This window comes from Kitasatospora sp. NPDC086009, from assembly GCF_044540385.1.
Classification (GTDB): domain Bacteria; phylum Actinomycetota; class Actinomycetes; order Streptomycetales; family Streptomycetaceae; genus Kitasatospora.
Genome location: NZ_JBITSA010000020.1, coordinates 1 through 57,033 on the forward strand (window position 1 = coordinate 1; position 57,033 = coordinate 57,033).

Here is a 57,033-nt window from a genome sequence, read left to right on the forward strand (position 1 = left end):
GACGTTTCAAACTCTAGCCGATCCCCGCCCCGAAAGGCGAATCCGGCCGCAATCCATATAAACAGGCACACCGAATAAGGCATGAGCCGTGCCTGCCGTCGAAATGACAAAGCACAACCCAGCCCGAACCGGGAGGTGATGTTTCAAGGGATTGGCCGCTCCGGGACCGTCCGCGTAGACACGTGTCCGGTGCTCCCAGCCGAGCGACTAGAGAACACTACGCCGCCGGGCCGGGCGATGCAAACAGCCGCCGGCCGGACCCCGGGGAGAGGGGTCCGGCCGGCGGCGGCAGTGCGGCGGGGGCTCAGCTGTTGGTCGGGAACCCGAGGTTGATGCCGCCGTGCGAGGGGTCCAGCCAGCGCTGGGTGACGGCCTTGCCGCGGGTGAAGAACTGCACGCCGTCCGGGCCGTACGCGTGGGCGTCGCCGAAGAGCGAGGACTTCCAGCCGCCGAAGGAGTAGTAGGCGACCGGCACCGGGATCGGCACGTTGATGCCGACCATGCCGACCTCCACCTCGTACTGGAAGCGCCGGGCCGCACCGCCGTCGTTGGTGAAGATGGCGGTGCCGTTGCCGTAGGGGTTGGCGTTGATGAGCGCCACACCCTCCTCGTAGGAGGAGACCCGCACGACCGACAGCACCGGGCCGAAGATCTCGTCGTTGTAGACGGACATGCCGGGCTTGACGTGGTCGAACAGGGTGGGGCCGAGCCAGAAGCCGTCCGAGGTCGGCGCGCCGTTGCGGTCCTCGGCGGTGATCGGGTGCTTGCGGCCGTCGACCGCGAGCTCGGCGCCGTCGGCGACACCGGACTCGACGTAGGAGGTGACCTTGTCCCGGTGCTGGCCGGTGACCAGCGGGCCCATCTCGGAGTCGCCGTTGCAGCCCGGGCCGACCTTCAGGTTGGCGATCCGCTGCTTGATCTTGTCGACCAGCTCGTCGCCGATCGGGTCGACGGCGACCAGCACCGAGATGGCCATGCAGCGCTCGCCGGCCGCGCCGAAGCCGGCGTTGATGGCCGCGTCGGCGCTGAGGTCCAGGTCGGCGTCCGGCAGGACGAGCATGTGGTTCTTGGCGCCGCCGAGCGCCTGCACGCGCTTGCCGTAGCGGGTGCCGGTCTCGTAGACGTAGCGGGCGATCGGGGTGGAGCCGACGAAACTGACCGACTTGATGTCGGGGTGCTCCAGCAGGCGGTCGACGGAGACCTTGTCACCGTGCACGACGTTGAACACGCCGTCCGGCAGCCCGGCCTCCTTCCACAGCTCGGCCAGGAAGTTGGCGGCGGACGGGTCCTTCTCGGACGGCTTCAGGACGACGGTGTTGCCGGCCGCGATCGCGATCGGGAAGAACCACATCGGCACCATCGCCGGGAAGTTGAACGGCGAGATGACGGCCACCGGGCCGAGCGGCTGGCGGATCGAGTAGACGTCGATGCCGGTGGACGCCTGCTCGGTGAAGCCGCCCTTGACGAGCTGCGGGATGCCGCAGGCGTACTCGACGACCTCCAGGCCGCGGGCGATCTCGCCGAGCGCGTCGGAGTGCACCTTGCCGTGCTCGGCGACGATGATCGCGGCCAGCTCGTCCCGGCGGGCGTTGAGCAGCTCGCGGAAGTTGAAGAGCACCGTGGTGCGCTTGGCGATCGAGGCGTTGCGCCACTCGACGAAGGCCGAGGCGGCGGCGGCCACCGCCTGGTCGACCTCGTCGATCCCGGCGAAGTCGACGTGACCCGAGACCTGGCCGGTGGCCGGGTCGAAGAGGTCACCGCGGCGGGGTGCGGCGCCGGCGGTGGCGACCGGCCGGCCACCGATCCAGTGAATGATGTGCTTGCTCATGGTCCGTCTGCCTCCGAAGTCCCGGGCGGCGTCCTGCCGCCGGTCCCTTGTGTGGCGCCGCCCGCGAGAGGGCCGGGCGACGGGATCACGGGGCTACCGCGCTCATCACCCAGTCTGCTGGCCGTCACCGCCCGCCTCAACGAACAGGCTGACGGGGATCCGGGATTCAGCCTTACAGGTCGTCGGCCGTATCGGCCGGACGGGCGAAGCTCAGGCCCCACCGGACCCCGTCGCCCCGTCCGCCGCCTCCCGGGCACCGGCCGACCGCGCGCCCGCCGCGTCCTCGACCGGTGCCGCCTCGACGTCGTCCTCGACCTCCGGGTCCTCCTGGGCCTCGACGTCCTCCAGGTACGGATCGTGCAATCCGTCCGCGGCCTCCTGGGTCTCCAGCAGGTCGAGGCGGAGGTCCTGCGACCACGCCAGCGCCCACCGCTTCAGCCCGGCCACCGCGCCGCCCGCCGCTCCCCGGGCCCGGAACCGTCCGTCGGCGGCGTCGGCCAGCGTCTCCAGCCGGTCGGCGAGGACGGCGGGCTGGAAGTCCGCGTCCAGTGCGGTGGCCAGTGCGAGCAGCTCCCCCTCCCGGTACCAGGCGGTCAGGGCGTGCACGTCGAGCAGGTCCCGGGGCAGGCCCCGGTCGGCGAGCAGCGCGGTGGCGAGTCCGGCCGCGTCCTCCAGGGCGACGACGGTCATCGTCAGCGGGGGCTCGCCGACCGCCGGCGCGCCGAGGTCGAGGCGGACCGGGCGGTGGCCCAGCGGCTCCTTGCGCAGCTCCACCGTGTGCGACCGCCCGCCGAGCGTCAGCCGGACGGACAGCTGTTCCAGGCGCGGGGTGCCCGGGCGCTCGGCCACCCCGCCGCCCGCCGCCCGGTAGGCGGCGGCCAGCTCGGCGGCGGCCTGCGGCAGATCGGTGCCGCCGTCGGCCACCAGGGTCAGCCCGTCCTGGGCGCAGGCCGGCACCCCGTGGGCGCGCAGCGCGTGCCCACCGGCGAGCGCGAGCCCGAGCCGGTCGCAGACGGGCCGGGCCGGCTCGGCGAGCCGCAACTGCGCCCGGCCGGGGCGGAGGAAGGGGTCGACGGCGTCCGGGGCGGTGGTCATCCTCCCAGTCTGGCGCGGCCGCCCGGGCCGTGCGCCGGGCCGTGCGCCGGGCCGCGTCCGGGCGGCCGCCCCGGCTCCGGCGCCGCGGCGGCGTCACCAATCGCTGAGCCGGGCGGCGGCCTCGTGCAGGGCGAGTTCCAGCACGACCGGGTCGTTGAGCCGTCCGGAGCCGTCGGGCGGGACGAGCCAGCACACGCCGCGGTTGCGCCGTTCGGGGTGCGGTACGACGATCCAGGTGCCTTCGCCGGCGCACCGGACGCCCGTCCCGACCCAGCGCGCGGCCGTGCCGACGGGGACGAGGAAGCCGACGCTCTCGCCGGCGGAGTCGCCGAGCACCGGCCCGCAGGATCGGGAGTCGAGGATGTCGATGACGGGACGGCCGAGCCGGCCGGGTACCGAGAGGACGTCCCAGCGCCGGCCGGCCGGCAGCAGCATCAGGCCCAGCCCGCTGCGTTCCCACTGTTCCCGGAAGGCGTCCGGGTCCGGTGCCGCCTGGGCGAGCCAGTGCAGTCCGGTGCTCTCCATGTCCTGTCCCCGTTTCTCAGCGCGCTGCTGATCGTGGCGCGGCGGGAAACCGAGACCCGCCGTCACCAACGAGAGGCGGACGGCGGGTCTCTCTTACACGGATAGCGCGATCACCTCGCCGAACGGATGGATCGGCTCGGCTCTGCTCGGCTCGGATCAGCTCGGCTCGGCTCAGCTCGGATCAGCTCGGATCAGCTCGGCTCGGCTCGGCGGATTCTCCGCGCCGACCACCGGATCAGCCGGTGATCGGCGCGGAAGGCCGTCGGGGCGGCCGCTCAGCTGTCGAAGCCCAGCCCCATCCGGTCGAGGGTGCGCAGCCAGAGGTTGCGGTGCCCACCGGTCCGGTCGGCGCGCTCCAGCGAGCGGGTGGTGAGCTCGATGCCGGCCCAGCGCACCGGCTCGGGCGGGAACGGCAGCGGCTTGGAGCGGACCATCTCCAGCGAGGTGCGCTCGGTGCGCTCCCCGGCCAGCAGGTCGAGCATCACCTCGGCGCCGAACCGGGTGGCGCCCACCCCCAGCCCGGTGTACCCGGCGGCGTAGGCGACCCGGCCGCGGTGCGCGGTGTCGAAGAACGCCGAGAACCGGCTGCAGGTGTCGATCGCGCCGCCCCAGGCGTGGGTGAAGCGCAGCCCCTCCAGCTGCGGGAAGCAGCGGAAGAAATTGTGCGCCAGGGTTCGGAAGGTCTCCGGCCGCTGGTCGTACTCGTGCCGGACGTGTCCGCCGTAGTGGTAGACGGCGTCGTAGCCGCCCCAGAGGATGCGGTTGTCGGCGGAGAGCCGGAAGTAGTGGAACTTGTTGGCGCTGTCGCCGAGCCCCTGCCGCCCCTTCCAGCCGATCGCGGCGAGCTGCTCGGCGCTGAGCGGCTCGGTCATCAGCGCGTAGTCGTACACCGGGACGACGAACGGGCGGACCCGCTTGACCAGCGACGGGAAGACGTTGGTGCCGAGCGCGACCCGGCGGGCGAAGACCCGTCCGTACGGGGTGCGGACGGCCATGCCGCCGCCGTGCTCCCTGAGGTCCGTCGCCCGGGTGTGCTCGAAGATCCGCACGCCCTGGGAGAGGCAGGCGTCCTTGAGGCCCCAGGCGAGTTTGGCGGGGTGGACCATCGCCACGCCCTCCTTGTCCCAGAGCCCGCCGAGGAAGGTCGGCGAGTCGACCTCGGCCCGCAGCTCGTCGCGGTCGAGCACGGTGATGTCGAGTCCGTACTCGGCGACCGCCTCGGCGACCTCCTGCAGCTCGGCGAGCTGGTGGGGCTGGGTGGCGACGTCGATCTCGCCGGTGCGCTCCCACTCGGCGTCGATCCCGTAGCGCGCGATGGTCGCCTCGATGCCGTCCAGGTTGGCCGCGCCGAGGCGTTCGAGCTGGGCGAGTTCGGCGGGCCAGCGCTGCAGCCCGTTGCCGAAACCGTGGGTCAGGCTGGCCGCGCAGAATCCGCCGTTGCGCCCGGACGCGGCCCACCCCACCTCGTTGCCCTCGACCAGGACGACGTCCAGGGAGGGGTCGCGCTCCTTGGCGACGAGGGCGGTCCAGAGGCCGGAGTATCCGCCGCCGACGACCAGCAGGTCGCAGGTGGTGTCGCCGACGAGGGCGGGCAGCGCCGCCGGCCGGCCCGGGTCCTCCAGCCAGAAGGGGGTGGGCCTGGCGTCACTGAGCGCGCGGGCGGAGTCCATGCATTATCAGCCACTTTCTGCACATCGATGATGGTTGTCGGCCGCTCCCGACGCTACGTCGGGGGCGCCGGCGGTGCCGGTCAGGCGGTGGCCTTCCGGCGGTTCCCGAGCCACTGACCGGCGACGGTCAGCACCACCGCGGCGATGAACATCGCGGTGCCGATGACGTTCACCTGCACCGGGATGCCGCGCTGCGAGGCGCCCCAGACGAACATCGGGAAGGTGACCGTGGTCGGGCCCGAGTTGAACTGGGTGATGATGAAGTCGTCGAAGGAGAGCGCGAAGCTGAGCAGCGCGCCGGCGGCGATGCCGGGGGCGACCAGCGGCAGGGTGACCCGCAGGAAGGTCTGGGTCGGGGTCGCGTAGAGGTCCTGGGCGGCCTGTTCGAGCCTCGGGTCCATGCTCATCACCCGCGCCTTGACCGCCGTCACCACGAAGCTCAGGCAGAACATGATGTGCGCGATGAGGATCGTGGTGAAGCCGAACGGGATCCGCATGTTGAGGAAGAGCGTGCCGAGCGAGGCGGCCATCACCACCTCCGGCATGGCCATCGGCAGGAAGATCATCGCGGTGGTGGCGGAGCGGCCGCGGAAGCGGTAGCGGGCCAGCGCGAAGGCGACCATGGTGCCGAGCACGGTGGCGCCGACGGTCGCGAGCACCGCGACCTCCAGGCTCAGCGACAGCGACTGGCACATGTCGGCCACACCGCAGGGATCTGTCCAGGCGTCGGTGGAGAACTCGGACCACTCGTAGTTGAACTTGCCGACCGGCTTGTTGAACGAGAAGGCCAGGACCACCAGGTTGGGCAGCACCAGGTAGGCCAGGGCCAGCAGGCCGGCCAGCACCACCAGGTGGGCCCGGATCCACTTGATCACTCGGGACATCAGACCAGTTCCTCCGTCCCGGCCTTGCGCATGTAGACCGTCACCATCCCCAGGATCAGGGCCATCAGGATGAAGCTCAGCGCTGCCGCGGTGGGGTAGTCGAGCACGTTGAGGAACTGCTTCTGGATGCCGTTGCCGACCATCTGCTCGCTCGGCGAGCCCAGCAGCTGGGCGTTGATGTAGTCGCCGGAGGCCGGGATGAAGGTGAGCAGCGTGCCCGCGACCACGCCGGGCAGCGAGATCGGGAAGGTCACCTTGCGGAAGGTCGTGAACGGGCGGGCGTACAGGTCTCCGGCCGCCTCGTGCAGGCGCGGGTCGATCCGCTCCAGCGAGGTGTAGAGCGGCAGGATCATGAACGGGAGGAAGTTGTAGGTCAGGCCGCACACCACCGCGAGCGGCGTGGCCAGCACCCGGTCGCCGGAGGTGAGGCCGACGGCGCTGGTCAGGTCCAGGACGTGCAGCGCGTTGAGCGCGCCGACCACCGGGCCGCCGTCCGAGAGGATCGTCTTCCAGGCCAGCGTGCGGATCAGGAAGCTGGTGAAGAACGGCGCGATCACCAGGATCAGGATGACGTTGCGCCAGCGCTTGCTCGCCTTGAAGGCGATCGTGTAGGCGAGCGGGTAGCCGATGGCCAGGCAGAACAGCGTGGCGGTGGCCGCGTAGCCGAACGAGCGGACGAAGTGCCAGCGGTACTCGACCAGGGCGTCCCAGTAGGTGGCGACGTGCCAGGTGACCTTGAAGCCGCTCTCCAGCGAGCCGGTCTGCAGCGAGGTGGAGGCCTGGTAGACCATCGGCACCGCGAAGAAGACGACCAGCCAGGCTATGCCCGGCAGCAGCAGCCAGTACGGGGTGAGCTTTCGCCTGGGCCGCGCGGCCGGTCCGGGCAGCGGGCCGCCGTCGGGGGGTACGGCCTGCGGCGGCGCCACGGCGGTGGTGGTGGTCATGCCGCCTCCTCCCCGGTGCCCGCGTCGATCGCCTGGGCGGCGTCCAGGGCGAAGGAGTGCGCCGGGTTCCAGTGCAGGACGACCGGCGCACCGGGGACGATCCGGGTGTCGCGCTCCATGTTCTGCTCGAAGACGGTCACCTCCTGGCCGCCGTCGGTGCGCACCAGGTACTGGGTGGAGACGCCGATGAAACTGGAGTCGACCACGGTGCCGCCCAGCCGGTTGCGGCCGTCGGCGACCTCGGCGGAGGAGTGCTCGATGGTGATCTTCTCCGGCCGGACGCCGAGGTGGACCTTCCTCGCGTCGGCGGCGCACCGGGCCTTCGGCACGGAGAGCCGGGCGCCGGCGGCGCTGAGCAGGAGGTCGCCGCCCTGCTGCCCGGTCACGTCGGCGGGCAGCAGGTTGGACTGGCCGAGGAAGTTGGCCACGAAGGTGGTGGCGGGGTTCTCGTAGAGCTCGGCGGGGGCGCCGAGCTGCTCGACCCGGCCGCCGTTCATCACCGCGATGGTGTCGGCCATCGTCATGGCCTCCTCCTGGTCGTGGGTGACGTGGACGAAGGTGATGCCGACCTCGGTCTGGATCCGCTTGAGCTCCAGCTGCATCTGGCGGCGGAGCTTGAGGTCGAGGGCGCCGAGCGGTTCGTCGAGGAGGAGCACCTGGGGGTGGTTGATCAGGGCGCGGGCGACGGCGACGCGCTGCTGCTGGCCGCCGGAGAGCTGGTGCGGCTTGCGGCGGGCGTACTGGCCGAGCTCCACCAGCTCCAGCATGTCGTCGACCTGCTTCTTGACGTCCTTCTTGCCGCGCCGGCGCAGGCCGAAGGCGACGTTCTCGAAGATGTCGAGGTGCGGGAAGAGCGCGTAGCTCTGGAAGACGGTGTTCACCGGGCGCTTGTACGGGGGCAGCGCGGTGACGTCCTGGCCGCCGATCAGGACGGTGCCGCTGGTGGGCTCCTCCAGCCCGGCGATCATGCGCAGGGTGGTGGTCTTGCCGCAGCCGGAGGCGCCGAGCAGGGCGAAGAAGGAGCCCTGTGGGACGGTCAGGTCGAGCGGGTGGACGGCGGTGAAGGCGCCGTAGGTCTTGCCGATGCCGGTGAGGCGGACGTCGCCACCGGTGGCCGCGGAGCGCAGCTGCTCAGTCATGGGTGGTGTCTCTCTGGTTCTCTGCCGTCAGGGGGTCAGGCGCCGATGAGCTTGGAGAACTTCTCCTCGAAGGAGCTCTCCTCGGCCTCGGTCAGGCTGCGGAACACGTGCGCCTTCGCCGCCATCTCGGGGGTGGGGACGACCAGCGGGTTGGCCGCGGTGTCCGGGGCGATGGCCGCGAGCTCCTTCTCCATCCCGGTGACGGCGGAGACGTAGCCGATGCCCGCGGCCAGCTGCGCCGCGATCTTGGGCTGATAGTAGAAGTCGATCAACTTCTCGGCGTTGGCCTTGTGCCGGGCCTTGGCCGGGACGAGCATGTTGTCGGTCCCGTAGACGAAGCCCTGCTCCGGGACGACGAACTCGATGTCCGGGTTGTCGGCGCGGAGTTGGATCAGGTCGCCGCCCCAGGCGACGCAGGCCGCGATGTCCCCGGAGGAGAGCTCCTGGCCGTAGTCGTTGCCGGTGAAGCGGCGGATCTGCTTGCCGTCCACCGCCTTCTGCAGCCGGGCGATCGCCGCGTCGTAGTCGTCGGCGGTGAACTTCGCCGGGTCCTTGCCCATGTCCAGCAGGGTCATCCCGACGCTGTCGCGCATCTCGGAGAGGAAGGTGACCCGGCCCTTGAGGTCCTGGTCTTCCAGCAGCTGGGCGACGCTGGTGACCTCCTTGCCCCTGGTCGCCTTCCGGTTGTACGCGATCACGACCTGGATGCCGGCCCACGGGTAGGAGTAGAGCCGGCCCGGGTCCCAGTCGGGGGCGCGGAAGCGGGAGTCCACGTTGGTGATCGCGGTGGTGACGTTGGCCGGGGTGAGCTTCTGCGCCCAGCCGAGCCGGATCAGCCGGGCGGCCATCCAGTCGGTGAGCACCATCAGGTCGCGGCCGGTGTCCTGGCCGGCCGCGAGCTGTGGCTTGACCTTGCCGAAGAACTCGACGTTGTCGTTGATGTCCTCGGCGTACTTGACCCTGATCCCGGTGGCCGCGGTGAAGGCCTCCAGCGAGCCGTGCTTCTCCTGGTCGTTCTCGTCGGTGTCGATGTAGAGCGGCCAGTTGGAGAAGCTCACCTCCCGCTCGCCCTCCGACAGGTCGGGGGCGGCGTTCGCGGTGGAGTCCCCGGTGCCGGCGGTGCCCGCCGCCGGGATGCCGCAGGCGGCCAGCGTGCCCGCACCGGCGGTGAGGGCGGCGGCGCGCAGCAGGGTCCGCCTGCCGACGGCGGCCCGGCCACTGGTCAGACTGCGTTCCCAGGCCCTGCGGACCGGTTCGGGCAGACCGTCGGTGAGCTCGTTGAACACCATGGAACGGGCCTCCTGGGGGGAGAGGTCGGGTCGGGGCGGTGGGGGAACGCCCCTGGGAGGGGTTATCTGTCTCCGAAGACGGTGCGGTGCCAGTCCTTGCGGGCCACCGCCGTGGTGTCGAACATGACGTGCTTGACCTGCGTGTACTCGTCCAGCGAGTACTGCGACATGTCCTTGCCGTAACCGGAGGACTTGTAGCCGCCGTGCGGCATCTCGCTGATGATCGGGATGTGGTCGTTGACCCAGACGCAGCCCGCCGCGATCTCCCGGGTGGCGCGCAGCGAACGGTGCACGTTGCTCGTCCACGCCGAGGCGGCCAGGCCGTACGGGGTGTCGTTGGCCAGCCGCAGCCCCTCGTCGTCGCCGTCGAAGGGCAGCACGACCAGGACCGGGCCGAAGATCTCGCCCTGGACGATCTCGCTGTCCTGCGCCGCGTCGGTGACGAGGGTCGGCAGGTAGTAGGCGCCGCGGGTGAGGTCGGTGCCGTCGTGGCCCTTGTCGGGGGCGTGTCCGCCGGTGACGACGGTGGCGCCGTACCCGCGGGCCCGCTCGACGAAGCTGGCCACCCGGTCGCGGTGGGTGTGGGAGACCAGCGGGCCGAGGTCGGTCCGCTGGTCCAGCGGGTCGCCGAGCCGGATCGTGCGGTAGAGGTCGGCGACGCCCGCCACGAAGGCGTCGTAGAGCGGCCGCTGCACGTACGCGCGGGTGGCGGCGGTGCAGTCCTGGCCGCTGTTGATCAGCGAGGCGGCGACCGCTCCGTGCACGGCGGCGTCCAGGTCGGCATCGTCGAAGACCACGAACGGGGCCTTGCCGCCCAGCTCCAGGTGGGTGCGCTTGACGGTCGCGGTGGCGAGTTCGGCGACCCGTCGGCCGACCGGGGTGGAGCCGGTGAAGGAGACCATCGCGACGTCCGGGTGCGCGACCAGGCGCTCGCCAGCGGTGCGCCCGGCGCCGGTGACCACGTTGACCACGCCGTCCGGGATGCCGGCCGCGGTGCAGGCCCGGGCGAACATCACCGAGGTCAGCGGGGTCAACTCGGCCGGCTTGAGGACGATGGTGTTGCCCGCCGCGATCGCCGGGAGGATCTTCCAGGCGGCCATCTGGAGCGGGTAGTTCCACGGCGAGATCGAGCCGACCACGCCGATCGGCTCGCGCCGCACGTACGAGGTGTGGTCCCCCGAGTACTCGCCGGCCGCCTTGCCCTCCAGGTTGCGGGCGGCGCCCGCGAAGAAGGCGGCGTTGTCGATCGTGCCGGGGACGTCGAACTCGGTGGAGAGCTTGACCGGCTTGCCGGTCTGCGCGGACTCCACCCGGGCGAGGTCGGCGCCGGCCTCGGTGAGCACGGCGGCGAGCCTGGTCAGCGCCTCCGAGCGGGCGCCCGGGGTGGCGCCGGCCCACTCGGGCAGCGCGGCGCGGGCGGCGGCCACGGCGGCGTCGACCTGCTCGGTGGAGGCGAGGGAGATCTGCTCGACCACGCTGCCGTCCGCCGGGTTGACGACCTGGAAGGGCTCGCCGCTCCCCCGGCTCTGCCGGCCGGCGATGTACTGCGCGCCCGCGCCGAAGTCGGTCAGGTCCATCTGTTCCTCCAAGTGCCGGTGGTTCGACTGCCCGCAAGGCGAAAGACCGCCTGATCCGCCATGGTGCAGGTGCCGGCGGGCGGGGGACCGCACCGGCGTCGTACGACTGGTCGAGTCGCCGCGTCCTCGGTGCGGGGGAAACCGGCCCGGTCGGTCACCGGGATGCGCGATCCTGACAGCCGGGCGTGACCCCGGCAAGGGATTCCGGTGTTGCTTTCCGGTCACGCGACGGATTCCCGCGGTTGTGTCGTCTTTCGCCACAGCCGACCCGCTGACCATGCCCGGTGCCGCCGGGGCGTGACAAGGGTCACCCCGGAAAGCTAGCCGCGCAGGGCCTTACAGGGTGCAAGGGTTCCGGCAGGGCGACAGTTCGTCGCCGCGCGCGATGATTTACCTGACACTCTGAACCCTGGAGGCCCGCGATGCTCCCCACCGTCGCCCGTGTGCTCGACCTGGAGGTGATGCGGCGCGGCCTCCCCCAGGTCGTCGCCGGCACCGACCACCTGGAGCGCCCGGTCCGCTGGGTCCACGTCAGCGAACTGCCCGACGTCGCCGGGGTGCTCCAGGGCGGCGAGCTGGTGCTGACCACCGGCATCGCGCTGCCCGAGGACCGCGAGGGACTGGCCCGGTACGTGCGGGAGCTGGACGAGGTCGGCGTGGCCGGCCTGGCCATCGAGTTCGGCCGGCGCTACTTCGACTCGCTGCCCCGCGCCCTGGTGCACGCCGCCGAGCAGCGCGGTCTCCCGCTGATCGCGCTCCGCCGCGAGCTGCGCTTCGTCGCCGTCACCGAGGCCGTGCACGCCCTGGTGGTGAACGCCCAGCTGGAGCAGCTGCGCATCTCGGAGGCGGTCCACCAGGTCTTCAACGAGCTTGTGGTGGAGGGCGCCGAGCCGGCCGAGGTGGTCCGTCAGGTGGGCCGGATGGCGGGCGGGCCGGTGGTGCTGGAGAACCTCGCCCACCAGGTGCTGGCGCACGACACCGCCGGCCGGCCCGAGACCGAGCTGCTGGAGGACTGGGAACGCCGCTCGCGCGGGGTCCGCCCGCCCGGCCGTACCGGTCACGACCCGCGCAGCGGCTGGCTGGTCACCACGGTCGGCGCCCGCGGCCAGGACTGGGGCCGGCTCGTCCTGGTCGCCGACCCGGGGCCGCTGCCCGAGGGCACCGCGCACCCGCACACCATGCTGCTGGAGCGCGGCGCCTCCGCGCTCGCCCTCAACCGGCTGGTGGTGCGCGACCGCGAGAGCCTGGAGCGGCAGACCCACCGCACGCTGCTCTCCGGCATCCTCACCCATGCCCTGACCGTCTCCGAGGTGGCGCTGCGCGCCCAGGCCCTCGGCGTGCCGCTGGAGGGCCGCCGGCTGGTCGGGGTGGTCCTGCGGCAGCGGCGCGGACCGATCCCGGCCGCCCTGGAGGCCCAGGCCAGGCTGCGCGACTTCACCGAGCTGGCGGCCACCGCGATCCGGAGTTGCCGGCTCTCCGCGCTCGTCGGCGCGCTGGACGACGAGGGCGTCGGCGTGCTGATCGCCCTCGCCGCCCAGCAGGACGAGCACGCCGCGCTGGACGCCTTCGCCGCGGCGCTGCGCCGGCTGACGGCGGAGGCCGACCGGGAGGCCGCCCCCGCGCCGGCGCCGGTGGTCGCCGCCGGCTCCTCGGTCGGCTCGGTGCGCGACGCCCGGCGCACCCTGCTGGAGGCCACCCAGGTCGCCGACGCCGCACTGCACGACGCCCCCGGCGGCCGGGCGGCCGCGTACTACCGGCTGCCCGACGTCCGGCTCCGCGGCCTGCTGCACCTGCTGCGCGACGACGCCCGGCTGCAGACCTACGTCGAACGCGAGCTGGGCCCGCTGCTCGCCTACGACGCCGAGCACAACGCCCAGTTGGTGCAGATGCTGCGGATCTACCTGGAGCAGGGCCGGAACAAGTCGGCGGCGGCCGACGCCGCGCACCTGTCCCGGCCGTCCTTCTACGACCGGCTGCACAAGGTCGAACGGATCCTCGGCGTCGACCTCGACCAGGTGGAGTCCTGCCTCTCGCTGCACGTCGCGCTGCTCGGGCTGGACGCGGTGCGCCGCTGAGCCGCGGCCCCCTCGGCCGGCCCCCTGCGGCTAGACCCCGGTGATGCGGCCCCAGACCTTGTGCAGGCCTGGACGCTCGGCCGAGGTGACGTCGCGCATGGTGTGCAGCCGTGCCCGCATCTCGTCGGTCGGGAACAGCAGCGGGTGCTCCGCCAGCTCGGCCTTCTCCTTGTCCCCGCTGTCCGCCAGCACCTCGCGGGCGGCCGGCACCGGGCAGATGTACTGCACGGCGGCGGCCAGCTCGGCGGCCACCTCGGGTCGGTAGTAGTGGTCGATGAGCAGCTCGGCGTTGGTCTTGTGGTCGGCCCGGTTGGGTATCAGCAGGCTCTCCGCCCAGAGCTCGCCGCCCTCCTCGGGCACCACGAAGGCGATGTCCGGGTTCTCGGCGGTGAGCTGGACGGCGTCACCGGAGTAGGCCTGGCAGGCCAGCGCGGCCCCCGAGGCCAGGTCGCTGGTGTAGTCGTTGCCGGTGAAGCGGCGGATGTGCCGGCCGTCGACCATCTTCTGGACCAGGTCCATCGCCCGGTGCGCGTCGTCCTCGGTGAAGGCCCCGATGTCGGCGCCGTACCCGAGCATCAGCAGGCCGAGCGCCTCGTCCAGCCCGGCGAACAGGGTGACCCGGCCCTTGAGGTCGGGGGCCCAGAGGTCGGCGGTCGACCTGATTTCGCGGCCCAGCTCCTTGCGGTTGTAGGCGATGCCGGTGATCCCGGACTGCCACGGCACGCTGCGCCGGCGCCCGGGGTCGAAGGCCGGGTTCGCCAGCTGCGGATCGAGCTGGGCGGTGACGTTGGGCAGGTTGGCGCGGTCCATCGCCTGTACCCAGCCGAGCGAGACGTACCGCCCGGCCATCCAGTCGCTGACCACCATGAGATCCCGGCCGGGGTCGCTGCCCTGGGTGAGGACCGGGCCGATCTTCCCGAAGAACTCGTCGTTGTCGTTGATGTCCTCGGTGTAGGTGACCTTGATCCCGGTCCGCTCGGTGAAGGCGTCCAGGGTCGGCCGGTTGCCGTCGTCGTCGACGTCGATGTACTGCGTCCAGTTGGAGAACGCCAGCCGCTTCTCGCTCCCCGAGCGGTCGGGCGCGGAGCGGTGGTCCTCGGCCACGTAGGCGGACGGGATGCCGCAGCCGGTCAGGGCGCCGGCGCCGATCAGCCCGGCGGTGCCGAGCACGCCGCGGCGGGTGAGGGTGGTGCGGGACAAGGTGGGCCTCCGGGGCGTGGGACGGCCCCGGGCGCACGCGGGCACCCGGGGCCGTCCTGTCGGGTCTGATACGTCGTCGGGCCACGTGCACGCCGGACTGTGTGCTGGTCGGACTGCCTACTGGTCGGACGGTCCGCCGGTCAGACGGTGTGCTCGTCGGTCAGCGACAACACCTCGTCGAGCACGGCGAGACCGGCCTTGGCCTCCTCCTCCGTGACGGTGCACGGCGGGACGACGTGGAAGCGGTTCATGTTGACGAACGGCCAGAGCCCGCGCTTCTTGCAGGCGGCGGCCAGCTCGGCCATCGGCGCGTTGGCGGGGCCGGCCGCGTTGTACGGCACCAGCGGCTCGCGGGTGGCGCGGTCCTTGACCAGGTCCAGCGCCCAGAACACGCCGAGGCCGCGGACCTCGCCGATCGAGGGGTGCCGCTCGGCCAGCTCGCGCAGACCGGGGCCGATCACGTCCTCGCCGATCCGTGCGGCGTTCTCGACGATGCCCTCCTCCGCCATCGTGTTGATGGTGGCGACGGCCGAGGCGCAGGCCAGCGGGTGGCCCGAGTAGGTGAGCCCGCCGGGGAACGGCCGCTCGGCGAAGGTCGCGGCGATCTCCGCGCTGATCGCCACCCCGCCGAGCGGGACGTACCCGGAGTTGACGCCCTTGGCGAAGGTCAGCAGGTCCGGGGTGACGCCCCAGTGGTCGGCGGCGAACCAGGCGCCGGTGCGGCCGAAGCCGGCCATCACCTCGTCCAGGATGAGGACGATGCCGTAGCGGTCGCAGATCTCGCGCACCCCGGCCAGGTAGCCCGGCGGCGGGATCAGGATGCCGGCGGTGCCGACCACGGTCTCCAGGATGATCGCCGCGACCGTGCCCGGGCCCTCGAACGCGATCACCTGCTCCAGGTGCTCCAGCGCGCGCTCGCACTCCTGCGCCTCGTTCTCGGCGTGGAAGTTGGAGCGGTAGGCGTACGGGCCCCAGAAGTGCACGACACCGGAGACGCCGGTCTCGTTGGCCCAGCGGCGCGGGTCGCCGGTGAGGGCGATCGCGTTGGCGGTGGCGCCGTGGTATGAGCGGTAGGTCGCCATGACCTTCTGCCGCCCGGTGTGCAGCCGGGCCAGCCGGATGGCGTTCTCGTTGGCCTCGGCGCCGCCGTTGGTGAAGAAGATCTTGTCGAGGTCCCCGGGGGTGCGCTCGGCGATCAGCCGGGCGGCCTCGCTGCGCGACTCGACGGCGAAGCCGGGGGCGATGGTGCAGAGCTTCGCGGCCTGCTCCTGGATCGCGGCGACCACCTTCGGGTGCTGGTGCCCGATGTTGGTGTTCACCAGCTGCGAGGAGAAGTCGAGGTAGCGGTTGCCGTCGTAGTCCCAGAAGTACGAGCCCTCGGCGCCGGCCACCGCGAGGGGGTCGATCAGCGCCTGGGCGGACCACGAGTGGAAGACGTGCGCGCGGTCGGCGGCCTTGACGGCCTGGCCGGCAGCTGAGTCAGCGGTGGGGATGCTCATGCGGCAAGGCTAGGGAGTCGCGGTGCCGAAGTGCAGGTTCATCCTGTCAGGCGGTCACCCGAACGGCCGACAGGATGGCAAGGCGGAGGGCCCGGGCCGTTCCCGACCCGGGCCCTTCGCCAGACCCGTGACCGCGACTGGATCGCAGTGAACCGACTAGATCGCAGTCATACCCCGCCCGACGGTCACGACCTGCTAGATCGCAGTCATACCCCGCCCAATGGTCACGACCTGCTAGATCGCAGTCATGACGTGCTTCACCCGGGTGTAGTCCTCGAACCCGTAGGAGGAGAGGTCCTTGCCGTAGCCCGACTTCTTGAAGCCGCCGTGCGGCATCTCGGCGACCAGCGGGATGTGGGTGTTGATCCAGACGCAGCCGAAGTCCAGGCGGCGAGACATCCGCATGGCGCGGGCGTGGTCCTTGGTCCAGACCGAGGAGGCCAGCGCGTACTCGACGCCGTTGGCGTAGCCGACCGCCTGGTCCTCGTCGGAGAACTTCTGCACGGTGATGACCGGGCCGAAGACCTCGTTCTGGATGATCTCGTCGTCCTGGTTCAGCCCGGAGACGACGGTCGGGGCGTAGAAGTAGCCCTTGTCGCCGACCCGGTGGCCGCCGGCCTCGACCTTGGCGTGCGTCGGCAGGCGGTCGATGAAGCCGGTGACCTGCTTCAGCTGGTTGGCGTTGTTCAGCGGGCCGTACAGCACGTCCTCGTCGTCCACTCCACCGGTCTTGGTCTCGGCCGCGGCCTTGGCCAGCGCCTCGACGAAGGCGTCGTGGATCGACTCGTGCACCAGCACGCGGGTGGCGGCCGTACAGTCCTGGCCGGCGTTGAAGAAGCCGGCGACCGAGATGCCCTCGACGGCCTCGGCGATGTCCGCGTCCTCGAAGACCACGACCGGGGCCTTGCCGCCCAGCTCCAGGTGGACGCGCTTGACGTCCTTGGCCGCCGACTCGGCGACCGAGATGCCGGCGCGCACCGAGCCGGTGATGGAGGCCATCGCCGGGGTGGGGTGCTCGACCATGGCCTGGCCGGTCTCGCGGTCGCCGCAGATCACATTGAAGACGCCGGCCGGCAGCTCCATGTCCTTGAGGATGCCGCCGATGATCTCGGCCAGCAGCACGGTGGAGGCCGGGGTGGTGTCCGACGGCTTCAGCACCACGGTGTTGCCCGCGGCGATGGCCGGGGCGAACTTCCAGACGGCCATCATCATCGGGTAGTTCCACGGCGCGACCTGGGCGCAGACGCCGACCGGCTCGCGGCGGACGATCGAGGTCATCCCGTCCATGTACTCGCCCGCGGCCTTGCCCTCCAGCAGGCGGGCGGCGCCGGCGAAGAAGCGGATCTGGTCCACCATCGGGCCGATCTCCTCGGAGAGGGTCAGCGCGCGGGGCTTGCCGGTGTTGCGGACCTCGGCGTCCACGATCTCGTCGGCACGGGACTCGACCGCGTCGGCGATCTTGAGGAGCAGCTTCTGGCGGGTGCTCGGGGTGGCGTCGCGCCAGACCGGGAAAGCGGCGTCGGCGGAGGCCATCGCGGCGTCGACATCGGCGGCGCCGGACAGCGGGGACGTCGCGTAGACCTCGCCGGTGGTGGGGTCCACGATGTCGAGCGTGCGGCCGTCCGCCGCATCGACGAACTCACCGTTGATGTAGTTGCGCAGCGTGCGAAGGTCGCTCACGGGTCTCTCCTCGGTCTGGGCCTGCGGCATTGCAGATTCCGGCGCCATGGTACGTCGGCGGGTCCGCCGGGCGAAGGGCGCCGAGTGGCCGCGCCGGGCGCGGCGCGGTCCACTGTTCGGGGGAACGCGCGCTGCGCTGCGAAGCCGCGCGCGTACCGGACCAGGGTAGCCGTACGACAGCCGGTATCGACAGGACAACTTCGACACGGCAATGAAATCCGTACATGATTTCCAAGATCACGACGAAATCAGCAGATCCCGCGCTTGCGATCAGAGGGCCGATCAGGCACAGTGGCGGCGTGGCCAACCGCGACCGGAACGCCAGCGTTCCCCTCGACGCCGCCTCCAAGGCGATCATCGAGCAGCTCCAGGAGGACGGGCGCCGCCCGTACGCCGCCATCGGCAAGGCCGTCGGCCTGTCCGAGGCAGCCGTACGGCAACGCGTCCAGAAGCTGCTCGACCAAGGCGTGATGCAGATCGTCGCCGTCACGGACCCGCTCACCGTCGGCTTCACCCGCCAGGCGATGGTCGGGATCCGGGTCGAGGGCGACATCGAGCCCGTCGCCGACGCGTTGGCCGCCCTCGACGAGGTCGACTACGTCGTCTGCACCGCAGGCTCGTTCGATCTCCTGGCCGAGCTGGTCTGCGAGGACGACGAGCACCTGCTCGAAATGATCAACAAGCGCATCCGCGCGCTTCCCGGCGTGCGGAGCACCGAGAGCTTCGTTTACCTGAAGCTCCGGAAACAGACCTACACCTGGGGCACCCGATGACAGCCGACCCGGCGCAGAAGGACCTTTCCAAGACCGCCTACGACCACCTGTGGATGCACTTCACCCGCATGTCGTCGTACGAGAACTCCCCCGTGCCGACGATCGCCAGGGGCGAGGGCACCTACATCTGGGACGACAAGGGCCGGAAGTACATCGACGGCCTCTCCGGCCTGTTCGTGGTGCAGGCCGGCCACGGCCGCGTCGAGCTCGCCGAGGCCGCTGCCAAGCAGGCCAAGGAGCTCGCCTTCTTCCCGGTGTGGAGCTACGCCCACCCGAAGGCCGTCGAGCTGGCCGAGCGCCTGGCCAACTACGCCCCGGGCGACCTGAACAAGGTGTTCTTCTCCACCGGTGGCGGCGAGGCCGTCGAGACCGCGTGGAAGCTGGCCAAGCAGTACTTCAAGCTGACCGGCAAGCCCACCAAGTACAAGGTCATCTCGCGTGCGGTCGCCTACCACGGCACCCCGCAGGGCGCCCTGTCGATCACCGGCCTGCCGGGCCTGAAGGCCCCGTTCGAGCCGCTGGTGCCGGGCACCCACAAGGCCCCGAACACCAACATCTACCGTGCCCCGGCCTTCCTCGAAGGCCCGGACGGCACCGTCGACCCCGAGGCCTACGGCCGCTGGTGCGCCGACGAGATCGAGGTGGCGATCCTCAACGAGGGTGCCGAGACCGTCGCCGCCGTCTTCGTCGAGCCGGTGCAGAACGCCGGTGGCTGCTTCCCGCCGCCGCCCGGGTACTTCCAGCGCCTGCGCGAGATCTGCGACCGCCACGACGTGCTGCTGGTCTCGGACGAGGTCATCTGCGCCTTCGGCCGCCTGGGCACCATGTTCGGCGCCGACAAGTTCGGCTACCAGCCCGACATGATCACCTGCGCCAAGGGCATGACCTCGGGCTACTCCCCGATCGGCGCCACGATCATCTCGGACCGCCTGGCCGAGCCGTTCTACAAGGGTGACAACACCTTCCTGCACGGCTACACCTTCGGTGGCCACCCGGTCTCCTCCGCGGTGGCGCTCGCCAACCTCGACATCTTCGAGCGCGAGGGCCTGAACCAGCACGTGCTGGACAACGAGGCGAACTTCCTCGGCACCCTGAACAAGCTGCGCGACCTGCCGATCGTCGGCGACGTCCGCGGCAACGGGTACTTCTACGGCATCGAGCTCGTGAAGGACAAGGTCACCAAGGAGTCGTTCAACGACGACGAGGTCGAGCGCGTGCTCTACGGCTTCCTGTCGAAGGCGCTCTTCGACAACGGCCTGTACTGCCGCGCCGACGACCGTGGCGACCCGGTCGTCCAGCTGGCCCCGCCGCTGATCTCCGACCAGTCGACCTTCGACGAGATCGAGCAGATCCTGCGGACCAGCCTCACCGACGCGTGGGCCAAGATCTGACGACCTGATCTTCCTTCCCCACCCTCCGCCGCAGGGCGGTCCCGCTCCCCGCGGGACCGCCCTGCGGCGTTTCCCGGACGATCTCTCGGACCAAACACGCCTGTTTCCGGGTGATTTGCCCCTGATGGGCCAGTGCGCCGCCACCGCGCCGGGCCCCGGTCGTTCTAATCTGACGACTGTCATATCCCTGCGGCCACCCAGGATGGAACCTCATGTCAGCGGCCCCGCCTGACAACGACGTGCTGTGGGCCCGGGGGATCGTCAAGTCCCATCACGGCACCCCCGCCCTGCGCGGCATCTCGCTCGGCGTCCGGGACGGCGAGGTGCTGGCGGTCACCGGCCCGCGCGGCTCCGGCAAGAGCACCCTGCTCGGCTGTCTCTCCGCCCTCATCCCGGTCGACGAGGGGGAGGTCTGGTTCAACAGCGCCCCCGTCCACACCCTCGGCCGGGCCGGCCGCGAACGGCTGCGCCGCGACCGCTTCGGCTTCGTCGGCTCCGAACCGCACCTGGTGCCCGAGCTGACCGCCCGGGAGAACGTCGCCCTGCCCCTGCTGCTGGCCGGCGCCGGCAACAAGGCCGCGTACACCGCCGCCACCGAGTGGCTGGAGCGGCTCGACATCGGCGACATCGCCCGACTGCGGCCCGACCGGCTGATCCAGAGCCAGCGCCAGCGGATCGCCGTCGCCCGCGCGCTCGCCCCGCTGCCCCCGGTCGTCTTCGCCGACGACCCGACCGCGCCGCTGCACCGCGAGGCCGCCGACCAGATCCTGCGGATACTGACCAGCGCGGCCCGCTCGCACCAGCTCACCCTCGTCCTGGCCACCCACGACCCCGAGCTCGTCCGGTACGCGGACCGCGCCGTCGCGCTCGTCGACGGACGGCTGGCCGCCCCCGCCGCCCCCGTCCCGCGCGGCACCCCCGGACCGGCCGGAATCGCCGGAACCGCCGGAACCGCCGCCGCGCCGGGAGCCACCGGAGCGTCCACCGTGTCGGCCACGCGCCGATGACGCCGCCCCGCCGCTGAAAGAGTCGACGTGTTCTATCTCCGTCTGGCCCGGGGCTACCGGGTGCCCGACCTCGGCCGCTGGCTGCTCACCGCGCTGGCCGGCGCGGTCGTCGCCGCGTTCCTGCTGCGCGCCCTCGGCCGGGCGATGAGCGACCCGGCGGGCGGCGCCGACGCCGTCGCCCGGCTGCTCTGGTGCCTGCCCCCGCTCGCCGCGGTCGCCTGGTTCGCCGCCGTGGCCGCCCGCGCGGTACCGGCCCGGCGCCCCGAACGGATCACCGGCCTCACCGCGGCCGGCGCCGGCTCCGCCCGGATCCGGACCCTGATCGCCGGCGAGATCGCGCTCGCCTGCACCCTCGGCTCCGCGCTGACCCTGCTGCTCTTCCTGGTCCTGCGCAACGACATCGCCGGGCCCTCGCTCGCCCCCGAGGTCGGCATGGGCCTTCCGCTGCCGGCCGCCGCGCCCGTCACGCTGATCGCCCTGGTCCCGCTCACCGCGGGGATCGCGGCGGCCACCGCGGTGCCGATCGCCGAGACCCTGCCCGGCAGGCGGCAGCCCGTACCGACCGGCTTCGGCCCCCTGCGGATCGCCCTGCCGGTCGGACTGGCCGTGATCGGCCTCGCCCTGGAACTCATCGCGCTGCGTCCCGGCGCCGCCGCCGACGGCCGCCCGATCCACCTGCCGGCCGGGCTCGGCTCCACCAGCACCGCCGCGCTGGGCGGCTGGGCGGCGAGCGCCGTCGGGCTCGCCCTGCTCACCGGACCGCTGCTGTCCTGGACCGGAACGCTGCTCGCCGTCGGCCGGCCGACCCCCCTGCGGCTGCTCGCCGGACGGGGGCTGACCGCGCAGGCCCGCCGGCTCGGCCCGCCGCTGGCCGTGCTCACCCTGGCGGTCGCGGTGGTACTCACCACCATCCGCTACTGGATCGGGGTGCCCGGCAGCGCCGACACCCTGCCCGCCGTCGAGGCCTGTCTGGTGCTGGGCTGTGCGGTGGCCGCCGTGGTGTCCCGGCTGGCCGAGCTCCGCACCGCCCGCCGGGACGTCGCCGACGCCTTGCTGCGGATCGGCACCCCGCCCCGGTTGCTGTTCGGTGCGGTGGCCCTGCGGACCCTCGCGGTCGGCACCGTGCTGCTGGTCACCGGCGGGCTGACCGCCGCGCTGGCGGCCGCCGGTCTGCGCTGAACCGGCGCGCGCACCGGGCCGGGCCCGGCGGGGCCGGCCCGGTGTCTCAGCCCGCCGCGGCGAGCTGGCCGCAGGCGCCGTCGATCTCCTGGCCGCGGGTGTCACGGACGGTGGTGGGCACGCCGTGCGCCTGCAGCCGCCGGACGAACTCGCGCTCGTCCTCGGGCCGGGAGGCCGTCCACTTGGAACCCGGCGTCGGGTTCAGCGGGATCAGGTTGACGTGCACCCGATGGTTCTTGATCAGCCGGCCGAGCAGGTCCGCCCGCCACGCCTGGTCGTTGATGTCCTTGATCAGCGCGTACTCGATGGAGATCCGGCGACCGGACTTCTCCGCGTAGTTCCACGCCGCGTCCAGCACCTCGGCGACCTTCCACCGGGTGTTGACCGGCACCAGCTCGTCACGCAGCTCGTCGTCCGGGGCGTGCAGCGACAGCGCGAGGCGGCAGGAGAGGCCCTCGTCCGCGAGGCGGTTCATCGCCGGCACCAGGCCCACGGTGGAGACGGTGATGCCGCGCTGGGAGAGGCCGAAGCCGTCCGGCGCCGGGTCGGTGAGCCGGCGGATCGAGGCCAGCACGCGGTTGTAGTTCGCCAGCGGCTCGCCCATGCCCATGAAGACCACGTTGGAGAGGCGGGCCTCACCGCCCGGGATCTCGCCCTCCTTGAGCGCGCGCATCCCGGCCGCGATCTGCTCGACGATCTCGGCGGTGGAGAGGTTGCGCGTCAGCCCGGCCTGGCCGGTCGCGCAGAACGGGCAGTTCATGCCGCAGCCCGCCTGCGAGCTGATGCACATGGTGACCCGGTCCGGGTAGCGCATCAGCACCGACTCGACGAGCGTGCCGTCGAACAGCTTCCAGAGCGTCTTGCGGGTGTTGTCGTCGTCGCACGACACGTGCCGGACCACCGACATCAGCTCGGGCAGCAGGCTCTCGGTGAGCTTCTCCCGGCTGGCGGCGGGGATGTCCGTCCAGCTCGCCGGGTCGTTCGACATCCGGCCGAAGTAGTGGTTCGAGAGCTGCTTGGCGCGGAACGGCTGCTCGCCCAGCTCGGCGACGGCCTCCTTGCGCTCGACGGGGCTCAGGTCGGCGAGGTGTCGCGGGGGCTTGGCGCCACGCGGCGCGACAAAGGTGAGTTCTCCGGGCTTAGGCATGGTTCATCCAGTGTCGCAGACGCCGAGAGCTGACCCCTGCCGCACAAGGGGTGGGAGAGTCAGCATTGGCCGCCATCTGTCATCACTGGCCGCCCCCGGACGGCCCACAGACGGCCCAGCCCGGCCGCATCGAGCCGCTGCACAGTCCAGATCTTGCCTATTGCTTCTGCAATAGAATTCCTAGACTGGTTCGCACCAGTCAACACCAGGGAGTGTGTGTGGGCGAGAAGACCGACCTCATCGAGCAGAGCGTCCGCGAGTGGATTACCTCCGGCGAGCTGGCCAGCGGCGCCAAGCTGCCATCCGAGCGCACGCTGTCTGCCGATCTCGGGGTCGGCCGGACGACGGTCCGGCTGGTTTTGGCGAAACTCGCCGCCGAGGGCCTAGTGGTCGCCCAGCATGGAAGCGGCTACTTCGTCAGCACCGGCAGCCCGGAGGGGCATGTGACAGTCAAGGCACCGCACGGCGAGCTGGAGCCGTGGCGCATCCACGGCGAACGCCTGGTCTACGACAACGAGTGGGTGAAGCTCGCGCTCGTGGACGTCGAGCCCCCTGGGGTCGAGCGCTTCGAGCACCACGTGGTGCGGCTGCAGCACGTGGCCATCACGGCCGTGGTGGACGACCAGGACCGCGTCCTCATGCTTTGGCGCTACCGCTTCGTCCCTGGCCGGTTCGGGTGGGAGCTTCCCGGCGGAATCGTGGACGCCGGCGAAGCGGCCAGCGCCGCCGCCGCGCGGGAAGTCGAGGAGGAAACGGGCTGGCGCCCCGACTCGATCGAGCACGTCGTCACCTATCAGCCCATGGTCGGCATGGTGGACTCCCCTCACGAGATCTTCGTGGCCAGGGGCGCCACCAAGATCGGAGAGCCGACCGACGCCGAGGAAGCCGGGCGGATCGAGTGGATCCCCCTTGCTGAGGTACCGGGCCTGATCGCTCGGGACGAGCTGCTCGGGTCGGGAACGCTCGTCGCGCTGCTCCACCTGCTGGCCAACCGCCCGCCCCGGCCTACAGGCGCCCAGTAAGACCCTCAATCCGCCTCCTGTGCCGAACCGAACCCGTTCGGTTCGCCAGGAGGCGGGCCTGTTGCAGTTGCTCTCGCGCCTGCCCGTACTCACCTCGTACCAGGTGAGCCTGTGCCAGATCGCATCGCAATCCCGCCGTTGCCCTCATGAACGCCGGGTCCATCCGGTCAAGAGCCACGTACAGCTCAGCCAAGGCAGCGTCCTCGCCCAGCATGGCAAGCGCGTTACCGCGCCACCGTGCCAAGTGGTTGGCATTCAGGAAGATGCTCAGCATGTCCGGGTCCCGCGCTTCGTCACCGGCCGGCAGTACCGCCGCCGCTTGGTCAAGCGCCCTACGGCAGTCGTCCGACAGGCCTGCCTTTGCACACAGCTCCGCCTCCGCTGCGAACAGCCAGGCAGCAAGCCGCGGGGACACCTTGCTGCCTCCGGTGCGTTGAGCATCGCGCACCAGGTCCACAGCCATCTCCGCACGCCCAGCATCGGCCAGGACATAGGCCTGCTCTGCCATAGCGTGAGCCAGGTACATGGGTTGCTCAGCTTCGGCCGCTGCCCTCTTTCCAAGCTCGTAATGGCGCCATGCGCGCTCCACCGCACCCGCGTCGAGCGCCTGCCATGCCGCGAGGGTGGCGGCGCCCGCAAGGGCGGTAGCCACGGGGCGTCTGGCGTCCGGGAGAACAGCAAAGGTCAGAGCGTCTTCGAGGGCATCGAGGTGCGCCCGCATCTGGTCGACCAACCCTGCTGCGCCCATCTGCCGATCGACGCTCCGCAGTAGCTCTGTCTGGCTCAACAGAGTGTCCACCATGCCGAGGCTCAGGTTCCGTGCCGAGTCAATGCGGCTGATCAGCTCGTCGTAGCCGTCGGCGGCGGCCGGCGCCAACGGTGAAGCGCCGAACAGCTCGTCATCGGTCTTCCCGAAAAGGGCCCGCAAGATGGCCGCGTAGGTGCCGGACACTGCCCGCCGGCCGTTCTCCCACTCCGAGATGTACACCTTCAGGCTGGCCGGTGACGCCACGTCCAGAAGCCGCTTCTCGGCATACCGAACGATCTCGCGCACCAGCCGCTCCTGAGACCAACCGCGATCCTTGCGAGCCTGCCGTAGCCGTTCCGTCATGTGCCCACCCCTGCCGTGGTGACGCCGTTCGCCCACAGCATGCCGCACTCGAACGGTCCGGCATGGGGGGTTAACAAAACTGGGTTAACCCCTGCTGGCTACCGGGTCGTTGGCCTACGCCGTTTCATAGAGATGCGACCGGAACTGACGGACCGATAGAGAAGTGCTTGACACTGGTGCGCACCAGTTGCCAGACTACTGGTGCGCACCAGTTGAGAGGTGGTCAGCCCCCACGGGGCTGACCACAAAAGTCCAGGTAGACGCAGTGGGAGCGGCGCCCAATCCGCCAAGAAAGACCGCCGCTCCCGCCCCATGAAGGGAGTTCCATCATGCACGCTTCGCTCGCCCCCCAGCCACTGACCGTCGGCCCCGTCCGCTCCCAGGTGAGCGTGTTCGGTGACCAGGACGAGTACGAGACCGCCCCGCGCGTGGCGGTGCAGATGACGCTGCACCTGACGTTCGCGGAGATCCTGGGCCGCCTGCTCTTCACCCCGAGCGCGCTGCTGATGCACGAAGACCTGGAGCCCGGCAACGAGTCCAAGGTCATCGAGTGCCTGTGGTTCACCATGGCGCAGACCGGCCTGGACGTGGCCGAGGACTACGCCGACATGGCGATGGACATCTACACCGGCCGCCGCGCCTCGAACCTCCACGCCTTCACCCTGAGCCTCGGAACCGTCATTACCCACATCTTCGGCGTCACCTCTCCGGAGGCGCCCGCCGCCGCTCAGGCCTCCTCGGAGATGCTGGCCGACCAGGGTGCGGTGCGCCTGTGAACGCGTCCCAGACGCAGCTGCTCGCGGAGCTGGCCGGGTACGGCTCGGACGAACCGCTCCGGCTCGCCCAGGTCGCCCAGGCGCTCGGTATCTCCGAGGAGACCGCCCGCCGGGAGGCGAAGTCCGGGCGGCTCCCGTCCTACCGGGTCGGCACCGGCCGGGGCACCTACCGCATCGACCGCGAGGCGTTCCGGGCCTACCTCAGGGCCCAGGGCATCCCCGTCGGACGGGCCGTGCTCACCGGCTGACCACCCGACTCGGGTGAGCGTTCACCGACGCTCACGGGCGCTCACCCGACCGTCCGACCGGCCCCGGTTTCAACCACAGTCGGCCGGCCTTCAGGCACCCGACCGGCCCGGTGAACACCCGACCGTTCACGGCCACTCACGGGACCGTTCCCGCGTTCCCGAAAGCCGTTCCCGCCCTTTACCCCCGGGCATCGGTCGCCCCCTGACCAGGCATCTCGACCCGACCGGTACCCGACTCCCGACCATGCAGGAGCGACTGTGACCAGTCAGAACGGGGCCGACTGCCGCGCCCCTGAAACGCCACCACCTGCCACTGAAACGGGCGCCCGTGGACCTGAAACGGCGGGCTGCCGGGAGCGGTGAACACCGGTGAGCGCCTGCCGGTCCCTGAAGCGTTCATCCCCTCCGACCGGGTGGAGGTGAAACGCCCCGGGGCGTCGCTGAAGCTCGGACCGGTGCCCCTGAAACGGCCCGGGTGAGCGGCCGGTGAGCGCCGGTGAGCACGCGGCCGACCGTCGACCACCGGAGGCCGGAGAAGCGCTGTTCCGGTCTCCGCCGGTACCCGACCGACGAGACCACCCGGCCCGCCGCGCGACTCACAGCAAGAGGAGCACCCCGGGCCCCTGGTGCTCCTCTTCCTCCCCCGACGGCCGGGTGGCCACTTCACCACCGACCGCCCCTCCCCCTCGCTGATCAGCAAGAGGGCTCCGCGCTGGTGAGCACCCGACCGATGAGCGGCACCACCGCTTCTGAAAGGCGCTGCTCCTTGGCGGGGCGGGGCGACGGCGCCCGACCTGCCCGCCCGGTCCCCCTGTGGAGAAGCGCTTTCCCCGCCCCCCCGACCGAGGAGTCCACCGATGCGAGACCCACCAGTCGACCGACCACCCGACCGCACCTCCTGACCGACCCGCGAACCGCCGGAGAACCCGTGTCTGTCGAAACCCTCCCCACCACCCCCGACGGCCGACCACAGGCCCCCACCAACCCGATGTACGACCCCGCCCCCGGTCTCGACCGCCCCACCCGGCCGGGCCCCGTCCCGGACCCCGAAGTGTTCTGCGGCTGGGTCGGCGACACCGTCCGCGACCTCGACCCGACCACCGAGGCCGACCCCGTCGCCGTCCTGGTCAACCTCCTGTCCGCCGGAGGCGCCGCGATCGGCCCCGGGCCGTTCATGTGGATCGGCAACGACCGCCACCCCGCCCTCATCTGGGCACTCACCGTCGGCGCCACCGCCGCCGGCCGCAAGGGCGCCGCCACCAACACCGCCCGGCGCCTGCTGAAGGCCGCCGCCCCGGACTTCATCGCCACCAACACCCGCTCCGGCCTCTCCTCCGGCGAAGGCCTGATCGAGATGGTGCGCGACGGCGACGGCGACAAGGACCCCGGCGTCATCGACAAGCGCCTGTGGGTGGTGGAGTCCGAGTACGGCGTCACCATGGCCCGGGGACGGCGCGAGGGCTCGTCCCTGAGCGGCATCCTGCGCCAGGCCTGGAACGGCGAAGACCTCGGCGTGATGAACCGGGAAGCGCTGCACGCCACCGCCCCGCACATCGCCGTCATCGGCCACATCTCCCCCCGTGAACTGCGGGCCAAGATGCAGGACGCCGAGATGGCCGGCGGCACCTACAACCGGTTCCTCCCCGTCTTCGTCCACCGCACCCTGCTCGACCCCGACGGCCAGGGCGCCCCCGACCAGCTCATCGACAACCTCGCGTCGGCGTGGAAGACCGTCCTCACCGACGCCCGCCACGTCGGCGAAGTCCGGCTCACCCCCGAGGCCGCCCAGCTCTGGCGCGAGGAGATCTACCCCGCCCTGTGCGGCGACGAGGCCGACGAAGGACCGATCGCCGAGTTCACCGCCCGCGCCGCCCCCTACGCCAAGCGCGCCGCCATGGTCTACGCCCTGCTCGACCACACCGACCGCATCGGCGAGACCCACCTGCGCGCCGCCTGGGCGCTCGTGCGCTACGCCCGCGCCAGCGCCGCCCACATCCTCGGCCCCACCGCCGCCGCCAGCACGGGTGACCCGCACCTGGACAAGCTGATCAACGCGGTGAAGACCGCCGGGCCCGCCGGAATGACGCAGAGCCAGGTGCAGGTCCTGCTGAAGCGGCTCAACGCCACCCAGCGCGCCGCCGTCACCGCCCGGCTGGTGCAGTTGCCCGGCTTCGCCGCCGCCCAGCTCTCCACCGGCGGACGCCAGCAGACCACCTACCTCTACGCCCCGCCCGACTGACAGGCGGTCCGGAAAGGCCGGAAAGGCCGGAAAGCCCTCTGACCTGCGGAAACGGCTGGCGGAAAGTGGTCCGGAAAGGTCCGGAAAGGGGTCCGCGAACCCCCGGCCCCGAACCTCCCGGACCCTTTCCGGACCTTTCCGGACACCTTTCCGCCACGCAAAACCGCAGCTCAGACCCCTTTACGGCCTTTCCGGCCTTTCCGGACCACCCCCGGACCCGAACGGAGACCACCGCCATGCCCCGCACACCCGCCACCCGCCCCGCCCCGCCGTTCAGGAAAGCGGACGCCCCACTGGCCGCCACGACGCCCCGGGCACGCTCCCCACCAAGCCCCTGCCGCCGTCCACAGCCCACCGGGCCTAGCATCCCCCCTCGCTAGACCTAGCGACCCCGCTAGCGAGCAAAACCCGCTCCGACCAGCCACCTAGCGCCTAGCGCGCCCGCCCGCCGAGCCCCGGAAACGGCCCACAGCCCGCCCCGGCACCCCGCCCCCGATCGCTAGGGCCGGTGACTGCTCGCAATCTCCCCCCACCCACCCCCCACTCCGGAAAGGCACTCCCCCACCCGCTCAGGCGCCTGGGAGGACGCTCTCCGGCCGGGTGGGGGGTGGGTGGGGGGTCACCCTCCGTCACACCCTCGGAGACCACCTTGGCCAACCATCGCGCCCCGTCGACCGCCACGGCCCTCCCCACTCGCTTCCTCACCCCTGAGGACATTGCCTCCCTGTTCGGCGTCCCGCTGGAGACCGTCTACCAGTGGCGCCGCAAGCGCACCGGCCCGCCCGGCTTCCGCGCCGGCCGACACGTCCGCTACCACCCCGACGCCGTCGCCCAATGGGTCACCGAACAGACCGACCAGGCCGCCTGAAGCACCAGGGAGCCGCGAGGGAGGCAGGGAGAACTCCCTCCCCACCTCCCTGACGCCCATCCCTGCCCTGATCAGCGGCAACACCGCCACAGGGAGGCAGGGAGGCGCCCCGCAGGCCCCGCCGAGCACCCCGGAATCCGGCCCTCTCCCGGCACCGGGCGCCTCCCTCCCTGCCTGCCACACCCACACCACCGACCCGAAGGAGCGGCCCCATGGCCGGCCACATCCAGGACCGCTGGTACAAGACCGAGACCGGCCCCGACGGCAAGCCGAAGCGCGTCCGCACCGACCGCCACGGCACCGGAATGCGCTACCGGGCCCGCTACGTCGGCCCCGACGGCACAGAGAAGAGCAAGAGCTTCCCCGATCGCCAGAAGCGCCAGGCGGAGGACTGGCTCACGCGGATCGAGGCCGACATGTCGCGCGGCCAGTACATCGACCCGAAAGCCTCGCGCACGACGTTCCAGCAGTTCGCGGAGCGGTGGCTCAAGGCACAAACCACGGACCCGGCCAGTCAGGTTCTGGTGGAGACCAGGTTGCGCCTGCACACGTTCCCCCGGATCGGTCGACGGCCGCTCGACTCGTTCCGACCGTCCCACATCCAAGAGCTGGTCAAAGAGCTGGAACGGAGTCCGATCTCGGGCGGGTACGCGCGGAACATCTACTCCGACGTGCGGGCGGTCCTGTCGGCCGCTGTGGACGACGGGCTGCTGAGCCGCAATCCGTGTGGTGCCGCGTCAGTCCGCCCGCCGGCCGCAGAGGCCCGCCGAATTGTGCCCTGGCTCCCGGAGCAGGTTCTCGCAGTGCGCGGTGCGCTGCCGGAGCGCTACCGGGCGATGGCTGATCTGGGCGCCGGCTGTGGGCTGCGACAGGGTGAGATCGTCGGTCTCGCGGAGGATGACGCGCTCGACTTTGAGGGGGGCACGGTACGGGTGCTCCGCCAGGTGAAGCAGATCCGGGGAACGGCGGTGTTCGCTCCCCCGAAGTGCAACAAGGAACGCGACGTGCCGCTCCCCCGATCCGTGGCCGCTGCCGTGCGCGCCCACATGGACGCGTGCAAGCCCGTACCGGTGACACTCCCGTGGAAGACCCCGGACGGTCCGAAGGTCACTTTCCGTCTGCTGTTCAGCAACACGGCCAACGGCCCGGTCTGGCGGAGCAACTTCAACCTTCAGGAGTGGAAGCCCGCCATCGCGGCGGCCGGCCTCATTCCGACGCCGCGCCGGGGCGAGCCTTACGCCTCCGCCCGCCAGCACGGTATGCACGCCCTGAGGCACTTCTACGCCTCGGTCCTGCTCGACGCCGGGGAGAGCATCCGGGCGGTGAGCGACTACCTCGGTCACGCCGACCCGGCCCTGACGCTCAGGGTCTATGCCCACCTCATGCCGAACAGCCAGGACCGGACCCGGAAGGCAATCGACGGGCTGTTCCTGCCGGGCGAGTCGACTACCTGACGGCCCAGGGACGGCCCGGCAGACGCACGAGGGCCCCCGACCGGTGGCAAACACGCTGGTCGGGGGCCCTTCGCTGCCTCACCCGTCAGTGTTCTCCGGGCTTAGGCATGGTTCATCCAGTGTCGCAGACGTTCGGACCTCGCCAGACGGCCGAGGGGCTCTGGACGCCAGGCGTCCGGAGCCCCTCGACGGCTCCCACCGTTCGGATCCGCCCGGCCGGCTCAGCTGCCGACGAAGGCCGCCAGCAGCAGCCAGACCACCGGGGCGGTCGGCAGGAGCGAGTCCAGCCGGTCCATGATGCCGCCGTGGCCGGGCAGCAGCGTGCCCATGTCCTTGATGCCGAGGTCACGCTTGATCATCGACTCGCCCAGGTCCCCCAGGGTCGCCACGACCGCCGCGCAGCCGCCCAGGATCAGGCCCTGCCACCAGCTGCCGCCGTCGATGATCAGCTCCATCAGCAGCGCGCCCGCCAGCATCGACAGGCCGATGCCGCCGGCCAGGCCCTCACGGGTCTTGCCCGGGCTGATCGTCGGGGCGAGCTTGTTCTTGCCGAACTTGTAGCCCACCGCGTAGGCGCCGGTGTCGCTGCAGACGGTGACGATCAGGAACAGCACGATCCGCTGCGGGCCGTCGTCCGCCGCCAGCATCATCGCCACGAAGGTGGCCAGGAACGGCACGTAGAACGCGGTGAAGATGCCCGCCGTTATGTCCCGCAGGTAGTTCTCCGGCGGCTCGGCCATCCGCCAGACCATCACCGCCAGGCCGGTCAGCGCCAGCGAGGCCGCCGCCCACTGGACGCCGGCCCAGTACCCGGTGGCGATCATCGCGATGCCGCCCGCGACCAGCGGGACCAGCGGCGCCTTGATCTGCTTGCGCTCGGCCAGCCGGCTGGTCAGCTCCCAGATCCCGACCGACACGGCCGCCATCACCACGAACAGGAACAGCGCCTTCACCACGAACAGCGAGGCGATGATCACCGCGCCGAGGCCGACGCCCACGCCTATCGCGGCCTGGAGGTTGCGACCGCCGCGCTGCTTGCGGGGCTGCGGCTGCGGAGCGGGCTGGGCCACGGGTGTCTCCTGCCCTGGGTGGGACAACGGCACAGGGTGGGGCTGCCCGGCCGCCGGGTGGCTCTGCGGCGGCGCGGAGTACGCCGGGACGCCCGGGTACGGCGGGCCGCCGCGGCCGGGAGCCGGGGCGGTCTCGTCGGTGATCGCGCGCAGCACGACCGTCTCCGCCGCGCCCGGCACCGCCGTCCGGGGCTGCTCGTCCCGGAACAGCGGTCCGCTCAGCCGACCGGCCTCCCGGGTCGGCCCCTCGGCGGGGTCGGGCCCTGGGTCGGCCGGCACGGGGGGCATGACCTGAGTCTCCTCCGCGTCACCGCCCCAGTACACCGGAGGCTGCTGCGAGTGACCCGTTCGGTGGCCGGGGTCACCCGCAGCGCCCGGTGCGGCCGGCTGCGGCGCGTGCGCCGGCCGGTACGGGGGGTGCGGCTGGTACTGCTGGTGCTGCTGATCGGATGGGCCCCAGTAGCCAGGGGCGTCAGGGGCGTCGTTCATCAGACTTCGAGCAGCTCGGCTTCCTTGTGCTTCAGCAGCTCGTCGACGGCGGCCACGTACTTGGCCGTGGTGTCGTCGAGCTCCTTCTCGGCGCGACGGCCGTCGTCCTCGCCGATCTCGCCGTCCTTGACCAGCTTGTCGATGCCGTCCTTGGCCTTGCGGCGCACGGAACGGATCGAGACCTTCGCGTCCTCGCCCTTGCCGCGGGCGACCTTGATGTAGTCGCGGCGACGCTCCTCGGTGAGCTCGGGGAGCACCACCCGGATGATGGACCCGTCGTTGGACGGGTTGACGCCGAGGTCGGAGTCGCGGATCGCCTGCTCGATGGCCTTCAGCGCGGTCTTGTCGAACGGCGAGACGATGGCCATCCGCGGCTCCGGCACGGAGAACGAGGCCAGCTGGTTGATCGGCGTCACGGCGCCGTAGTACTCGGCCACGATCTTGGCGAACATCGCCGGGTGCGCACGGCCGGTCCGGATGGCGGCGAAGTCGTTCTTGGCGACCTCGACGGCCTTCTCCATCTTCTCCTCGGCCTCGAGGAGGGTCTCTTCGATCACTGTGTACTCCCTGTCCGGTTCATCTGCTGTTGTCCCGACCGGTGTCGGTGTCGAAGCCGGTCGCGGTGTGGCGGCCGCCGAACGCGGTGCCGGCGTAGCGACGCCGTCCCGTACGGCTGATTGCTGCTCAGGCCCGGACAGAATCCTGGCTGATGAGTGTGCCGATCTTCTCACTCTTCACCGCACGCGCGATATTGCCCTCCGCCAGCAGCTCGAAGACGAGCATCGGGAGGTTGTTGTCCTTGCACAGCGTGATCGCGGTGAGGTCGGCGACCTTGAGGTCGCGCGCGATGACCTCGGAGTACTCCAGCGCGTCGAACTTGACCGCGTCCGGGTTGGTCCGGGGGTCGGAGTCGTAGACGCCGTCCACGCCGTTCTTGCCCATCAGCAGCACGTCCGCGTGGATCTCCAGCGCACGCTGGACGGCCGTGGTGTCGGTGGAGAAGTAGGGCATGCCCATACCGGCGCCGAAGATCACCACACGGCCCTTCTCCAGGTGCCGGACGGCGCGCAGCGGCAGGTACGGCTCGGCGACCTGGCCCATGGTGATCGCGGTCTGGACCCGGGTCTCGATGCCCTCCTTGACCAGGAAGTCCTGCAGCGCCAGGCAGTTCATCACGGTGCCGAGCATGCCCATGTAGTCGGAGCGGGCCCGGTCCATGCCGCGCACCTGGAGTTCGGCGCCGCGGAAGAAGTTGCCACCACCGATGACCACCGCGACCTCGGTACCGGCGCGGACGACCGTGGCGATCTCACGGGCGATCGCGTGCACGACGTCCGGGTCGACGCCGAGTCCGCCGCCACCGGCGAAAGCCTCACCGGACAGCTTCAGCAGCACCCGGCGGGGCGAGCCGGCCTGGGGGTCCTGCGCGGTCTCCTGCGTCTCCTGCATGGACTTCTCCTTCTACACCTACTGGTTCACAGGCGCGGGTGTGCGGATCCCCGACCTGCGCGTACACGCGAGGAGGCCACTGCCGCGGGAACCGGTACGGTGTCCTGCACGGCAATGGCCTCCTCGTCGTTCATGGTGCCGACGCGGCCCGCCCATAGACGGATGACGCTGGGTGAGCCCGTTCGGCGCGTCCCTCCCGCCCTGGTCAGCGGGCGGGGGCGGTTCCCAGCCTAAACGTGCCGGGAGTCCGGTGGAACGTGGCTCAGGCGCCGACGCGGAAGCGGGCGAAGCGCTTGAGGGCGACGCCGTTCTCCTCGAGGACCTTGGCGACGGTCTTCTTGTTGTCCTTCGCGAAGGCCTGCTCCAGGACGGAGAACTCCTTCACGAAGCCGGTGACGCGACCCTCGACGATCTTCGGCAGGGCAGCCTCGGGCTTGCCCTCCTCGCGCGCGGTGGCCTCGGCGACGCGACGCTCGTTCTCGATGTCCTCGGCCGGGATGTCCTCGCGGGAGAGGTACTTCGGCGCGAAGGCGGCGATGTGCTGCGCGACGTCCTTGGCGACCTCGGCGTTCTCCTTGTCCAGCTCGACCAGGACGCCGACGGCCGGCGGGAGGTCGGGGCTGGTCTTGTGGAGGTAGACCGCGACGAAGCCGTCACCCGCGAACTGGGCGAAGCGTCGGAAGACGATCTTCTCGCCCAGGGTGGCGTTGGCCTCGTCCACGAACTGCTGGACGGTCTTGCCGGGCTCGATCTCGGAAGCCAGCGCGGCGTCCAGGTCGGCCGGAGCGGACGCGGCGACGTGGGCGGCGATCGCGTCGGCGACCTGCACGAAGTTGTCACCCTTGGCGACGAAGTCGGTCTCGCAGTTGATCTCGACCAGAACGCCGGACTTCTTGTCCTCGGCGATCAGCGCGGCGACGGCGCCGTTGGAGGCGTCACGGCCCTCGCGCTTGGCGACGCCCTTCTGGCCCTTGATGCGCAGCAGCTCGACGGCCTTGTCGACGTTGCCCTCGGCCTCGTCCAGAGCCTTCTTGCAGTCCATCATGCCGGCGCCGGTGAGCTCACGGAGCTTCTTGACGTCCGCGGCGGTGAAGTTCGCCATGGTGTGAATCTCTTCTCGCGTCTCGCGTGTCTGCGTGGGGTTGTGCCGGGACCGCTGGTTCGGTCCCGGCACGGGAGAGAGGGGCACTTACCGGTGTCGTACCGGCGAGTGCCCCTCACCCTTGGTACGTCAGGCCTGCTCGGCCGGAGCCTCGTCGGCGGCCGCAGCCTCGGCGACGGGGGCCTCGGCGGCGGGGGCCTCGACCTCGGCAGCAGCCTCGGCGGCGGGGGCCTCGGTGGCGGCGTCGGCGTCGGCGGCCGGAGCCTCCTCAGCCTTCTTCTCGCCCTCGATGAGGTCCTTCTCCCAGTCGGCCAGCGGCTGGTCGGCGCCCGGCTCGGCCTTCGCGTCGCCCTTGGCGACACCCGCGCGGGACTTGAGGCCCTCGGCGACGGCGTCGGCGATCACGCGGGTCAGCAGGGTGACGGAGCGGATCGCGTCGTCGTTGCCCGGGATCTTGTAGTCGACCTCGTCGGGGTCACAGTTGGTGTCGAGGATCGCGACGACCGGGATGTTGAGCTTCCGGGCCTCGCCGACAGCGATGTGCTCCTTCTTGGTGTCCACGATCCAGACGGCGCTGGGAACGCGCTGCATGTCGCGGATACCGCCGAGGGTCTTCTCGAGCTTGGTGTGCTCGCGCTCCAGAACCAGGAGCTCCTTCTTGGTGAGGCCGGAGCCGGCCACGTCCGTGAAGTCGATCTCGCCGAGCTCCTTCATCCGCTGAAGGCGCTTGTAGACGGTCTGGAAGTTGGTCAGCATGCCGCCGAGCCAGCGCTGGTTCACGTAGGGCATGCCCACGCGGGTGGCCTGCTCGGCGATGGCCTCCTGGGCCTGCTTCTTCGTGCCGACGAAGAGGACGCTGCCGCCGTGGGCAACGGTCTCCTTGATGAACTCGAAGGCGCGGTCGATGTAGTTCAGCGACTGCAGGAGGTCGATGATGTAGATGCCGTTGCGCTCCGTGATGATGAAGCGCTTCATCTTCGGGTTCCAGCGGCGGGTCTGGTGACCGAAGTGGACGCCGCTCTCCAGCAGCTCCCGCATCGTGACGACGGCCATAGCCGTACTCCTAAGGTGTTGCGCCCGGCTCCGCGCAGTCGACGTGGTGGGTCGCGCGGTGGCGCTCCCCGCTCGGCGTCTGCGTACGGCCGGGTCAGGCTCGGTTTTGTCCGTGACAGTCAGGTGACAGTCACGCCTGACGCCCCGAACGTGCCGAGCCGCTTCGGCCCGAGTGGTCCGGAGACCCTTCGGGCTCGGCGGACCGAGCGGCACTCGCACCTGGCGGGGGCGGCGGCTGAGCCGCATCCGTCCACCGGTGGCGGGGCGTGCGAAGTCGACCCGGCGGACCGGGTCGCGTGTGAAGTGTACGGGAAGCGCCGAGCCGCGGGCGACTCCACAGGGACGGGAGGTCGGTGGGGAGGCGGGCGGGGAAGCGGGAGGGAGGGTGGACGGGACCGCGCCCGGGGACGGCCGGTGGGGCAGTGGACGGGGGCAGGACGGCGGGGGCGGTGGGGCGGCCTGGCCCGGGCTGGGGTAGGGAGGCCGGGGGGGTGGGGGGCGAGGGGGTGCGTGCAGGGGTGGATGCGGGGGCGTGGGGGCGTGCTCGGAGGAGCTCGCGCCGGGGGTGCACTCGGGGCGCGTCACCCGTGGGAGGGATGGCGGCTGTCCACAGGGCCCGGTTGTCCACAGGAATCGGGGTGGGGCTGGTCGGGCTCGCGCACCCCGGAGAACCTCGGCGGCATGACAACCGCCCTGGAAGCCACCGCTCCGTTCGTTCCGCCCGTCTCCCCCGCCGCGCCGTCCGGGATCACGTCGTCCACCACCGCGTCGTCCGGCGCCGTCGGCGGGGTCGGGGGCTTGTCGTCGCCCCCGCCACTCGGGCCGGGGCCCGGACCCAGCCGCCGGCTGCTGCTCGCGCTTGTGACGGTGGCGGCCCTGCTGCTGACCGTTCTGCCGGGGCCCGTGGGCCATGCCGCCGAGACGGCGGGGCACGGCTCTCGCGACTCCGTGGATGCCGGTGACGATGACGGTGCCAGTGCCAGTGCCAGCGGCAGTCTCGGGGGCGGTGCCGGTTCCGGGGGCGGTGCGGCTTCCGGGGGCGGACGGGTGTGGCCGGTGGGCGGCCCGGGTGGGCTGGTCAGGCGCTTCGAGGCACCGGCCACACCATGGGCCGCCGGACACCGGGGCGTCGATCTCGCCGCCACGGGTGGTGCGGACATCCGGTCGGCCGCCCCCGGGGTGGTCTCCTTCTCCGGCCTGGTGGCGGGCCGACCGGTGGTCACCGTCACCCACCCGGCCTCAGGATCTCCGCCGCTGCGGACCACCTATCTACCGGTCACCGGGAGCCTCGCCACCGGCACCACCGTCACGGCCGGCGAAGTGATCGGGCAGCTCACCCCCGGTGCCGTCCACTGCGCCGGCCACGACTGCCTGCACTGGGGGCTGCTGCGCGGCGACCGGTACCTCGATCCCCTGGCCTTCTTCGGAGCCGGAGCGGCCCGACTGCTCCCGCTCGGACGGGAGCACTGAGACCGGCGCACGGACGGGAGCGCCGGGCCCGGCTCGGTCAGCTCCCGCCCAGGCCGTGCAGGGCGAGCGCGACCGCGGCGTCCGCGATCACTTCCTGGCTCGGGGCCGGTCCACCGGCAGGACGCTGCTCGGCCTGCCGAACGGCGGCCTCCACGATTCCCTGGAGCAGCCCGGCAGCCAGCCGCGGCTGCTCGTGACCGAGGTCCTGGAGGGCCTGGACCACCAGGCCGACGAGCTTGCCGTGGGCCGCCCGGATCCGCTCGCGCGCCGCTTCGTCCAGCTCCAGCGCCGAGATCGCCGCCACCGCCCGGTGCCGAGGGTCCCCGGCCAGCGCGAGCTGACCTCGGACGTAGGCCTCGATCCGGGCCGCCGCGGTGTCGCAGCTCTCCATCCCGGCCTCGATCTCGGCCGCCCAGAGCGGGAAGTCGACCTCGCAGAGCAGCTCGACCACGGCGGCGCGGGAACGGAAGTACTCGTAGACCGAGGAGCGCGCCAGACCGGTGCGCGCCGCGAGCGCGGGGAAGGTCAGGGCATCCATTCCCCCCTCGGTGAGCAGGCTGCGGGCAGCATCGAGGAGGGCTGCCCGCTGCAGCTGTCGGTGCTCGGCCAAAGTGGCCGCTCGGATCTTCGGCACTGTCCCACTGTACGGAGCCCTACACCCCGCCGATACGGCGCCGCGCATGACGGGGTGCGTGGAGGGGATCCGGCGGCAGGGCGGAAGCACCCCGCAGGCGGCCCGCAAGGGGTCGGAGCTGCTGAACGATCGGGTGCCGAAGGGGCCGCTACCGGATGTCCGACAGCTTGGCTCGCAACTGCAGCACCGACTTGGTGTGGATCTGGCTGACCCGGCTCTCCGTCACCCCCAGCACCTGGCCGATCTCCGCGAGGGTGAGGCCCTCGTAGTAGTAGAGCGTCACGACGGTCTTCTCCCGCTCGGGCAGGGTGTTGATCGCCTGTGCCAGTAGTCTGCGCAGCTCCCGGTCCTCGGCCACCTCCACGGGGTTGTCCGCGCCGCGGTCCTCCAGGGTGTCGCCCAGGCTCGGCCGGTCCCCGCCCTCGCCCACCGGGTGGAGCAGTTCGTCCAGCGCCACCACGTTGGCGAGGGAGAGCTGGCTGAAGATGGCGTGCAGGTCCTCGATCGCGATGCCCATCTCGGCCGCGACCTCGGGCTCGTGCGGTGTGCGGCGCAGCCGGGCCTCCAGGGTCGCGTACGTCCGCTCGACCGCCTTCGCCTTCTGCCGCACCGAACGCGGGATCCAGTCCAGGGCCCGGAGCTCGTCGATGATCGCGCCGCGGATCCGGCTGATCGCGTAGGTCTCGAACTTGATGGCCCGATCGATGTCGAACTTCTCGATCGCGTCGATCAGCCCGAAGACACCCGAGGAGACGAAGTCCGCCTGCTCGACGTTGGAGGGCAGGCCGACCCCGACCCGGCCCGCCACGTATTTGACGAGCGGCGAGTAGTGCAGGATCAGCTGCTCCCGCAATCGCTGGTCGCCCGTCTCCTTGTAGGAGCGCCAGAGCGCTTCCAGCGCCGTGCGGTCGGAGCCGACGCCCGACTCCCGCCGTGGTGCCGGCGTCCCGACGGGAGCGGGCACCTCCGCGGGTGTGGACGTCTCCGCGGGTACGGGCGCGGCGTCCTGGCCCTGGGCCGGGCTGGGGACGGCGGCCACCTCGGGGGCGGTAGCCACCTCGGACGTACCGGCCGCTTCGGAAGCGTCCGGCGGACCGGGCTCGTCCGGCCGACCGGCGTACGCGCCGGTGTGCGCCGGTCGGCCACCCTGCCGGGCAAGGGCCCCCATCGCACCCGTCGCCTTGGGCGGGAACTCGGTCACGGGGCGCCGCTCGGTCCGCGGCCCTCCCGAGGACCGGGCGCCACCGGTCACTCTGTGTCCGGGAATGTGTGTGGGCATGCGTTGGTCTGCGCCGTTCTGCCGAGTCATGTGCTGATAGGGAAGGCATGGCGAGCGTAGCGTGACCGACTCACTGCAATGTGCTACCGCCACTCGGTCGTCCCCCGATCCGGTGGCGTTCGTGTCGCCAGGGCCCGGCAGCGGGAGTGAATGCCTCGACCGGCGATTCACCGCCCCACTTCCCGCCGACGGCGGCGCACCCGGCCGCCTCCCGATTCGTCCTGATCCGCCCGATCGGTCACCGGCCACGCACCAGTCGCCAGTGGGCACCGTGCCGTTCCACGAATCCGAGGGACCCCAACTCATAGAGCCGGTGGAGCACTTCGTCCGGCGGGAGACCCGACTGCCGGGCCAGGCGCTCCACCGGCGCACCCTCCGCCGTCGCCGGCACCGCCTCCAGGACCCTCGCCACGACCGGCTCCAGGAGGTCCCTCGGCAGCACCGGCCCGCCGCGCTGGGGCGCGAGGTCGTCACCGATCGCGCCGATCAGCTCGGCGACCTCCGCCGCGTCGGTGACCAGCGTGGCGCCGCCGCGAATCAGGGCGTGCACTCCGGCCGAGAGCTCCGACGTCACCGGGCCGGCGACACCCATCGTGTGCCGGTTGAGGTCCCGGGCGCGTCTGGCCGTACTCAGCGCCCCACTGCGCAACGCCGCCTCGACCACCACCGTCCCTCGGGTGAGGGCCGCGATCACGCGATTGCGTAGCACGAACCGGAACCGGTTCGGGTGCTCCCCCGGCGGAAGCTCGCTCAGCAGCAGTCCCTGGGAGGCGATCCGTCGGATCAACTGGGCGTTGCCCCTCGGGTAGGCCACATCGACCCCGCAGGCGAGGACTCCGATGCTCATCCCCCCGACGGCCAGCGCACCCCGGTGGGCGGCCGCGTCGATCCCGTACGCCGCGCCGGAGGCCACCACCCACCCGCGTTCGGCCAGTTGCGCCGACAGCTCCCCCGCGACGTGCGCTCCGTAGGCCGTGCAGGCCCGCGCGCCGACGACCGCGACCGAGCGGAGGGCGAGCAGTCGCAGGGAACCCGTCCCGGACACCCAGAGCCCGAGCGGTCTGCCGGCTCCCAGGTCGTCGAGTTGGCTCGGCCATTCCGTGTCGCCCGGAATGATGAAGCGCCCACCGGCCGTACGCACTCGCTCCAGGTCCGCGACGGGGTCGACGTCGGCCAGCCTGGCCCGGTAGGCGGCGAGCCGCTCCGCGTCCAGGCCCGGATGGTCGGGGACGGTGCCGTCCCTGATCGCCCGGACGACGTCGGCGGCGTCGAGCTGGGTGAGCCACCGGCCCAGGACGGCGTCGCCCGGTTCGCTGAGCCTGCTCAGCGCTGCCCTGGCGAGACGCTCGGGCTCGGCCTCCCGCCCCGCTTCGGAGGGGTGCTGAGGGTGGTTCATCGTCTGGTTCATGCTCAGGTCTCCTTGTCGCTCGGCCGCTGATCGGGTGTCGCGGCAGGTGGACCGGCACGGAGCAGCCGGTCGCCCTTCGGCCCGGCCGGCGGCAGCGGCTCGCCGCCGAGCCGGCCGAAGGAGCGCTCGGTCAACGGCAGCCCCTGCTCCACACCGGTGCGGAGCACCAGGGCCGTTCGTACGTCCCGCTGGTCCGGCCGGTCGCGCCCGGCGAGATCGGCGACCGTCCAGGCGACCCTGAGCACCCGGTCCAGGCCGCGGGCGGTCAGCAGACCGCGCTCCAGTTGTCGGGCGGCATCGTTCAGCGCGTTGGGGCCGAGCTGCCATCGGGTCCGCAGCTCATGGCCGGGCACTTCGGCATTGGTCCGCCACGGTGTGTGCGCCAGCCGTGCCGCCGCGCGCTCCCGCGCGGCAAGCACCCGGGCCGCCACCGTCGCGGTGCTCTCCGCCGTGGTGTCCCGCTCCATCAGCTCGACCCTGGTCACCGGAGCGACCTGGACCTGGAGGTCGACCCGGTCGAGCAGCGGTCCGGACAGCCGCCCCTGGTACCGGCTGACCATCGCCGGAGTGCATTCGCACCCCTCGCCCCGCCGCGAGTACCGCCCGCAGGGACAGGGATTCGCGGCCAGGCAGAGCAGGAACCTGGCCGGCAGCCTGAGCGATCCGGCCGATCGGGCGATCACCACCTCCCCCGATTCGAGCGGCTGGCGCAGCGCGTCGAGCACCCTGACCGGGAACTCCGGCGCCTCGTCCAGGAACAGCACACCCCGGTGGGCCAGCGAGACCGCACCCGGTCGGGGCAGGCCACTGCCGCCGCCGACGATGGCCGGCATGGTGGTGGAGTGGTGCGGTGCGCAGTACGGCGCGCAGCCGATCAGTGGCCGACCGGCCGGGAGCAGTCCGGCCACCGAGTGCACGGCGGTGACCTCCAGGGCCTCCTTCTGGGTGAGTGGCGGCAGCAGCGCCGGGAGCCGCTCCGCCAACATGGTCTTGCCCGCGCCCGGTGGACCTTTCAAGTACAGGTGGTGACCACCGGCGGCGGCGATCTCCAGGGCGCGTCGGGCCTCGTACTGGCCGGCGACGTCCGCCAGGTCCAGCCGGGCGGCTCGGTCGTCGGGCAGTCCGCGCACCCCTGCGGTGGGGAGCATCAGCCCGGCCATCAGGGGATCCGGGCGGCCGCTGATCGGGTCGGGCGGCTCCTCCGGCTCGGGTGCGCCGGTCAGGACGGCGACGAGCTGCCGCAGGCTGCGCACGCCGATGACGGTCACGCCTGGGACCAGGGAGGCCTCGGCGGCAGTCTGTTCGGCCACCACGACCCGCTGGTAACCGGCGTCGGCGGCGGCGAGCACCGACGGCAGGATGCCGCGTACCGGGCGCACCCGCCCGTCGAGCCCCAGCTCGCCGATGATCAGCAGTTCGGCGATGGAGGACGGATCCAAGCGCTCGGCGGCGGCGAGGACGGCGCAGGCCACCGCGAGGTCGAAGCCGCTGCCACTCTTCGGTACCGAGGCGGGGCTGAGTCCGACGGTGAGCTTTCGCTGCGGCCAGACCTCGCCGCTGTTCACCAGGGCCGCGCGCACCCGGTCGCGGGCCTCGGAGAGGGCTTTGTCGGGCAGACCGACCAGGGTGAAGGCGGCGACTCCGGGCTCCAGATCGGCCTGGACCTCGACGATCACACCGTCGACGCCGACCAGCGCGACGGAACAGGTACGGGCGAAGGCCATCTCAGACCACCCCCCTCAGGTGGTCCACCGAGGCGGCACCCCGGGCCCGGTTGATGACGGCCACGAGGTCGATCCGGACGCCGCCGGGCGGCACGGGCGGCCACTGCGGGTCCGCCGGCGTGGGGCTGTACCCGGGGCCGGCCAACCTGGCGAAGTGGCCGGGCCAGCGCTCCGCCACCCAGCGCTCCGCCAATCGCTGGAGTCGGGCGGCCTTGGCTCGGTCGATGGCCTCGCTCGGCTGCTGGAATCCCCGCTCGGAGCGGGTCTTCACCTCACAGACGGCCAGGGTGTCGCCGTCGAGGGCGACGATGTCCAGCTCGCCCTCGACGCAGCGCCAGTTGCGGTCCAGGATCCTGAGGCCGCTCTCGGCGAGCCTCCGGGCGGCGACCCGCTCCCCATAACGGCCCAGCCCGTTGTTCGTGCCGCGCCCCGACAGGGCCTTCCCCGGACCGCCCCGCTCAGGACCGGCCTGCTCGGGAACGGCTCGCTCAGGACCGGCCTTCTCCGGGTCGGCCTGCTCCGTGCGTGGCGGAGCTGGCCCGTTTCCGAGCCCGGACAGCTCCGCCTGGTACTCCTCCGGCGCCCTCGCCGCCCTGCGCCGGGCCTGCCCACTCGGTCGGGCCTTGGGCGTCTCACTCTGCTTACGCGTGGTGCGCTTGGTGTCCTGCACGGTGACCACCTCCGACGCGGAGGTTTCCGTGCGACCCGGGACAGGGCCAGAGGGTTGCTATTTCCTGTGGATAACCCGGGCCTGTGGATAACTTCTGTCACTCGCAGGAGTGAGAATCCCGGGAAAGTCGAAATTCCCCTGGACACCGCGGGACCGAGCGGTCCAACGTCAGTTTCCGAACCCCGACTCGTCCGAGGGCAGCTCCAGATCGCTCTTCGCGAGCTCCTCGATGTTCACGTCCTTGAAGGTCAGCACCCGGACCTTACGGACGAACCGGGCCGGCCGGTACATGTCCCAGACCCACGCATCCGCCATCGACACCTCGAAGAAGACCTCGCCCTGGACCGAGTGCACCTGCAGCTCGTAGTCGTTGGTGAGGTAGAAGCGTCGCTCGGTCTCAATCACGTACTTGAACAGGCCGACGACGTCCCGGTACTCCCGGTAGAGCTTGAGCTCCATCTCGGTCTCGTACTTCTCGAGATCTTCGGCACTCATCCAGGCGTCCCCTCAACTTGTCACGTCCACCCATTGTGGACCACCGCACTCACCCTCAGAGCCTTACCGGCGTGACTGGCGGCCCCTCGGCCAGCAGTCGCCCCACGAAGTCCGCCAGCCCGATCGGATAGATCGTTTCGGCGGTCTCCCCCAGCTCCTCGACCGTCCACCAGCGTGCCGCGAGCAGTTCGGCGTGCTCGTCCCTGCCCATCCTCGAATGATCGAGCACCGTCTCCACGGTCCGGGCCAGGTGGAACCACTGCTCCTGTTCGTAGCGCTGCTCCCGAAAGGAGTACGAAACCGTGTCGTACGCAACCACGGGCCCCAGGTCCACGCCCCGCAGCCCCGTCTCCTCGGCGAGCTCGCGCACCGCGGCCTCGCGAATGCTCTCCCCCGGTTCCAGGCCTCCTCCGGGGGTGAACCACCAGGTGACGTCCGGCACCACCGGATCCGAGCCCCGGAAGAGAAGCAGGCGGTCCTGCCCGTCCAACAGCAGGATCCGTGAAGCCTTGCGGTGCTTGGCCGTCATCGCCGCCCTCCCCCCTCCCCTCGTTCGTCGGGCCGATCCCCTCGATCCTGCCACCCGGCAGGACCTGCCGGGGCGATGTTCGGCAGAGCGATCGGGCCACGGTCACCGGCGGTCGCGCGGCCGTCGGCGCCGACTCGAACTGAGGCTGCGCCGCCGACCGGGGCGGCGGCGCCCGCCGGAGCGGCGGCTGTGGCACCCGTCAAGCGTCGCGGCGGCGTCCCAGCCGGCGGGCCGCACCGGCCGCCCCGCTCACCCCACAGGTCACGACGATCATCGCCGCGCCTACAACGGTGGCGTAGAAGGCCGGCTCCAACGGTCCCGGCTCGCCGGCCTTGGGCCCACCGAGCGCGTCGAAGGCGGTGGTGCGGGCGAACAGACCCGTCCGGCCGAAGGGCAGGACGGTGGCCTCCACCCGGGCCTCCACCTCGGTGGCGGGGATCGTGCCGCCGTCGACCTCCAGGTGGAGGCGGGAGTCGAGCGACCCCTGCCGGTTGTCTCCCAGCAGAAAGAGCCGGCCAGGAGGCACGTCCACGCTGAACGCGCTCCCCTGCGGGCCTTGCGCCTCCAGGTACGGCTCTTCCACCGGCTTGCCGTTGACGGTCAGCCGTTGGTCGTCCCCGGTGGTCGCCACGGTGTCCCCGCCGACCGCGACCACGCGCTTGACCATGAGTTCACCGCCCCACGCCTGGTCGCGGAAGACCACGACGTCACCCCGGCCGACATCCTTGCCGTCGATCTGCCGGGCGACGACGGTGTCTCCGACCTTGAGCGTCGGGGTCATCGAGCCGGTCGGAATGCCGTACGGCCGGTAGTCCAGCGCCATGACCACGAAGCCGCCGACCAGCAGGACCAGACCGAGCCCGATCAGCACGCCCTGCAGCACCGCGGCCGGCTTGGGCCGGGACCGTCCGGGCGCGGGCGGGCGGTCCGCCGTCGGTGTCGCGACACTGCTCATCGAAACCATCCACCCCTGCCTGACCCGGGACCGCTCATGGCACGCCGGGGCCACAGGCGGAAAACCCGGCGGGCCGTGGCACGTCCGAGCAGATTACTCGTCGGTACCACGGCCCGCGCAAGACCCGGGGGCGACCCGGTGGTGGTCAGGACCGCTTCGCGCGCTCCGACCGGCCCTTCAGCCGGCGCACCAGCGGAAGCAGGCCGACCGCGCCGACCGCGCCGGCCACGGGCGGAACGAACGGCACGGCCGCCGCCAGACCCTTCTGGTCGAAGGTGTCCGGCACCGGCAGCGTCGACCAGTGGTTGATCGGCCAGGCCACCACGAAAGCCCGTCCGATGACCTCGTCCACCGGAACGGTGCCGCCACCCGGCTGGTCCATGTGGAAGCGGGAGTCCAGCGAGTCCGCGCGGTGGTCACCCATCACCCAGATCCGGCCGTCCGGCACCTTCACCGGGCCGAAGGGCTTCGTCCCGCAGGGGGTGTTACCGGGGAACACATACGGCTCGTTGAGAGCGATCCCGTTGACCTTGACCGGCCCCTCGCCCTCGCACTCGACGGTGTCCCCACCGACCGCGATGACCCGCTTGATCAGGTCCTTCTCGTTCTCGGAGGGCATCAGGCCGACGAAGCTGAGCACGTCCTGCACCCCCCGCACGAAGGAGTTGTCGCTCTGCTTGGTGGGCTCGTCCGCCAGCCAGCCGCCCGGGTCGTGGAACACCACGACCTCGCCCCGCTCGGGCTCGGCTCCGAACCACGGGGTCAGCTTGTCCACCAGGACGCGGTCGCCGACCTGAAGCGTGTTCTGCATCGACTCCGACGGAATGGAGAACGCCTGGACGAAGAAAGTTTTGATCACCAGCGCCAGGACCAGCGCGATGCCGATCAGAATCGGCAGTTCCTTCCAGAACGAGCGCTGCTTGTGCTCCTTGCCGCCGGCCTTCTCCTCCGACCCGCCGTCAGAGCTCACGTCGTCCCGGGCGTCGGAACCGTCGCCCGCACCACGGCCCTGCTCGTCCGCGGACTGAACCGCCGCGTCCTCCGCGGAACTCGAAGACACCGCGGACTCCGTCGACCGTTCCGCCCGATGACCGGAGCCCTCGGGCTCTCCGGCGCCTGAGCGGGCGCCGATCACCAAATCCCCCACAACGTCTCCTCCCAGCTGTGCGGACGCCTGCGCGTCCGCGCTCACAGTGCCGCACAGCGGGCACTACCTCCACCATCGACCGTGCCCCGGCGCCAGGGCCGCCCTCTTCGGGGACACCTGACACCGGCACAGCCTCCGGACGCGGCCGTTGTCGCGTACCGGCCGCACCAGCACTTCTCTATCACTCCCAGGCATCCGGCTCGCGCTCCCACGCACGCCGGCCGGCCCTCCACCGGTCAGCCGGGCCTACTCCCGAGGCCGCCCAGGCCTTCGGCCGATGAGCGGAAGGATGCCCAACACACCCATAACGAGCGGAGGTTCCTTCGGAAGCGGCCCAACATCCATCGCTTCCGGCCCAGTTCCACGGACGTCCGCGGACCGGGCCAGCGAGGAGAGTGAACCCGGCGCATCAAGTTGATGGACCCGGCCGACCGGCCAGGCCACCACGAACGCCTGACCGACCACACCACTCAGTGGGATGGTGCCCTGCCCCGGATTACCCATGTGAAAACGGGAGTCGGCCGACACATCCCGATGGTCGCCCATCACCCAGAGCCGCCCCTGCGGCACCTTCACCTTGAACGGCTGGCGGGACGGCGGGTTGCCCGGCGACAGGTACGGCTCGTCCACCGCCGTGCCGTTGACGCTGAGGCGGCCCTGCTCGTCGCAGCACTCCACGGTGTCCCCGCCGACACCGATCACCCGCTTGATCAGATCCTGCTCGCTGTCGGACGGCAGCAGCCCGACGAAAGTGAGGACCTGCTTCGCCCCGCGAAGCACGGGCCCGTCCGTGGACGGCTTGTGATCGGCCTCCAGCCAACCGCCCGGATCCTTGAACACCACGACGTCGCCGCGCCCCGGCTCGGCACCGAACCAGGGGGTGAGCTTGTCCACCAGCACCCGGTCGCCGATCTGGATGGTCTGCTCCATCGAACCGGAGGGGATGACGAACACCTGCACCATGAAGGTCTTCATCACCAGTGCCACCAGCAGTGCCACCAGGACGATCAACGGGATCTCGTGCAGGAGCGAGCGCTTGCGGCGGCGGGCGGCCCGGCGGGCGGTACGCCGACGGTCGGCCCGCCCGCGGATGGGCGTCGCTGCCTCCAGGCCGGTCGCCCCCGGTCCGCGTGCTCCCGCCGGATCGTCCGGTACCGCGTCGGACGGTCGGTCCGCCAGGCGGCCCCTACCTCTGGTCCCCATGGCCACCGGTCCCCCCTACCGCGGCGAACGCCGCCGACCGGTCCAGGCCGGTCCAGTGGCCGACCGGGTAGACCACCCACTCCGCCCGTCCGATCACCTTGCCCTCGGGCACGAACCCGCCACCGGGCTCACCCAGGTGGTCCCGCGAGTCACGGGAGGCATCGCGGTGGTCCCCCATGACCCACAGCTTTCCGGCCGGCACGACCACATCGAAGGCCACCTTCGACGGCTCGTCCCCCGGTGCGAGGTAGGAGGACTCGTCGACCGGTACGCCGTTGACGGTGATCCGCGCGCCCGGCCCGGTACTGGTCACCCGGTCCCCGCCGACGCCGATGACGCGCTTGACGTAGACCGAGTCGTCGGCCGGCGCAAGTCCGAGATCCCGGACGAGCGAGCGCAGTGCGTTCCCGAACCCGGTCGGCTCGGCCGACCCACGCAGGAAGGAGCCCCTCCCGTCGAAGACCACCACGTCACCGCGCTGCGGATGCCCTCCGAAGGAGTAGGCCAGTTGGTTCGCGATCAGGCGGTCGCCCGGGCGCAGGCTGTTCTCCATCGACCCGGACGGCACCGCGAACGGCCGCGCCACGAATGCGTTCACCAGGAGCAGGGACAGCAGGCAGATACCCACCAGCAGAAGGAGGTCACGCGAGCGCGAACGAGACACCACCCCGGGCTCGTCCACCGAAACGTCGGCCGAAACGTCCGCCGAGTCCTCCACCGAGCCGTCGGCCGAGGTCCGCTCGGATTCCGGGACCGCCTCCCGGGGCGCCTGGGCCTCGGGGACGCGCCGGGTGCCCGGCTCGAGCACCGGCTCCACCATCGGCGCCGTGGCGGGCACCGGCGCCGTGGCGGGCGCGGTCGTGGAAACGGCCGCGGACCGCGACGGCGAGTCCGCACCGGTGGGTGCGGGACAGCCGTCGCGGTCCGCGGATGGTTCGTGCGTGCTCATCGGGGGGTGAGCTTACCGTGCGGCAGCCGCGCCCCCTAGAGCGCTCCGATCCCCCGGGAGTACCGGGGGACGGTGGATCAGCGGTCGCGCTTCTCCTTGATCTTCGCGGCCTTGCCGCGGAGGTCACGCAGGTAGTACAGCTTGGCGCGGCGAACCGCACCGCGGGTCACGACCTCGATCTTCTCGACGACCGGGGTGTGCACCGGGAAGGTGCGCTCCACGCCGACGTTGAAGCTGACCTTGCGAACGGTGAAGGTCTCGCCGACACCGGCGCCGTGGCGGCGGATGACGACGCCCTGGAAGACCTGGACACGAGAGCGGTTGCCCTCGATGACCCGGACGTGGACCTTCAGGGTGTCACCGGCGCGGAAGGCCGGAATGTCGCTACGCAGCGAGGCCGCGTCGACAGCAGCGAGCTTGTTGCTCATGTTGCTCTCCATCGCAGGCGCCACGGGCCGCCCACGGAAGTTCGTCACAATGGGGTTCGCTGCGGGCCGCATCGGTTGGCGATGTTCCCCCCGTGGCGAGGGCACCGGACCACGTGACTCCTACGTGAGGAGACCAGCGACAGACAGCAGCGACCTATTGTTCCACACCGTCGACCACAGACCGAAATCGACCGAGCTGCTCGTCCCAGGCCAGGCCGAGGATGCTCAGCGCCTCACGGTCCTTCTTGTCGAAGCCGCCGTACTGCCAGCGCTCGACCAGATCGGGGCGGTTCGCCAGGGTCCGGGCGAAGGCCTGCTCGCGCCGCCAGCGGGCGATCCGGCCGTGGTTGCCGCTGAGCAGGACGTCCGGCACGGTCCGGCCGCGCCACTCGGCGGGCTTGGTGTAGACCGGGCCCTCCAGCAGGTCGGCCATGGCGCCGGGCGCGAAGGAGTCGTCCCGGTGGGACTCGGCGTTGCCGAGCACCCCGGGCAGCAGCCGGGCGATCGCCTCGACCATCACCAGCACGGCGACCTCGCCGCCGGCCAGGACGTAGTCGCCGATCGACACCTCGACCACCGGCATCCGGGTGGCCGCCTCCTCGATCACCCGCCGGTCGATGCCCTCGTACCGGGCCGGAGTGAAGGTGAGCCACGGGCGTCCGGCGAGTTCCTGGGCCAGCTCCTGGGTGAAGGGGCGCCCGCTCGGGGTGGGCACCACCAGCGTGGGCACCTCCCCGTCGGGGCCCGCGCTCAGCACGCCGTCCAGCGCCTCGCCCCACGGCTCGGGCTTCATCACCATGCCCGGTCCGCCGCCGTACGGGCTGTCGTCCACCGTGCGGTGGATGTCGTGCGTCCAGCCGCGCAGGTCGTGGACGTGCACATCCAGCTGACCGCGGGCGCGGGCCTTGCCGACCAGGGAGATGTTCAGCGGCTCCAGGTACTCGGGGAAGATCGTGACGACGTCGATCCGCATCCCGTCCTGGACGCCCCGCACCGCGGGCGGCTCCTGCGGCGACAGTTCCTCGGCGGTCACTCCGACTCCTCCGGATCCACCGACTCGTCCGACCCGTCCGACCCGTCCGACCTGTCTGACCCCTCCGACCCGTCCGACGCATCCGCGTCGTCCGACTCGCCCCGCACGACCTCGGCCTGCTCCGGGTCGATCAGGCCGCCCGGCGGGTCGATGACGACGCGCTGGTTCTCCAGGTCGATGGTCGGCACGATGCGGGTGACGAAGGGCACCAGCACCTCCGTCCCGTCGGGCTTCTCCACCGTGAGCAGGTCCTGGTAGGGGAGGTGGACGACCTCGGTGAGCTCACCGACCGGGGTGCCGTCGAGCAGGACGACGTCCAGACCGATCAGCTGGTGGTCGTAGTACTCCTCCGGGTCCTCGGGGCTCTCCTCCGGGTCGACCTCGGCGATCAGGACGGTGCCGCGCAGGGCCTCTGCGTCGTTGCGGTCCTTGACGCCGGCGAAGCGCAGCAGCAGCCGACCGCTGTGCACCTTGCCGGACTCGACGGTCAGCGGTCCGGCCGACGCGGGGTCGGTGAGGAGGACGGCACCGGGACCGAGCCGGAGTTCCGGCTCATCGGTGCGGACCTCGACGCTGACATCCCCCTTGATGCCGTGGGCGCGGCCGATCTTACCGACGACGAGCTGCACGGTGATCGTTCTCCTGGGTGCTGGGTGCTGGGTGCCGGCGCTGGGCACTGGGTGTGGGTGCTGGTACGGGGTACCAACGGTGTGGTCGCCGTGACGGGTCCCGGCACTGGAGCACAGGGCCGCGGAGGCGGGGGCACGGCGAGAAGGCGGTCGGGAACAGAGAAAGGCCGGCCGGGACGACATGCGTCCCGACCGGCCTCAAGCCTGACGGCTGAACGAGCAGCAGCGTCAGCGAATGCTGTCCACGTCGACCAGGTCGACACGGACGTTGCGACCGCCGAGGGCGCCGACAACGGTGCGTAGTGCACGCGCCGTGCGGCCGCCCCGGCCGATCACCTTGCCGAGGTCATCGGGGTGCACACGCACCTCGATGGTGTTCCCCCGACGCAGGTTGCGCGAACGCACCTGCACCTCGTCGGGGTGCTCGACGATGCCCTTCACCAAGTGGTCGAGGGCGTCCTCGATCACGATCAGGCCTCGACGGCGGCGTCGGCGTCAGCCTCGGCCTTGTCCGACTTCTTGGCCTTCGGGGTGATGGCAACACCGGTGGTGGCGTCCTCGAAGCCGGCGACGGCCTTCGCGAACAGGTGCGAGAAGTCCTCGACCTTGGGCTCGGCAACCAGCAGCGGAGCCGGGGCCGGCAGGCCCTTGAACTTCTGCCAGTCGCCGGTCAGCTTGAGGATGGCGAGAACCGGCTCGGTCGGCTGGGCGCCGACGGACAGCCAGTACTGGGCGCGCTCGCCGTCGACCTCGATCTTCGAGGGGTTGTAGGTCGGCTGGTAGATGCCGATCTCCTCGATCGCGCGGCCGTCACGCTTGGTGCGCGAGTCGGCGACGACGATGCGGTAGTGCGGGGAGCGAATCTTGCCGAGACGCTTGAGCTTGATCTTGACTGCCACGGGAGTGGATTCTCCTGGTGTTGACGTGGGTGAGCGGCCGCACCGTCGCGTGGGGTTGCGAGGCTGGCCGTTCAAGGGACACGCCAGCCGTAGGAGAGAGGGGTCCTGCTCGGCTGCCGAGTACTCAGCTGTCCATTCTGCCATACCGGCGCGAACCGCCTCGCCGCCGCCCGCTCGGCCCGACCGCCACCGACCACGGCCCGAAGCCGCCCGGTCAACGCCCGGTCACGCTGAGAAGCGCTCGTCCGGCACTGCCCGGCACCCGACCGGCACAGCCCCTCCCCGGAGCCGCCCGACCGACACCCGGCCCCGGCCCGCCACCGCCCCCCACCGGCCCACCACTCGGACCGCCGCACCACCGGCCGGCGCGGTCCACCCGTGGCCGACCGCCGAAACAGGTCGACCGGGAGCCCCCGCTCCCGGTCAGCCCAACACATCACAGCCACCGGTCAGGGCCGCCGATCGGTCGTCCCGATCAGCCCTGCCGGCCGAGGCCGTCGATCGCTCCGGCCGGACGCACTGCCCGCACAGTCGCCGGCCGGCTCCCCACGCTACGCGATCTTGAACGGCTGCTGGCAGGCACCGCAGACGATGGACGCCTGCGCGAGGACCGACGGCACGACGCGGACGTTGCGCCCGCACCCGCAGACCGCCTTGACCCGGACGCCGCCCCCGGAGGAGCCGTGCCGGGCCGCCGGGCCGCGGAAGGCGCGCGAGACGCCGTCCCCGGCCACCGCCTCCTGGTGGGCGCCGAGGGCCCGGTCCAGCCGCTCGATGGTCTCGGCGTACCGCTCCTGCGTCTCCTTGAGCATGGTCACCTGGGAGAAGCCGCTGCTCGCATGCGGCTCGACCGGGTGCGCCAGGCCCAGCTCGGAAGCCAGGAGCAGGAAGCGCCGGTTGTGGTAGCGGCCGGCCCGCGAGGTGTCCCGGATGTCCCGGGCCGCGGCCAGACCGTGGGCAGCCTCGTGGAGGAGCCGCTCGAATCCGAGCCGCGTGCCACAGGCCGAGGAGGACTCGCCGATCAACGCCTCGGGCGAGGCGAGGTCGGGGAGGTCCTGATGGAAGGCCTGGATGTCACTCCAGGCGGCGGCCAGTTCGGCCGCGAGAACGAGGGGCTGTGTCGTGCTCACGCTAGACCAACGACGGAGTGCGAGCCGATGTTCCGCGTGTTCCCGATCTCCTGGAATTCCCAGGAAACTCTCAGGAATGTACGAGCGCGCGCGAAATGCGCGTTCCGGATCTGACGCAAGACCAACCCCCTGCCGGTTTGGGCCCGTCGTAGCTCGGCGGACCTCGTCATTTCCGTCCGGGGGGCGGGCTGTCGCACCCAGGACGTACGGCCCGCGGTCCTGTCGAGTTGACAGGGCCACGGGCCGTACACCGTACCGCTATTCCGTTAATACCGGCAGTTGACCGGCCAGTAGGGATGTCGACTGGTGAGACGGCCACCGGACGGTTACCGCCGGAATTCCCGACGGCGGTTGTCGACCGGATGTCCGACGGATGTCTCACGGTTGTCGGGCAGCTGCCGGATCATTGCCGTCAGCTGCCAGAAATCGCCAGTACCTGTCGGTTTCCAACATCGACGACCAACGTCAGCCATCGCCTCGCCCGGGGCGTCCCGAGACCGCACCAGGCCCGTCCCGCGGGCCCGCGGGTCAACCGGCCCGAGATCCGCCGGTGCGCCCACGTCCGAGCGGCCCAGCGGCCCGAGCACCACCAGAAGCCCCAGCAGCCCCAGCAGCCGCAGCAGCCGCAGCAGCCGCAGCAGCCGCAGCAGCCGCAGCAGCCCAACGACCCGAACGCCCCCGCAGACGCGGATCCGCCGGCGCACCGCTGCAGGTGCGCCGGCGGATCCGCGCGCCGTTCAGTGGGCGGCGCGGGCCGTTCGGTGGACGTGGCCGGTCAGCGGCCGGTCAGTCGCCGCTCAGCAGCCGATCAGTAGGCGCGGGCCACGATCGCGATGTTGCCGTCCTGGTCGTCCGTCTGCGGCACCGAGCCGTCGGCGGCCACGATGCAGCGCACCGAGACGCCCTGCTCGGCCAGCTTGGCCTCGCCCTCCGGGCCCAGCTCGGCCCAGGAGATCCGGCCCCAGCCGGTGGCGGCGGCCTCGACGGCCTCGTCCAGGTTGGTCACGTCGACCGTGCGGGACTCGCGGCGCTCGCGGGACTGGCGCAGCAGCAGCGCCTGGTCCTCCTCCAGGACACCCGGGAGCAGCTCGGCCAGCGCGTCGATCGAGACCGGCTCCTTGCCGCCGGGGATGCGGCGGGCCAGCATCGCGGTGCCGTTCTCCAGGTCGCGCGGGCCGACCTCGATGCGCAGCGGCACGCCCTTGAGCTCCCAGTCCACGGCGCGGCGGCCGAACGGGGTGTCGGTGCGGTCGTCGACGACCACGCGGATGCCGACGGCCTCCAGCCGGGCGCCGATCTCGCGCACCTTGGCGATGACCGCGTCGTCGCCCTTGATGGCGAGGACGACGGCCTGGACGGCGGCCAGGCGCGGGGGCACCCGCAGGCCGTTGTCGTCGCCGTGGGACATGATCAGGCCGCCGACCATACGGGTCGAGACGCCCCAGGAGGTCTGCCAGACGTACTCGCGCTCGGCGCCCTGGAGCTGGTAGGTGGTGTTGAACGCCTTGGCGAAGTTCTGGCCCAGCTCGTGGCTGGTGCCCATCTGCAGCGCCTTGCCGTCGCCCATCATGCCTTCGAGGGTGAGGGTGTTGATCGCGCCGGCGAAGCGCTCCTTGGCGGTCTTGCGGCCGAGCACGACGTCGATGCCGAGCACGTTGGTCATGAAGTCGCCGTAGACCTGGGTGTGGATCATCGAGGCGTACTCGCGGGCGTCCTCGTACGTGGCGTGGGCGGTGTGGCCCTCCTGCCAGAGGAACTCGGTGGTCCGCAGGAAGACCCGCGGACGCAGCTCCCAGCGGACCACGTTGGCCCACTGGTTGATCAGCAGGGGCAGGTCGCGGTGGCTCTGCACCCACTTCGAGAAGTACTCGTTGATGATGGTCTCGGAGGTCGGCCGGACGACGACCGGCTCGTCCAGCTGCTTGCCGCCGCCGTGGGTGACCACGGCGAGCTCGGGGGCGAAGCCCTCGACGTGCTCCGCTTCCTTGGTCAGGTAGGACTGCGGGATGAACATCGGGAAGTAGGCGTTCTGCGCGCCTGCCTTCTTGATGCGGGCGTCCATCTCCTGCTGCATCCGCTCCCACAGGCCGTAGCCGTACGGTCGGATGACCATGGTGCCGCGCACCGGACCGTTGTCGGCCAGCTCGGCCTTGTTGATGAGGTCCTGGTACCAGCGCGGGAAGTCGTCCGCCTGGGGGGTGAGAACGGGTGCCTTTGCCATGGGGCGAATGGTACGGGGACAAGGGGCCTGACTTCGAATCCGTTCCACGGAACCGGTTCGCGCGCAAGCCGTCCCCTTCCCGCCCGGGCCGGGACGGTGCCCGGGCCGCCCGGCGGCCGAAGGGCGCCCCGGTTCCGCCAGGGGGCGCACGACCGCGACACGCGCGCACCACCCTGCACCCCTCTGGACGCCGCGCCCGAGCCGCTGTTCGCTGGAGTGGGGCGGGACTTTGGGGGAGCCGTAGCAGGACACCGAAGGACCGGATGGGAGGCCGCGATGGCTTCAGCTCGAACGACCGGCACGACCGTACGACCCACAGGCGCACATCCGCACGACCGGCGGGCCGCGGGGGCGTGGCCCGCGCGGGCGCGCGACTGGGCGGAGATCCAGGAACGCATGCTGGTACCGCTCTACGAGGCGGTCTACGCCCGGCTGGAGGTCGGCCCGGCGAGCAGCGTGCTCGGCCTGGGCTGCCGCTCCGGCCTGGCGCTGCTGCTGGCCGCCGGGCGGGGCGCCCAGGTCGCCGGTCTGGAGCCGCACGACGAGCTGCGCGAGCTGGCGCGGGACCGTCGGCTGAAGGTGGGCGCGGGTGCCCGGCCACCGGCGGAGGTCCCCCGCTCGGCCTATTCGCTGGTCACGGTTTTCGAGCAGCTGCCGGGGGCCGCCGATCCGCAGCGCGTGGTGACCGACGCGGCCCGGCTGACGCTGCGCGGCGGGCACGTGGTGCTGGCCGCCTGGGGCCCGCCGGAGCGCTGTGAGAGCGCGGCCGTCCTGGACGTGGCCCGGCGGATGGCGGGGCGCACCACCGCACGCGACCCGTTCGGGCTGAGCACGCCCGGCGCCCTGGAGGACCTGCTCGGGCCGGCCCGCCTGCGCCCGGCCGGCAGCGGCCGGGTGAGCTGCCCGTTCGCCTATCCGGACCTGGACAGCGCGGTGCGCGGACTGCTCTCCACCGGCCTCTACGACGCGGCGGCGGACTTCTCCGGGCTGTCGCTGGTGGCGAAGGAGCTGGAGGAGGCGCTGCAGCCGTACCTGCGGCCGGACGGCTCGGTCCGGATGGAGAACGTGTTCCGGTACCTGATCGCCGACCAGCCGCGGTAGCCCGACCGGCCCCGGAGCGACCGGCGAGCGACCACGTGGCCCACGGCGCGACAGAACCGCACCACGGCACCACCGAGCCGCCGAACAGCCCGAACAGCCGAACAGCCGAACAGGACAGCCCAGCCGCCGCACCGCCCCACCACCGGAGCCGGACCGGGGGCGCCCGCAGCCATCGCGGACGCCCCCGGTCGGCCGGCTCACGCCTGGTCGAGCGCCTTCCGGGGCACCCCGGCGGCCCGGTACGCCGCCTCCTCGTCCAGCGTCTCGGCCTCCAGCAGCGCGGCCGCCAGCGCGTCCAGCCTGGCCCGCTGCTCGGTCAGCAGCCGCACCGCCTCCTCGTAGCACTCGGCGACGATCCGCCGGGCCTCCTCGTCGACCGCGTCCAGCGTGGTCGGCGCCGCGGAGAGCCCGTACGCGCCCTGCGGGTCGGAGGGGACGGCGGTGAGCCGGCCGACCCGCTCGCTCATCCCCCAGCGGCCGGCCATCCCCCGGGCGATGTTGGTGACCTGCTCCAGGTCGCTCTCCGCACCGGTGGTGATCACCCCGTAGACCACCTGCTCGGCGGCCATCCCACCGAGCGCGCCGATGATCCGGCCGCGCAGGTAGGGCTCGGTGTACGAGTAGCGGTCGGTCTCGGGGGTGGACAGGGTGACGCCGAGGGCGCGGCCGCGCGGCACGATGGTGATCTTGCGGACCGGGTCGGCGCCGGGCTGGAGCATGCCGAGCAGGGCGTGGCCGCTCTCGTGGTACGCCGTGCGCTCCCGCTCGGCCTGCGGCATGACCAGCGGCCGGACGGCGCCCAGCTGGACCTTCTCCAGCGCGTCCGAGAGGTCCCGCTCCCCCACCGCGTCCTGCTTGCGCTTGACGGCCAGCAGGGCGGCCTCGTTGACCAGGTTCGCCAGCTCGGCGCCGGTCATGCCGGGGGTGACCTTGGCCAGCTGGTGGAGATCGGTGTCCCCGGCCAGCGGGACGGCCCGGGTGTGGATCCGCAGGATGGCCGCGCGGCCGTCGCGGTCCGGCGGGCTGACGGTGATCCGCCGGTCGAAGCGGCCGGGGCGCAGCAGGGCCGGGTCGAGGACGTCCGCCCGATTGGTGGCGGCGATGACGATGACGCCCTCGGAGCCGGTGAAGCCGTCCATCTCGGTGAGGATCTGGTTGAGCGTCTGCTCGCGCTCGTCGTGGCCGCCCATGCCGCCGCTGCCGCCGCGCTGGCGGCCGATGGTGTCGATCTCGTCGATGAAGACGATCGCGGGGGCGACCTTGCGGGCCTCCGCGAACAGCTCCCGGACCCGGCCGGCGCCGACGCCGACGATCATCTCGATGAACTCCGAGGCCGAGGCGGAGAA

At 71.5% G+C, this 57,033-nt stretch carries 52 protein-coding genes (1 of these 52 only partly in view); 13 read left to right on the plus strand and 39 right to left on the minus strand.

Annotation, left to right across the window (positions count from 1 at the left end; translation table 11 throughout):
* Positions 1 to 304: 304 nt before the first annotated feature.
* The 9 genes from ACIF6L_RS32540 to ACIF6L_RS32580 form a co-directional block, all read right to left on the minus strand.
* Positions 305 to 1,828 (minus strand): CoA-acylating methylmalonate-semialdehyde dehydrogenase, encoded by a 1,524-nt coding sequence (locus tag ACIF6L_RS32540; RefSeq protein ID WP_329489800.1) that lies wholly within the window; start codon positions 1,826 to 1,828, stop codon positions 305 to 307.
* Between the two features lie 210 nt (positions 1,829 to 2,038).
* Positions 2,039 to 2,923 carry a hypothetical protein gene (locus ACIF6L_RS32545; protein WP_396491307.1) on the minus strand — a complete coding sequence of 295 codons (885 nt, stop codon included), beginning with the start codon at positions 2,921 to 2,923 and terminating at the stop codon, positions 2,039 to 2,041.
* A gap of 93 nt (positions 2,924 to 3,016) precedes the next feature.
* A complete protein-coding gene (locus tag ACIF6L_RS32550; RefSeq protein ID WP_396491306.1) occupies positions 3,017 to 3,448 on the minus strand; it encodes a hypothetical protein in 432 nt (143 codons plus the stop codon).
* Between the two features lie 275 nt (positions 3,449 to 3,723).
* Positions 3,724 to 5,118: an FAD-dependent oxidoreductase gene (locus ACIF6L_RS32555; RefSeq protein WP_329489797.1), complete on the minus strand. Its 1,395-nt coding sequence runs from the start codon at positions 5,116 to 5,118 to the stop codon at positions 3,724 to 3,726.
* An 80-nt stretch (positions 5,119 to 5,198) separates the two neighbouring features.
* Positions 5,199 to 6,002: an ABC transporter permease gene (locus ACIF6L_RS32560; protein WP_329489796.1), complete on the minus strand. Its 804-nt coding sequence runs from the start codon at positions 6,000 to 6,002 to the stop codon at positions 5,199 to 5,201.
* Positions 6,002 to 6,946: an ABC transporter permease gene (locus ACIF6L_RS32565; RefSeq protein ID WP_352291681.1), complete on the minus strand. Its 945-nt coding sequence runs from the start codon at positions 6,944 to 6,946 to the stop codon at positions 6,002 to 6,004. The genes ACIF6L_RS32560 and ACIF6L_RS32565 overlap by 1 nt, the downstream gene beginning before the upstream one ends.
* Positions 6,943 to 8,085, minus strand: coding sequence for an ABC transporter ATP-binding protein (locus ACIF6L_RS32570; protein WP_329489794.1), 1,143 nt, complete (start codon positions 8,083 to 8,085; stop codon positions 6,943 to 6,945). The genes ACIF6L_RS32565 and ACIF6L_RS32570 overlap by 4 nt, the downstream gene beginning before the upstream one ends.
* A gap of 35 nt (positions 8,086 to 8,120) precedes the next feature.
* Positions 8,121 to 9,374, minus strand: coding sequence for a spermidine/putrescine ABC transporter substrate-binding protein (locus tag ACIF6L_RS32575; RefSeq protein WP_359807831.1), 1,254 nt, complete (start codon positions 9,372 to 9,374; stop codon positions 8,121 to 8,123).
* 62 nt (positions 9,375 to 9,436) lie between these two features.
* Positions 9,437 to 10,951 (minus strand): gamma-aminobutyraldehyde dehydrogenase, encoded by a 1,515-nt coding sequence (locus ACIF6L_RS32580; protein WP_396491305.1) that lies wholly within the window; start codon positions 10,949 to 10,951, stop codon positions 9,437 to 9,439.
* A gap of 422 nt (positions 10,952 to 11,373) precedes the next feature.
* Here ACIF6L_RS32580 and ACIF6L_RS32585 point away from each other — a divergent pair, with 422 nt between their 5' ends.
* Positions 11,374 to 13,026 carry a PucR family transcriptional regulator gene (locus tag ACIF6L_RS32585; protein WP_396491304.1) on the plus strand — a complete coding sequence of 551 codons (1,653 nt, stop codon included), beginning with the start codon at positions 11,374 to 11,376 and terminating at the stop codon, positions 13,024 to 13,026.
* Between the two features lie 30 nt (positions 13,027 to 13,056).
* Here ACIF6L_RS32585 and ACIF6L_RS32590 read toward each other — a convergent pair whose 3' ends face one another.
* The 3 genes from ACIF6L_RS32590 to ACIF6L_RS32600 form a co-directional block, all read right to left on the minus strand.
* Positions 13,057 to 14,226, minus strand: coding sequence for a spermidine/putrescine ABC transporter substrate-binding protein (locus ACIF6L_RS32590; RefSeq protein WP_329489790.1), 1,170 nt, complete (start codon positions 14,224 to 14,226; stop codon positions 13,057 to 13,059).
* A gap of 140 nt (positions 14,227 to 14,366) precedes the next feature.
* Positions 14,367 to 15,725: an aspartate aminotransferase family protein gene (locus ACIF6L_RS32595; protein ID WP_329489789.1), complete on the minus strand. Its 1,359-nt coding sequence runs from the start codon at positions 15,723 to 15,725 to the stop codon at positions 14,367 to 14,369.
* Between the two features lie 234 nt (positions 15,726 to 15,959).
* Positions 15,960 to 17,435, minus strand: coding sequence for a gamma-aminobutyraldehyde dehydrogenase (locus ACIF6L_RS32600; protein ID WP_352291673.1), 1,476 nt, complete (start codon positions 17,433 to 17,435; stop codon positions 15,960 to 15,962).
* Positions 17,436 to 17,704: 269 nt separating this feature from the next.
* Between ACIF6L_RS32600 and ACIF6L_RS32605 the strand changes: the two genes are divergently transcribed.
* The 4 genes from ACIF6L_RS32605 (at position 17,705) to ACIF6L_RS32620 (ending at position 21,755) form a co-directional block, all read left to right on the plus strand.
* The gene (locus ACIF6L_RS32605; RefSeq protein WP_030306695.1) at positions 17,705 to 18,178 is read left to right on the plus strand and encodes an Lrp/AsnC family transcriptional regulator; all 474 of its coding nucleotides are present in this window, start codon (positions 17,705 to 17,707) and stop codon (positions 18,176 to 18,178) included.
* Positions 18,175 to 19,569, plus strand: coding sequence for an aspartate aminotransferase family protein (locus tag ACIF6L_RS32610; RefSeq protein WP_329489787.1), 1,395 nt, complete (start codon positions 18,175 to 18,177; stop codon positions 19,567 to 19,569). Before ACIF6L_RS32605 ends, ACIF6L_RS32610 begins: the two co-directional genes overlap by 4 nt.
* A 212-nt stretch (positions 19,570 to 19,781) precedes the next feature.
* Positions 19,782 to 20,576, plus strand: a complete 795-nt coding sequence (locus tag ACIF6L_RS32615; RefSeq protein ID WP_359807836.1) for an ABC transporter ATP-binding protein — start codon at positions 19,782 to 19,784, stop codon at positions 20,574 to 20,576.
* Positions 20,577 to 20,603: 27 nt separating this feature from the next.
* Entirely contained in the window at positions 20,604 to 21,755 is a 1,152-nt protein-coding gene (locus ACIF6L_RS32620; RefSeq protein ID WP_396491303.1) for a hypothetical protein, read from the plus strand.
* A 46-nt stretch (positions 21,756 to 21,801) separates the two neighbouring features.
* On the opposite strand, the gene rlmN is transcribed toward ACIF6L_RS32620, so the two are convergent.
* Positions 21,802 to 22,902 (minus strand): 23S rRNA (adenine(2503)-C(2))-methyltransferase RlmN, encoded by a 1,101-nt coding sequence (gene rlmN / locus ACIF6L_RS32625; protein ID WP_329489784.1) that lies wholly within the window; start codon positions 22,900 to 22,902, stop codon positions 21,802 to 21,804.
* Between the two features lie 218 nt (positions 22,903 to 23,120).
* On the opposite strand from rlmN, the gene ACIF6L_RS32630 reads away from it, so the two are divergent.
* Positions 23,121 to 23,924 (plus strand): GntR family transcriptional regulator, encoded by an 804-nt coding sequence (locus ACIF6L_RS32630; RefSeq protein WP_396491302.1) that lies wholly within the window; start codon positions 23,121 to 23,123, stop codon positions 23,922 to 23,924.
* Here ACIF6L_RS32630 and ACIF6L_RS32635 read toward each other — a convergent pair.
* Positions 23,908 to 25,035, minus strand: a complete 1,128-nt coding sequence (locus ACIF6L_RS32635) for an XRE family transcriptional regulator (RefSeq protein ID WP_396491301.1) — start codon at positions 25,033 to 25,035, stop codon at positions 23,908 to 23,910. The two genes, ACIF6L_RS32630 and ACIF6L_RS32635, sit on opposite strands and share 17 nt — an antisense overlap.
* Positions 25,036 to 25,364: 329 nt before the next feature.
* On the opposite strand from ACIF6L_RS32635, the gene ACIF6L_RS32640 reads away from it, so the two are divergent.
* The 5 genes from ACIF6L_RS32640 (at position 25,365) to ACIF6L_RS32660 (ending at position 30,620) form a co-directional block, all read left to right on the plus strand.
* Positions 25,365 to 25,811 (plus strand): hypothetical protein, encoded by a 447-nt coding sequence (locus ACIF6L_RS32640; protein ID WP_396491300.1) that lies wholly within the window; start codon positions 25,365 to 25,367, stop codon positions 25,809 to 25,811.
* Positions 25,808 to 26,059, plus strand: coding sequence for a helix-turn-helix domain-containing protein (locus tag ACIF6L_RS32645; RefSeq protein ID WP_396491299.1), 252 nt, complete (start codon positions 25,808 to 25,810; stop codon positions 26,057 to 26,059). The genes ACIF6L_RS32640 and ACIF6L_RS32645 overlap by 4 nt, the downstream gene beginning before the upstream one ends.
* A gap of 928 nt (positions 26,060 to 26,987) precedes the next feature.
* Entirely contained in the window at positions 26,988 to 28,298 is a 1,311-nt protein-coding gene (locus tag ACIF6L_RS32650; RefSeq protein WP_396491298.1) for a DUF3987 domain-containing protein, read from the plus strand.
* 649 nt (positions 28,299 to 28,947) lie between these two features.
* Positions 28,948 to 29,166, plus strand: a complete 219-nt coding sequence (locus tag ACIF6L_RS32655; protein WP_396491297.1) for a helix-turn-helix domain-containing protein — start codon at positions 28,948 to 28,950, stop codon at positions 29,164 to 29,166.
* 212 nt (positions 29,167 to 29,378) lie between these two features.
* Positions 29,379 to 30,620 carry a tyrosine-type recombinase/integrase gene (locus ACIF6L_RS32660; protein WP_396491296.1) on the plus strand — a complete coding sequence of 414 codons (1,242 nt, stop codon included), beginning with the start codon at positions 29,379 to 29,381 and terminating at the stop codon, positions 30,618 to 30,620.
* Positions 30,621 to 30,841: 221 nt separating this feature from the next.
* On the opposite strand, the gene ACIF6L_RS32665 is transcribed toward ACIF6L_RS32660, so the two are convergent.
* The 5 genes from ACIF6L_RS32665 to rpsB all read right to left on the minus strand — a co-directional run bounded on the left by ACIF6L_RS32665 (position 30,842) and on the right by rpsB (position 35,783).
* On the minus strand, positions 30,842 to 31,978 hold the full coding sequence (locus ACIF6L_RS32665) for a phosphatidate cytidylyltransferase (protein WP_396491295.1): 1,137 nt from the start codon (positions 31,976 to 31,978) through the stop codon (positions 30,842 to 30,844).
* 200 nt (positions 31,979 to 32,178) lie between these two features.
* Positions 32,179 to 32,736, minus strand: a complete 558-nt coding sequence (gene frr, locus ACIF6L_RS32670) for a ribosome recycling factor (RefSeq protein WP_329489782.1) — start codon at positions 32,734 to 32,736, stop codon at positions 32,179 to 32,181.
* Between the two features lie 127 nt (positions 32,737 to 32,863).
* On the minus strand, positions 32,864 to 33,628 hold the full coding sequence (gene pyrH / locus ACIF6L_RS32675; RefSeq protein ID WP_329489781.1) for a UMP kinase: 765 nt from the start codon (positions 33,626 to 33,628) through the stop codon (positions 32,864 to 32,866).
* A 262-nt stretch (positions 33,629 to 33,890) separates the two neighbouring features.
* A complete protein-coding gene (gene tsf, locus ACIF6L_RS32680; protein ID WP_329489780.1) occupies positions 33,891 to 34,730 on the minus strand; it encodes a translation elongation factor Ts in 840 nt (279 codons plus the stop codon).
* A 129-nt stretch (positions 34,731 to 34,859) separates the two neighbouring features.
* Positions 34,860 to 35,783, minus strand: coding sequence for a 30S ribosomal protein S2 (gene rpsB, locus ACIF6L_RS32685; protein WP_329489779.1), 924 nt, complete (start codon positions 35,781 to 35,783; stop codon positions 34,860 to 34,862).
* A 1,056-nt stretch (positions 35,784 to 36,839) separates the two neighbouring features.
* Between rpsB and ACIF6L_RS32690 the strand changes: the two genes are divergently transcribed.
* Complete coding sequence (locus tag ACIF6L_RS32690) at positions 36,840 to 37,253, plus strand: M23 family metallopeptidase (RefSeq protein ID WP_396491294.1); 414 nt, start codon at positions 36,840 to 36,842, stop codon at positions 37,251 to 37,253.
* Positions 37,254 to 37,290: 37 nt separating this feature from the next.
* Here the strand turns inward: ACIF6L_RS32690 and ACIF6L_RS32695 are convergent, their stop codons facing one another.
* The 19 genes from ACIF6L_RS32695 to proS form a co-directional block, all read right to left on the minus strand.
* Entirely contained in the window at positions 37,291 to 37,863 is a 573-nt protein-coding gene (locus tag ACIF6L_RS32695; protein WP_359837216.1) for a helix-turn-helix domain-containing protein, read from the minus strand.
* 172 nt (positions 37,864 to 38,035) lie between these two features.
* A complete protein-coding gene (whiG, locus tag ACIF6L_RS32700; RefSeq protein WP_396491310.1) occupies positions 38,036 to 38,926 on the minus strand; it encodes an RNA polymerase sigma factor WhiG in 891 nt (296 codons plus the stop codon).
* Between the two features lie 478 nt (positions 38,927 to 39,404).
* Entirely contained in the window at positions 39,405 to 40,574 is a 1,170-nt protein-coding gene (gene dprA / locus ACIF6L_RS32705; protein WP_396491293.1) for a DNA-processing protein DprA, read from the minus strand.
* Positions 40,575 to 40,576: 2 nt separating this feature from the next.
* Positions 40,577 to 42,298, minus strand: coding sequence for a YifB family Mg chelatase-like AAA ATPase (locus ACIF6L_RS32710; RefSeq protein ID WP_359837191.1), 1,722 nt, complete (start codon positions 42,296 to 42,298; stop codon positions 40,577 to 40,579).
* 1 nt (position 42,299) lies between these two features.
* Positions 42,300 to 42,734, minus strand: a complete 435-nt coding sequence (locus ACIF6L_RS32715) for a YraN family protein (protein WP_396491309.1) — start codon at positions 42,732 to 42,734, stop codon at positions 42,300 to 42,302.
* 402 nt (positions 42,735 to 43,136) lie between these two features.
* On the minus strand, positions 43,137 to 43,463 hold the full coding sequence (locus ACIF6L_RS32720; RefSeq protein ID WP_030056781.1) for a DUF2469 domain-containing protein: 327 nt from the start codon (positions 43,461 to 43,463) through the stop codon (positions 43,137 to 43,139).
* 55 nt (positions 43,464 to 43,518) lie between these two features.
* The gene (locus tag ACIF6L_RS32725; RefSeq protein ID WP_396491292.1) at positions 43,519 to 43,992 is read right to left on the minus strand and encodes an NUDIX hydrolase; all 474 of its coding nucleotides are present in this window, start codon (positions 43,990 to 43,992) and stop codon (positions 43,519 to 43,521) included.
* Positions 43,993 to 44,191: 199 nt separating this feature from the next.
* Complete coding sequence (gene lepB, locus ACIF6L_RS32730) at positions 44,192 to 44,947, minus strand: signal peptidase I (RefSeq protein WP_359807847.1); 756 nt, start codon at positions 44,945 to 44,947, stop codon at positions 44,192 to 44,194.
* Between the two features lie 145 nt (positions 44,948 to 45,092).
* Positions 45,093 to 46,094: a signal peptidase I gene (gene lepB, locus ACIF6L_RS32735; RefSeq protein ID WP_396491291.1), complete on the minus strand. Its 1,002-nt coding sequence runs from the start codon at positions 46,092 to 46,094 to the stop codon at positions 45,093 to 45,095.
* Positions 46,095 to 46,340: 246 nt separating this feature from the next.
* Positions 46,341 to 47,105 (minus strand): signal peptidase I, encoded by a 765-nt coding sequence (lepB, locus tag ACIF6L_RS32740; protein ID WP_396491290.1) that lies wholly within the window; start codon positions 47,103 to 47,105, stop codon positions 46,341 to 46,343.
* Between the two features lie 175 nt (positions 47,106 to 47,280).
* Positions 47,281 to 48,105: a signal peptidase I gene (gene lepB / locus ACIF6L_RS32745; protein ID WP_396491289.1), complete on the minus strand. Its 825-nt coding sequence runs from the start codon at positions 48,103 to 48,105 to the stop codon at positions 47,281 to 47,283.
* A 218-nt stretch (positions 48,106 to 48,323) separates the two neighbouring features.
* Complete coding sequence (gene rplS / locus ACIF6L_RS32750; protein ID WP_063347674.1) at positions 48,324 to 48,674, minus strand: 50S ribosomal protein L19; 351 nt, start codon at positions 48,672 to 48,674, stop codon at positions 48,324 to 48,326.
* Positions 48,675 to 48,828: 154 nt separating this feature from the next.
* Entirely contained in the window at positions 48,829 to 49,647 is an 819-nt protein-coding gene (trmD, locus tag ACIF6L_RS32755; protein WP_396491308.1) for a tRNA (guanosine(37)-N1)-methyltransferase TrmD, read from the minus strand.
* Positions 49,648 to 49,703: 56 nt separating this feature from the next.
* Positions 49,704 to 50,336, minus strand: a complete 633-nt coding sequence (rimM, locus tag ACIF6L_RS32760) for a ribosome maturation factor RimM (RefSeq protein WP_396491288.1) — start codon at positions 50,334 to 50,336, stop codon at positions 49,704 to 49,706.
* 228 nt (positions 50,337 to 50,564) lie between these two features.
* A complete protein-coding gene (locus ACIF6L_RS32765; RefSeq protein WP_030306741.1) occupies positions 50,565 to 50,804 on the minus strand; it encodes an RNA-binding protein in 240 nt (79 codons plus the stop codon).
* Between the two features lie 2 nt (positions 50,805 to 50,806).
* The gene (gene rpsP / locus ACIF6L_RS32770) at positions 50,807 to 51,235 is read right to left on the minus strand and encodes a 30S ribosomal protein S16 (RefSeq protein WP_329489770.1); all 429 of its coding nucleotides are present in this window, start codon (positions 51,233 to 51,235) and stop codon (positions 50,807 to 50,809) included.
* A 551-nt stretch (positions 51,236 to 51,786) separates the two neighbouring features.
* Positions 51,787 to 52,365: a hypothetical protein gene (locus ACIF6L_RS32775; RefSeq protein WP_329489769.1), complete on the minus strand. Its 579-nt coding sequence runs from the start codon at positions 52,363 to 52,365 to the stop codon at positions 51,787 to 51,789.
* 326 nt (positions 52,366 to 52,691) lie between these two features.
* Positions 52,692 to 53,069 carry a hypothetical protein gene (locus ACIF6L_RS32780; RefSeq protein ID WP_396491287.1) on the minus strand — a complete coding sequence of 126 codons (378 nt, stop codon included), beginning with the start codon at positions 53,067 to 53,069 and terminating at the stop codon, positions 52,692 to 52,694.
* A 104-nt stretch (positions 53,070 to 53,173) separates the two neighbouring features.
* The gene (proS, locus tag ACIF6L_RS32785) at positions 53,174 to 54,586 is read right to left on the minus strand and encodes a proline--tRNA ligase (protein ID WP_329489768.1); all 1,413 of its coding nucleotides are present in this window, start codon (positions 54,584 to 54,586) and stop codon (positions 53,174 to 53,176) included.
* 276 nt (positions 54,587 to 54,862) lie between these two features.
* On the opposite strand from proS, the gene ACIF6L_RS32790 reads away from it, so the two are divergent.
* Positions 54,863 to 55,687 carry a class I SAM-dependent methyltransferase gene (locus ACIF6L_RS32790; RefSeq protein ID WP_396491286.1) on the plus strand — a complete coding sequence of 275 codons (825 nt, stop codon included), beginning with the start codon at positions 54,863 to 54,865 and terminating at the stop codon, positions 55,685 to 55,687.
* Positions 55,688 to 55,884: 197 nt separating this feature from the next.
* On the opposite strand, the gene ftsH is transcribed toward ACIF6L_RS32790, so the two are convergent.
* On the minus strand, positions 55,885 to 57,033 hold the 3' portion of the coding sequence (gene ftsH / locus ACIF6L_RS32795; protein ID WP_329489766.1) for an ATP-dependent zinc metalloprotease FtsH. The gene runs 795 nt beyond the window's last position; only the last 1,149 of its 1,944 coding nucleotides appear in the window; its start codon lies off the right edge, out of view; the stop codon is at positions 55,885 to 55,887.

Bases quoted from the DNA above. Each gene is read 5' to 3' on its own strand.
- ACIF6L_RS32665 (WP_396491295.1), bottom strand. From the start codon at position 31,978: ATGCCCCCCGTGCCGGCCGACCCAGGGCCCGACCCCGCCGAGGGGCCG.
- proS (WP_329489768.1), bottom strand. From the start codon at position 54,586: ATGGCAAAGGCACCCGTTCTCACCCCCCAGGCGGACGACTTCCCGCGC.
- ACIF6L_RS32720 (WP_030056781.1), bottom strand. From the start codon at position 43,463: ATGAGTGCCGAAGATCTCGAGAAGTACGAGACCGAGATGGAGCTCAAG.
- lepB (WP_359807847.1), bottom strand. From the start codon at position 44,947: ATGAGCAGTGTCGCGACACCGACGGCGGACCGCCCGCCCGCGCCCGGA.
- ACIF6L_RS32550 (WP_396491306.1), bottom strand. From the start codon at position 3,448: ATGGAGAGCACCGGACTGCACTGGCTCGCCCAGGCGGCACCGGACCCG.
- ACIF6L_RS32560 (WP_329489796.1), bottom strand. From the start codon at position 6,002: ATGTCCCGAGTGATCAAGTGGATCCGGGCCCACCTGGTGGTGCTGGCC.
- rpsB (WP_329489779.1), bottom strand. From the start codon at position 35,783: ATGGCCGTCGTCACGATGCGGGAGCTGCTGGAGAGCGGCGTCCACTTC.
- ACIF6L_RS32575 (WP_359807831.1), bottom strand. From the start codon at position 9,374: ATGGTGTTCAACGAGCTCACCGACGGTCTGCCCGAACCGGTCCGCAGG.
- pyrH (WP_329489781.1), bottom strand. From the start codon at position 33,628: ATGCAGGAGACGCAGGAGACCGCGCAGGACCCCCAGGCCGGCTCGCCC.
- rplS (WP_063347674.1), bottom strand. From the start codon at position 48,674: ATGAGCAACAAGCTCGCTGCTGTCGACGCGGCCTCGCTGCGTAGCGAC.
- ACIF6L_RS32580 (WP_396491305.1), bottom strand. From the start codon at position 10,951: ATGGACCTGACCGACTTCGGCGCGGGCGCGCAGTACATCGCCGGCCGG.
- trmD (WP_396491308.1), bottom strand. From the start codon at position 49,647: ATGCGGATCGACGTCGTCACGATCTTCCCCGAGTACCTGGAGCCGCTG.
- ACIF6L_RS32570 (WP_329489794.1), bottom strand. From the start codon at position 8,085: ATGACTGAGCAGCTGCGCTCCGCGGCCACCGGTGGCGACGTCCGCCTC.
- dprA (WP_396491293.1), bottom strand. From the start codon at position 40,574: ATGAACCAGACGATGAACCACCCTCAGCACCCCTCCGAAGCGGGGCGG.
- ACIF6L_RS32595 (WP_329489789.1), bottom strand. From the start codon at position 15,725: ATGAGCATCCCCACCGCTGACTCAGCTGCCGGCCAGGCCGTCAAGGCC.
- ACIF6L_RS32555 (WP_329489797.1), bottom strand. From the start codon at position 5,118: ATGGACTCCGCCCGCGCGCTCAGTGACGCCAGGCCCACCCCCTTCTGG.
- ACIF6L_RS32635 (WP_396491301.1), bottom strand. From the start codon at position 25,035: ATGACGGAACGGCTACGGCAGGCTCGCAAGGATCGCGGTTGGTCTCAG.
- ACIF6L_RS32710 (WP_359837191.1), bottom strand. From the start codon at position 42,298: ATGGCCTTCGCCCGTACCTGTTCCGTCGCGCTGGTCGGCGTCGACGGT.
- ACIF6L_RS32585 (WP_396491304.1), top strand. From the start codon at position 11,374: ATGCTCCCCACCGTCGCCCGTGTGCTCGACCTGGAGGTGATGCGGCGC.
- rlmN (WP_329489784.1), bottom strand. From the start codon at position 22,902: ATGCCTAAGCCCGGAGAACTCACCTTTGTCGCGCCGCGTGGCGCCAAG.
- tsf (WP_329489780.1), bottom strand. From the start codon at position 34,730: ATGGCGAACTTCACCGCCGCGGACGTCAAGAAGCTCCGTGAGCTCACC.
- ACIF6L_RS32790 (WP_396491286.1), top strand. From the start codon at position 54,863: ATGGCTTCAGCTCGAACGACCGGCACGACCGTACGACCCACAGGCGCA.
- ACIF6L_RS32610 (WP_329489787.1), top strand. From the start codon at position 18,175: ATGACAGCCGACCCGGCGCAGAAGGACCTTTCCAAGACCGCCTACGAC.
- ACIF6L_RS32660 (WP_396491296.1), top strand. From the start codon at position 29,379: ATGGCCGGCCACATCCAGGACCGCTGGTACAAGACCGAGACCGGCCCC.
- ACIF6L_RS32565 (WP_352291681.1), bottom strand. From the start codon at position 6,946: ATGACCACCACCACCGCCGTGGCGCCGCCGCAGGCCGTACCCCCCGAC.
- ACIF6L_RS32545 (WP_396491307.1), bottom strand. From the start codon at position 2,923: ATGACCACCGCCCCGGACGCCGTCGACCCCTTCCTCCGCCCCGGCCGG.
- ACIF6L_RS32725 (WP_396491292.1), bottom strand. From the start codon at position 43,992: ATGACGGCCAAGCACCGCAAGGCTTCACGGATCCTGCTGTTGGACGGG.
- ACIF6L_RS32640 (WP_396491300.1), top strand. From the start codon at position 25,365: ATGCACGCTTCGCTCGCCCCCCAGCCACTGACCGTCGGCCCCGTCCGC.
- ACIF6L_RS32540 (WP_329489800.1), bottom strand. From the start codon at position 1,828: ATGAGCAAGCACATCATTCACTGGATCGGTGGCCGGCCGGTCGCCACC.
- ACIF6L_RS32615 (WP_359807836.1), top strand. From the start codon at position 19,782: ATGTCAGCGGCCCCGCCTGACAACGACGTGCTGTGGGCCCGGGGGATC.
- ACIF6L_RS32600 (WP_352291673.1), bottom strand. From the start codon at position 17,435: ATGCCGCAGGCCCAGACCGAGGAGAGACCCGTGAGCGACCTTCGCACG.